This is a genomic window from Flavobacterium sp. (assembly GCF_039595935.1).
Classification (GTDB): Bacteria; Bacteroidota; Bacteroidia; order Flavobacteriales; family Flavobacteriaceae; genus Flavobacterium.
Genome location: NZ_JBCNKR010000006.1, coordinates 1,672,471 through 1,730,141, shown reverse-complemented (window position 1 = coordinate 1,730,141; position 57,671 = coordinate 1,672,471). Strand labels below are relative to the sequence as shown.

Here is a 57,671-nt window from a genome sequence, read left to right as displayed (position 1 = left end):
ATTCGAAACTATAATTGAAATGATTTCATTTTAATTATAGTTTTTTTATGCTCTTTTATAAACGGTTGAGTTAAAAAACGCACCTAATCATAGTTAAACAAAAAGAAATACTTTTTTGAAAACACGTGTTATATTATTATGCATGCATATTTATTTAGAATCACTCTTTTTAATAAAAAAGATTTTAGCAAAAATCAAATAAAAACCTAATAAACAATTAGTTAAATTAAATATTTTGTGTTTCTAAAAATTAACAGGAAAAAATGATCGTCGTGTAAAAACATAATATTTTTTTACTAAATTTGATTAAAGACATTACAAGTCTTAAAATTTAAATAATTTAATTAACAATTGTTTATTTTTTCGTTTTTAAAATAGTCCGCCTCAAAACTATTCTAAAAAGGAAAAATCATGCAAGCTCGATATAAGACCGAATATTAATATTAACCTACTAATATGAAATTGCTGTATAAGATTCGATCTTTAAAAAACATGCGTTTACCAAATGTTTTCATCCTTATTTTAATCGTATTCATTTCCTGTGCATTATTAATATGCATTAATATTTTTACTATAAAAATATTATCAGCAAACAGGGCTTATGTAAACGGCGAGTCACATTATTCAAAAGGACAAAAAGACGCTTCACTTCACCTGATTACTTATCTATACAATAAAGATCCAAATCAATATAAATTATATCTTGAAGAACTTAAGGTTCCGCAAGGTGACGGAATTGCCAGAAAAACATTGTTGAAAGCCGGCGACAATCAAGTGGCGCGGCAGGGCTTTTTAATTGGCCGGAATCACAAAGATGACTTAAATGATATCGTATGGCTATTTGTTAATTTCAAAAAAGTTTCTTTTTTAGCAAAAGCAATCCACGAATGGGAACAGGGAGATCTACTAATAGAAAAGCTTTTTATAATTGGAACTCAAATTAATGCTAAAATTCAGCACAACACATTAACTACAGCTGACCAAAAAAAATTTCTTCGTTTAATTAGCAGCATAAGCGCCAAACTTACCATCAATGAGCGTAATTTTTCTAATACTTTAGGCGAAGGAACCCGGAAAATAAAGAATCTCTTAATCTTAACGAATTTCATTTTTACCCTAATCATCATTTTAAGCGTTTGTTCTTATTATTCAATAATGGTGAAACGATTAATTGTTTCTAAAAAGGAAATTGAAGTTAAAAATGAGAATTTAATACTGGTAAATCACGAACTGGATCGTTTTGTATACAGCGCATCACACGACCTAAGATCGCCTATTACATCTTTAAAAGGATTAATCGAAATCACTCAGCTAGAAGATGATGTAGACCAAATACGAGACTATCTGCGTTTAATGCATCAAAGCCTGGCCAAACAGGATCAATTTATAAGTGACATTATTGATTACTCTAAAAACAAAAGAAAACAGATTATAATGGAACCTGTAAGTTTGAAGGAGATATTTAATGAAGCTATTTCTCAATTAATGCATATTGAAAACGCCAGCAAAATTACTTTCAAACAAGAATTATTGGTTGATCAAATTGAAAGTGACGGTTTGCGTTTAAAAATCATCATCAGCAATTTGCTTTCTAATGCTATTAAATATGCCGACAATAGCAAGCAGGAAATGTTTATTTCAATTAAAACCTATATTCTTGATGGCTTTAATAAAATTGAAGTTTCTGATAATGGAATCGGAATTAATGACGACTGCAAGGATTATATTTTCGAAATGTATTTTGGAACTAACAAAAACAAAGGTTCCGGACTTGGTCTATATATCGTGAAGGAAGCTGTTGAAAATATAAAGGGAAATATTTCTGTATTTTCTGAAAGTAATATTGGAAGTAAATTTGTTGTAACAATCCCTGCTTCATATGGAGTCTAAAACTAACATTTTATTAATCGAAGACAATTTAATTGATCAGCTCGTTACCAAAAAACTGCTGAAAAAGGTTCTTGATATTGACGAAGTTTTTGTAGCCAATAATGGACTTGAAGGCTTGCAATGGATTATTAAAAATAAAAAGAACTACAGCTCATTAATTGTTCTGTTAGATATTCAAATGCCAATAATGAATGGCTTAGAGTTTCTGGATATATTTCAAACTTTAAACGAGGAAATCAAAGAAGAAATTCAGATTTACGTTGTTTCTTCTACTTTAGATCAGGATGAAATTCAGCAAATTAGAAGAAATGAATATGTAAAAGATTTTTTAAACAAACCTTTTCCAATCGATAAACTGAGAGAATATGTTCAAAGTAATTATTTATTGTAAAACACGATTTACCTGCGAAAAAGCTCTTTGGTAATACGGCTCTTTTGTAGAAGAAATCATAACGCCGCCATGTGTTGAAGAGTGAACAAATTTTATTTCTCCATCAGCATTTTCAACGACCATCCCTACGTGATTAATACGGCGTCTGCCATTTGTTTTAAAGAAGATTAAATCTCCTTTTTGTGCTTCTGTACAAGTAACAACTGTACCTATACGGGATTGTTCGATTGAACTTCTTGGCAGTCTAATATCAAAATTACCAAAAGTACAAAACATTAAACCAGAACAATCGAAACCTGCTTTTGTAGTTCCGCCCGATCGATAACGGGTTCCTATATTTTCTGTAGCGTTTAAAATCAACTGATCTATTAGATCTGAATGATTTCCATTAAAAACAAATGTAGAATCTTTTTTAACTACCGTATTATCTGCGATTTGAGTTTGGGTTTCCAGGCCTTCGTTAATTTGAGGCTGGTTGGAAATTACTGCATTTGCCGCATCTGCCTTTTCCTTGGTCGTCCTTATTTTTAAAACATAGCCAACCGGAAGTTTTCCTTTAATAAACGGATTTTGCTTTTCTAATTCTTTTACAGTAATTCCGTATTTTTTTGCGATTGCGTATTTTGTTTCTTTTGGCAGAACTTCTACCGCAATTTCAACATCTGTAGAAGGAATTATTTCCTGTTTTTCGGTATCTAAACTTTTAGTTTCTTTTTCTGAAACTGCTGCATTATTAGATGGAATAATAATTTGCTGTCCAATTTTCAAACCTTCATTTTCCAGCGTGGGATTTGCTTTTTTTAAGTCCTCAACAGAAACATTGTATTTTTTAGAGATTCCCCAAAGTGTTTCTTTCTGTGAAACTTCGTGGGTGCCAGAAGTATTAGTAGTATTATCTGCTATTGATTGTGCAGGATCCTGAGTCTTTTTTACATTCTTATTCGGAATAAGTAAAACCGAGTTTAGTTTTAGAACTTTTGGAGCATTGGGATTAGCTTCTTGAATATCTTTTGCTTTTACTCCGTATTTTTTAGCAATTACAGTAAGGTTTTCTCCTTTTGAGATTTTGTGCTTGATAAATTTTTCCTGAGAGAAAGCTCCAACACTAACAAAAAACAATACTATAATTAATCTAAAAACCATATTTACTTATTAAAGTTCCACCAATTCTTTTTTAAGTTTAGGTAAAAATTCAAACTCAAAAAGCGTAAATATATTACCTAAAAGGCGAATTTAACTTTTTAAACTAAAAAATACACATTTTTTAACAACTAATTTACCTCAATTTTACAAGTTTATACTCAAAACGACCATAACTCTTAGACCCTCTGACGGTTACATTTTTTACATTTTTTTACTACAAAAATTAAAAAAGCGCTCTGTTTTCACAAAGCGCTCCTTTTATAGAAATAATCTAATTTTAAGTTTTAAGCTTTTCCAGCTGCAATTAAGTTTAAAGCAGATCCTGCAACAAACCATCCAATTTGTCCTTCATTATAAGTATGGTTTGCCAAAATAATATCTTTTGTACCATTTGCGTGAACAAATTCTAATGTTAATGGTTTACCCGGAGTAAATTCTGTTAAATCCAAGAAGTTAATTGTATCGTCTTCCTGAATTTTATCATAATCAGCTTCGTTAGCAAAAGTCAAACCTAAAAGACCTTGTTTTTTAAGGTTTGTTTCGTGAATACGAGCAAATGATTTTACCAAAACAGCTTTAACTCCTAAGAAACGAGGTTCCATAGCAGCATGCTCACGAGATGAACCTTCGCCATAGTTATGATCTCCCACAACAATAGACGGAACACCGGCAGCTTTATAAGCACGAGCCACAGCAGGAACAGCATCGTATTGACCTGTTAATTGGTTTTTAACTGAGTTTGTTTTTTGATTATAAGCATTTACAGCTCCAATCAACATATTGTTAGAAATATTATCTAAGTGTCCGCGGAAACGTAACCATGGCCCAGCCATAGAAATATGGTCGGTAGTACATTTTCCGAATGCTTTGATTAACAATTTAGCACCTGTAATATTTTTACCGTCCCAGGCATCAAACGGAGCCAACAATTGCAAACGCTCAGAAGTTGGATTTACCACAACCTGAACACCTGAACCGTCTTCTGCTGGAGCCTGGAATCCCGGATCTTCTGCATAGAAACCTTTAGAAGGAAGCTCGTCTCCAGTTGGCGCATCAAGCATTACTTCTTCCCCATCTTCATTGATTAATTTATCTGTTAACGGGTTAAATCCTAAATCTCCTGCAATTGCCATTGCTGTTACTAATTCTGGAGAACCAACAAAAGCTAATGTATTTGGGTTACCGTCTGCACGTTTTGAGAAGTTACGGTTGAAAGAGTGTACGATTGTATTTCTTTCTTCTTTTTCGGCTCCTTCTCTATCCCACATACCAATACATGGTCCGCAGGCATTCGCAAAAACAGTTGCCCCAATTTTATTAAAAGTATCAATAAATCCGTCTCTTTCAATAGTTGAACGAACTACTTCAGAACCCGGAGTAATGGTAAACTCTGCTTTTGTTTTTAAGTTTTTATCTGCTACTTGTCTTGCCAAAGAAGCTGCACGAGAAATATCTTCGTAAGAAGAGTTGGTACAAGAACCTATTAATCCAACCTGAATTTGTAATGGCCAATTATTTTTAATCGCTTCTTCTTTCATTTTAGAAATCGGCGTAGCTAAATCCGGTGTAAAAGGACCGTTTAAGTGAGGCTCTAATTCTGATAAATTAATTTCGATAACCTGATCAAAATATTGCTCTGGATTTGCATATACCTCAGCATCTCCTGTTAAGTATGAAGCAATTTTATCTGCAGCATCGGCAACCTCAGCTCTGTTTGTAGAACGAAGGTAACGCCCCATTGAAGCATCGTAACCAAAAGTTGAAGTTGTAGCTCCAATTTCTGCCCCCATATTACAGATAGTTCCTTTTCCTGTACAAGACATTGCTGTTGCACCTTCTCCAAAATATTCTACAATGGCTCCCGTTCCTCCTTTTACAGTAAGAATTCCGGCAACTTTAAGAATTACGTCTTTTGGAGCTGTCCATCCTGATAATTTACCCGTTAATTTAACTCCGATAAGTTTAGGAAATTTAAGCTCCCAAGCCATTCCTGACATTACGTCTACGGCATCAGCTCCACCTACACCAATTGCTACCATTCCTAAACCACCTGCATTTACAGTATGAGAGTCGGTACCAATCATCATTCCGCCAGGAAAAGCGTAATTTTCTAATACTACCTGGTGTATAATTCCGGCTCCCGGTTTCCAGAAACCGATTCCGTATTTATTTGAAACTGAAGATAAGAAGTCAAAAACCTCATTACTTTGTGTTTTTGCTCTTGCCAAATCGGTCGCAGCATCTACTTTTGCCTGAATTAAGTGATCACAGTGTACTGTTGTAGGAACTGCTACTTTAGATTTTCCAGCATGCATAAACTGCAATAATGCCATTTGTGCTGTTGCATCCTGACACGCTACACGGTCTGGTGCAAAATCTACATAATCTACTCCTCTTTTAAAAACTTTAGATGGAGCTCCATCCCAAAGATGATTGTATAAAATTTTCTCTGTTAATGTAAGCGGACGACCAACAAGCTCGCGAGCTTTATCTACGCGGGCCGGCATGTTTTCGTACACTTTTTTAATCATTTCGATATCAAAAGCCATAAGTTTTATTATTATTTTTTTGTTTTTTATTTTATTTTCAACATGACAAGTTACAAAAAATAGAGTAGCTATAAAAGAAAAAGCCCGAGTTTATCACCCGGGCTTTTAAAATATTAATAATCGTTAGATTACATAACTAATTGCTTGTTTGAAGGAGCAAACTTAGTTAAGTTAATACCTTCAACTGCAGTTGTATATTCTTCGATAGTAGGAGTTCTGCCTAAAATTGTAGACAAAACTACAACCGGTGTAGATGAAAGTAATGATTCTCCTTTTTTACCTTCTTTGTCTTCTACAACTCTTCCCTGGAAAAGACGTGTTGAAGTTGCCATTACTGTATCTCCTTTTGCTGCTTTTTCCTGGTTACCCATACAAAGGTTACATCCCGGACGCTCTAAGTACAACATGTTTTCGTATTCTGTACGTGCAGCACCTTTTGGAGCGTTATCGTCGAATTCGAAACCAGAATATCTTTGTAAAACTTCCCAGTCACCTTCTGCTTTTAGCTCATCTACAATGTTATATGTTGGCGGCGCTACTACAAGAGGTGCTTTAAATTCAACTTTACCTTTTTGCGCTTCAACGTTTTTCAACATTTGAGCAAGGATTTTCATGTCTCCTTTGTGAACCATACAAGAACCAATAAATCCAAGATCTACTTTTTTATCTCCACCGTAGAAAGATAAAGGTCTGATTGTATCGTGAGTATAACGTTTAGAAACGTCTTTATTGTTTACGTCTGGATCGGCAATCATTGGTTCAGCAATTTGATCCAAATCAACTACAACTTCTGCATAATATTTAGCATTTGCATCTGGAGTTAAAGCTGGTTTCTCTGCCGATTTAATTTCAGCAATTCTCTTATCAGCTTTATTGATTAATCCTTGAAGAACGTGTTTATCGTTATCCATACCTTTATCGATCATGATCTGGATTCTGCCTTTTGCAATTTCCAATGATTCGATTAAAGTATCATCTTCAGAAATACAGATAGAAGCTTTAGCTTTCATCTCTGCAGTCCAGTCAGTAAATGTAAAGGCCTGGTCTGCAGTCAATGTTCCGATGTGAACCTCGATAATTCTTCCCTGGAAAACATTTTCTCCTCCAAATTGATGAAGCATTTGAGCCTGAGTAGCATGAACTACATCACGGAAGTCCATATACCCTTTCATATCTCCTTTGAAAGTAACTTTTACAGATTCTGGAATTGGCATAGAAGCCTCTCCAGTCGCCAATGCAAGAGCAACAGTTCCTGAGTCAGCACCAAAAGCTACCCCTTTTGACATTCTTGTATGAGAGTCACCACCAATAATGATAGCCCACTCATCAATAGTAATATCATTAAGTACTTTGTGGATTACGTCTGTCATTGAGTGATAAACACCTTTTGGGTCACGTGCTGTAATTAAACCAAAATCGTTCATGAATTTCATCAATTTTGGAATGTTTGCCTGTGCTTTTTTATCCCAAACCGAAGCAGTGTGGCAACCTGATTGGTAAGCACCGTCAACGATTGGAGAAATTACTGTAGCCGCCATAGACTCTAATTCCTGAGCAGTCATAAGACCAGTAGTATCCTGAGAACCTACGATGTTAACTTCAACACGAACATCAGATCCTGCGTGTAACACTTTTCCTGGAGTAGTTCCTACAGCATTTCTGTTGAAGATTTTTTCAACAGCAGTAAGTCCTTGTCCTTCATTAGAAATTTCTTTTGATGGAGCAAATACAACCGGAGCAGTAATACCTAAAGTTTTAGCCGCAAATGTTTGTAATTTTTTACCAAAAACGATAGCGTATGAACCACCCGCTTTGATAAATTCCATTTTTTGAGGAGTAAAAGCTTTAGAAATGTCGATTAATTCTTTATCGCCATTGTATAATTTTTTCTCTTTAATATTGATTGTAAGTACAGTTCCTGTAGCAACAGAATAAGCTTGCTCTAAAACTGGCTCATCATTTTCGTTACGAATAACATTTCCGTTAGCGTCTTGTTTTTTAACCCAGTTTTTAAGGTCTAAACCAATACCACCAGTAACGTCAACTGTTGTTAGGAAAATTGGAGAGATTCCGTTTGTTCCTCCTACGATTGGAGCAATGTTAACAAATGGAATATATGGACTTGCTTGTTTTCCTGTCCAAAGTGCCACGTTGTTTACACCTGACATTCTAGAAGAACCAACTCCCATTGTTCCTTTTTCAGCAATTAACATTACACTTTTATCTGGATGCTGTGCTTGTAATTCTCTAATTTCTTGTTGTGCCTGAGGTGTAATCATACACTGCCCGTGAAGTTCACGATCTGAACGCGAGTGCGCCTGATTACCCGGAGAAAGTAAATCTGTTGAGATATCTCCTTCACCAGCAATAAAAGTAACAACCTTAATTTCGTCAGCAACTTCTGGAAGTTTTGTAAAAAACTCTGCTTTTGCATAACTTTCAAGGATATCTTTAGCAACTTCGTTATTATTTTTGAATGCCTCTACTAAACGATCTGTATCTGCTTCGTAAAGGAAAACTTGTGTTTTTAAAACTTTTGCCGCTTCTTTTGCAATAGCGGTGTCATTTCCAAGAGCTAAATCTAAAAGTACTTTAATAGACGGCCCGCCTTTCATGTGCGATAATAACTCAAAAGCAAAAGCCGGAGTGATTTCGCTTACTACAGCTTCACCTAAAATAATCTCTTTTAAAAAGTTAGCTTTTTCACCAGCTGCACTTGTTGTTCCTGGTAATGTATTGTAAATAAAAAACTTAAGAGAATCCTCTCTGTATGGATTGCTTAAATCTTTAATTTGTGCAATGATTTCGCTTAATAATTCAGCTCCATCAATTGGTTTTGGATGAAGTCCCTGACCTTTTCTTTCTTCAATTTCTTGAATGTAATCTTTATAAGTATTCATAATAATGTAGAAGTATTTTTTTTTGTACGCAAATTTAAAGATTAAAGCTGAGAATTAAAAAGAATATAATAGAAGTCGCCTTTTCAAAAATTATTATTGTTAAAAAACGATTTTCGATGCTTGTTTTTGACAAAAACTCAATTTTGAATTAAAAAAATGAGTTTTTGATATTTTAAAATCTTTTCTTTAACAAAGTCGAAATTTGATGTTATAAAGTAAGTGAGATTTTACCTCTATTTTCGCAAAGAATAGTTCTAAATAAGAAATTATAACGTTATAGTTACGATTTTTTGACGTCGTTTGAACATCATCGATCAATTTTTAAATTCCAGACAAAAACAAAAAATCCCGACAATAACTTATCGGGATTTAGTATATCTATTTTGTAAAAATTACATCAATTTTTTAATGATTGTTTCTTCAGTTATTCCTTCTGCATCTGCTTTATAGTTTTTAATAATTCTGTGACGCAGAATTCCGGTTGCTACCGCCTGTACATCTTCAATATCCGGAGAAAATTTTCCGTTGAAAGCCGCGTGAGCTTTAGCTGCCAAAATCAGGTTTTGCGAAGCTCTTGGCCCTGCTCCCCAATCCAGATAGTTTTTTACAAAATCATTTGTCAAAGCATTATCCGGACGTGTTTTACTTACCAAAGTTACTGCGTATTCTATAACATTATCTGCCACAGGAATTCTTCTAATTAAATGCTGAAAATCTATAATTTCCTGAGCTGTAAATAAAGGTTTAATTTCTACCTTATTATCAGATGTGGTTTGTTTTACAACTTTTACTTCTTCTTCAAATGTTGGATATTCTAATTTAATGGCAAACATAAAACGGTCTAACTGCGCTTCCGGCAAAGGATAGGTTCCTTCCTGCTCAATTGGGTTTTGCGTAGCCAGCACAAAATAAGGTAAATCTAGTTTATAGTTCTGTCCTGCAATTGTTACAGAACGTTCCTGCATGGCTTCAAGTAAAGCTGCCTGCGTTTTTGGCGGTGTTCTGTTAATCTCGTCAGCCAAGATAATATTGGAGAAAATTGGCCCTTTTATAAATTTAAAGTGTCTGTTTTCATCCAGAATTTCACTTCCTAAAATATCCGAAGGCATTAAATCCGGCGTAAACTGAATTCTTTTAAAATCTAACCCTAAAGCCTGAGACAATGTATTTATCATTAAGGTTTTGGCTAAACCGGGAACACCAATTAAAAGTGCGTGACCTCCAGAAAATATACAAAGTAAAATTTGATCAATTACGGCATCCTGCCCTACAATGATTTTTGCTATTTCGTTTTTTAACTCAGTACGTTTCTGAACTAAATTATGAATTGCTGTTACGTCAGACATTTATGAATGTATTTTAAATTAAAAAGAGTTAGTTTAATGAATTCATAAAACTAACTCTTTTTCTTTATTTAATAAAAATTATTTTTTCAGCCAGTTATTAGCAAACGTGCAGTCTCTGTACTCTCCAATAATTTTGATATAAGTATCTTTAATTTTAGCATCAAACCATTTTGCAATAGCGTTGATTTGTTTTTCTTTTAATGCTAATTCTTTAATTTTAGTATAATCCTGAGCATAATCAGCAACGTGATCATTGATTCTGTTTGTAACCGTAATCAATTTATACGTTTTCTTTCCTTTTTCATCTGTATTTAAAAGCGGTTGAGAAACTTCATCATCTTTTAAATTTGAAACTTGTCCATATAAACTTGGATCCATTTTAGTTAATTCAAAACGAGTATCCTGAGTGTTAGGATTGATTAAAGTTCCACCGTTTGCTCTGGTTTCTTTTTCATCAGATTCTGTTCTTGCAGCCTCAGCAAAAGTGATTTCTTTATTTACGATTTTAGCTCTTACATTAGCCAGTCTTTCTTTGGCTTCTTTCAAAGCACTTTCAGAAACTACAGGTGCAATCAAAATATGACGTAGTTCAACTTCTTGTCCTTTTATTTTATCAATCATAATAATATGGAAACCAAAAGTTGTTTCGAAAGGTTTTGAAATTTCACCTTCCTGTAAACTGAAAGCAACATCTTTAAACTCTTTTACGAAAGGCGTTTTACGGGTCATTTTGTAATAACCTCCGTTAGGAGCAGACCCTGGATCCTGCGAATATAAAACGGCTTTTGTAGCAAAACTTGAACCATCTAAAACATCTTGTCTAATAGCATTTAATCTGTCGATTACTTTTTGCTTATCTTCTTTAGAAACTTTTGGTTCAGCCACAATCTGTGCTACTTCCATTTCGGCACCAAAAGTTGGTAATTCGTCTTTAGGGATTTTTTTGAAGAAATTACGAACTTCTTCAGGCGTTATCTCAACATCTTTTACAATTTTATCTCTCATTTCTGAGGCTAATTTTTGTTCTTTTAAGATGTCGGCAAAATAAGTTTTAAACTCCTCTACTGAGCTTTTTTTATAGTAAGCCACTACTTTATTGATGTCTCCAACTTGTTGAATCATGTAATTCAAACGCTCTTCCATCATGCTTCTTACTTCGGCATCACTCACAATAATACTATCCTGAATGGCCTGGTGTGCATATAATTTATCTTCTAAAAGTTTACCAAGCATCTGGCATCTTGTAATATCTTTAATATTACCTCCCTGGCTGGCAATCTCTAAATATCCTTTATCAATATCTGAATCTAAAACAATATAATCTCCAACTGTAGCAATAATACCGTCAATTTTTTGTTTTCCGTGCGGAGCCTCTGCCGGTTTTTCAGCTACTACATCCTTAATAACTTCCTGAGCTGAAAGTATTGAGTTGAAAAAAAATAAAAAACACATTGTTAAGACTAACTTATAATCAATTGTTTTTAGCTGTAATTTTTTTAATAACATTATTTTAAATTTAATTTGGATGTTAAAGTTCTGAATTTGAAAAGTGTTATCCTTTAATTTTCTGTTTCAAAAGGTTAAATAATAAACTTCTATTTTCCTTATATAAAACGAACAAAAATAACAATTCAATTACATAATACAACTATCAGCCATAGTATTAACAAAAAATTATGTGGATGGTAATTAATTTCTGTGTTCAAAATTTCATTACTAAAACTTTTTCTTCGGTAAATACAATATTCAATTTACAGTATTAAAAAACACAATCGTTGATTTTCAAGTAACTAAAAAAAAGTTTTAAACACTACAACGTTTTCGTTGTAAAACTATTTTCTTACAAAAACAAATCGAATCAAAAAACTCCTACTTTAGATGCGTAATTAATAATTTATGCGGCTAAAAAATAAGAATATCTCGTTTTTAAGCTTCTAAAATTAAATAATTACAAGCTTTATTAATTTAACCTTAACCACATCTATTATGAAAAAACCTATTGCAAGATTATGCTGCATTACTGCAATTACTGCATTTTTGTATTCATGTTCGCAAAATGAAATGAATGATGCTGACTCAAAAGCAGAAAGTCAGCAATTTAAAATCATTAATGTCACCAATCATGACGGAAAGCCTTTTAGTACCGGCGAAAAATCATCTTCTTTAACTGGAAAATATGTTGATAATCCGGGCGGAGGTGTTATGATGCAGGCATTCTATTGGGATGTACCTGCGGGCGGAACCTGGTGGAACACTGTTAGCAGTAAAGTAACGGCTTGGGGAAATGCCGGAATTGGATCTATTTGGCTTCCTCCTGCTTCAAAAGCGCAAAATGGAGCTTATTCTATGGGATATGATCCAACTGATTATTTTGATTTTGGAGATTACAATCAAAACGGAAGTACTGAAACCCGCTTTGGTTCTAAAACTGAATTGGTTAGTTTGATTACCAATGCTCATGCGCAAAATATTAAAGTATATGCTGATATAGTAATTAACCATAACAGCGGCGGGCAATCTGAAGCCAATCCTTTTACAGGTACTAACACCTGGACTAATTTTACAGGAGTTGCTTCGGGTAAATTTCCTCGTAATTATAATGATTTTTACAAAAACAGCTACGGAAATAATGATGAAGGCTCTTTTGGAGGATTTCCTGATTTATGTCACGCTGCACCAAATGTTCAAAACTGGCTTTGGCTGAGAACAGACGGAGTTGGTAAATATTATAAAAATACCATGAAATTTGATGGATGGAGATTTGATTATGTTAAAGGTTTTGGTCCATGGGTAGTAAATTCATGGAATGCAAATGTTGGCGGATTTTCTGTTGGAGAATACTGGGATTCTAACGTAAACACTCTCGAATGGTGGGCAAATAATGCCAATAGTTCTGTATTTGATTTTGCTTGTTATTATAAAATGAATGATGCATTTGACGGAAACAATCTTGCATTATTAAACGATGACATGATGTGGAAACGCAACCCATACAAAGCGGTTACTTTCGTTACAAATCATGATACTGATGAAATTTGGAGCAAAATGCTGGCTTATGCTTACATCTTAACTCACGAAGGATACCCAACAATTTTCTACAGAGATTATGAAGAATGGCTGGATAAAAATAAATTAAACAATCTTATCTGGATTCACAATAATAAAGCTACCGGAACAACTTCTATTTTATATTCTGATAATGATGAATATTTGGCAAGAAGAAACGGTTATAACGGAAATCCGGGATTAATTGTTTACATCAACAATTCTGATGTTTGGCAGGAAAGATGGATTCAGACAAACTGGGCAAATACTCAAATTAAAGATTTCACAGGAAATTCAACTTGGTATCCAACAACTCAAGCTGATAAATGGGTAAAAATTCAATGTCCGCCAAAAGGATATTCTGTTTGGTCTATTAATCAATAATTATTTTTCATATTTTAATTTATGGCTGTCTCAAAAAGACAGCCATATTTTTTATAGAAAATTCTATTCTAAAAACTTACTCTGTCTAATTTTAAGAAGTGAATATTTTTATTAAGCGGTAATTAATAGTACTTTTGCAACCTATTTATACAAAATATGAGCTTTTTAAAAGAAATACAACGCAGAAGAACATTTGGAATTATATCGCATCCCGATGCCGGTAAAACAACATTAACTGAGAAATTATTATTATTTGGAGGTGCAATTCAAGAAGCTGGTGCGGTAAAAAGTAATAAGATTAAAAAAGGAGCAACGAGTGACTTTATGGAGATTGAACGCCAAAGAGGTATTTCGGTTTCTACCTCTGTTCTTGCTTTTAATTATAAAGAAAAAAAAATCAACATCCTTGATACTCCCGGACACAAGGATTTTGCCGAAGACACTTTTAGAACCTTAACTGCTGTTGACAGCGTTATTGTTGTAATTGACGTTGCAAAAGGGGTTGAGGAACAAACAGAAAAATTAGTTGCGGTTTGTAGAATGCGTAACATTCCGATGATTGTTTTCATCAACAAATTAGATCGTGAAGGTAAAGATGCTTTTGATTTGATGGATGAAGTAGAACAAAAATTAGGTTTAAAAGTTACACCGCTAAGTTTCCCAATCGGAATGGGTTATGATTTCCAGGGAATTTACAACTTATGGGAAGAGAATATTAATCTTTTCAGCGGAGACAGCCGTAAAAACATAGAAGAAACCATTGCTTTTTCTGATGTTCAAAACAATCCTGAACTAGATAAAATTGTTGGCGAAAAAGCGGCAACAAAACTTCGCGAAGAATTAGAATTAATTGATGAAGTTTATCCAAAATTTGAACGTCAGGATTATTTAGACGGAAAAATTCAGCCGGTATTTTTTGGTTCAGCTTTAAATAACTTTGGAGTACGTGAGTTATTAGATTGTTTCATCACAATCGCTCCTTCTCCTAGAGCAAAAGATTCTGAAACTCGTTTGGTGGATCCAACAGAGGAAAAAATGAGTGGTTTTGTATTTAAAATTCACGCCAATATGGACCCTAAACACCGAGATCGTTTAGCGTTCATCAAAATTGTTTCCGGAACTTTCGAACGAAATAAACCGTATTATCACGTTAGACAAAAGAAAAATTTAAAATTCTCTAGTCCAAATGCCTTTTTTGCTGAGAAAAAAGAGATTGTTGATGTTTCTTATCCTGGTGACATTGTTGGCTTGCACGATACAGGAAACTTTAAAATTGGTGATACTTTAACAGAAGGTGAAATTATGAGTTTCAAAGGAATCCCTAGTTTCTCTCCTGAACACTTTAGATATATCAATAATGCTGACCCACTGAAAGCAAAACAGCTTGATAAAGGTGTAGATCAGTTAATGGATGAAGGTGTAGCACAGTTATTTACTTTAGAAATGAATAATCGTAAAGTAATCGGAACTGTTGGTGCGCTTCAGTATGAAGTTATTCAATATCGTTTAGAGCATGAATATGGAGCAAAATGTACTTATGAAAACTTCCCTGTACATAAAGCGTGTTGGGTAAAACCTGATGATGCTAAAAATGAAGAGTTTAAAGAATTCAAAAGAATTAAACAAAAATTTCTGGCTCATGATAAATACGGCCAGTTGGTATTTTTAGCCGATTCTGATTTTACAATTCAAATGACGCAAAGCAAGTATCCAACTGTGAAGTTATATTTTACTTCTGAATTTGATTAATTCTATTAAAAAAATAAATACAAAAGGCTGTCTATTAGTTTAGACAGCCTTTTTCATTAATCAATCTAATCAACCTTTTGTAATTTTTATTTGTTGGAATAATTTATTCCTAATCCTCCCATCATTAAAGGCTCAATTCTGGAAAGTTCATCGGCATTAATAATTATGTTTTGCTGTAATACATTATTTTTTACTGATTTTATATCGAAATCTATCGTTTTTGAAAGATAATAATCGTTTGCCGTAATGCTGATTGTTAGAGTTTTACTGGCAGATAAAACTTTTACAGGAATAGAAAATTCTCCCGTTTTTGGATTTAGTTTTATAATGCTCTGCGAACCGTTTATTGACAGAACTAAATCAGGATATATCTTATTATCAAACGGTTTATTTGTTTTTTCTTCTAATAATTTCCCTTTTACAGTTACCAAAACTTCTTCATTTACAGTTTGATTAGAAACAACTTTACCTAATCTATACATAGGCTCTGTACAGGCTTTTTCGGTTTTAACAGGCTCTTTTTCTTGTGCAGTAAGATTTGAAGCAAGCAAAATTGTTGCGGCAACTGCCGCATATTTTAAATTATTGAGTTTAGAAGTCTCATTATACACAAACTCTTCTTCAAGCTGTGATGTTTTTAATCTTGCACAAATATTTTGGTCTTTATTTTCTGCAATGAATTTCGCAACTTCAGAATTTGATTTTTTACTCAAATCAATAACAGTCTTCATACAAGAATCGCAAAATGATCCTTTAGAATTAGGAACCATTTTATCAAAATTTTCAGAACAAGGCTTTGCTATTTCTAAGGTGAATTTTTTTTTCATACTATACTTTTTAAGTTAAATTCTTTTAAAAATGATTCTTACTTATATAGAGTATATTTTTTACAGAAAGGTTGGAAAGAACTGCGAAAAAATCACATTAAAACATAAACCACTTATTTTCGAGCATAAAAAAAGCGCTAATTAATTTATTTAGCGCTCTTTTAAACTTTGAATTAAATCAACCTTACTAAGTCATTATATTTCAAAAATTAATCTTTCATAGGAATTACAAAATTAAAGTAATACCCAAACGAAAAGAAATTTAGTCGATTAAAGTAAATTAAATCGGGTAAACTGCATTTATTTTTAAGTCATAAAAAAAGCCCCATAAAAAATGGGGCTTTTAAAATTTATGCTTGTCCCGCAGGACCGAAGTTAAGCGGAATTGGTGCTTGTTCCGTTTCTTTGATTTCACCGTGGGCTGCCTCAAATCTGTGGATGTTTTCACCTATAGCTCTTAATAATCTTTTAGCATGTTGTGGTGTCAGGACAATTCTTGACTTTACCTTGGCTTTAGGAATACCTGGCATAATGCTCACAAAATCTAAAACAAACTCAGATGATGAGTGATTAATAATCGCAAGATTTGAATAAATTCCTTCTGCGACAGTTTCGTCTAACTCAATATTAATTTGCTCTTGTTGTTGTTTCGGATTACTCATAGTTTCCTAAATTAATAAATGTATTCTTCTTTATTAGCCATCATTTCGTTGTAATCGTCTTTAGATCCTACGATAGTGTTATCGTATTCTCTCATACCAGTTCCTGCAGGAATTCTATGTCCAACAATTACATTTTCTTTTAATCCTTCTAAGTCATCTACTTTACCAGCTACTGCAGCTTCGTTAAGTACTTTCGTTGTCTCCTGGAATGAAGCCGCAGAAATGAATGATTTAGTTTGTAACGAAGCTCTTGTAATACCTTGAAGAACTGGCGTTGCAGTTGCAGTGATTACATCTCTTGCTACAACAAGATTTTTATCTGTACGTTTCAATAATGAATTTTCGTCACGTAACTCACGAGGAGTAATGATTTGACCTGGTTTCAATACTGAAGAATCTCCAGCATCTTCAACCACTTTCATTCCGTATAATTTATCATTTTGAAGGATAAAGTCTTTAGTATGGATCAATTGATCTTCTAAGAATAGAGTATCTCCCGGATCTTCCACTTTTACTTTACGCATCATCTGACGAATTACAACCTCGAAGTGTTTGTCATTGATTTTTACCCCTTGTAAACGGTAAACCTCTTGAATTTCATTTACCAAGTACTGTTGAACAGCCGCTGGCCCTTGAATTCTTAAGATATCATCTGGTGTAATTGCACCATCAGACAATGGAACTCCCGCTCTTACGAAGTCATTTTCTTGTACTAAGATTTGACTAGAAAGTTTAACTAAATACTTTTTAATTTCACCAAATTTAGACTCGATAACGATCTCACGGTTACCTCTTTTGATTTTACCAAAAGATACAACTCCATCAATTTCAGATACAACTGCTGGGTTTGAAGGGTTACGAGCCTCTAAAAGCTCAGTAATTCTTGGTAAACCTCCCGTGATATCGCCCGCTTTAGAAGAACGACGTGGGATTTTTACTAATACTTTACCCGCTTTAATCTTCTCACCATTTTCAACCATTAAGTGTGCACCTACTGGTAAGTTGTAAGAACGAATCAATTCACCTTCTTTACCATAAACTAATAAAGTTGGGATTAATTTTTTGTTTCTAGCCTCAGAAATTACTTTTTCCTGGAAACCAGTCTGCTCATCGATCTCAACCATGAACGATTGTCCTTGCTCTAAATCTTCGTAAGCAATCTTACCAGTAAACTCAGAAACAATTACACCGTTATATGGATCCCATTTACAGATTACAGTTCCTTTAGCTACAGTTTCGCCATCTCCAACGAAAATACTAGAACCGTAAGGAATGTTATGTGTATTTAAAACAATTCCAGTTTTCTCGTCAACTAATTTCAACTCAGTTGAACGTGAAACCACAATATCAACAGAATTTCCTTCGCTGTCTTCTCCTTTTACTGTTTTTAAATCTTCAATTTCAAGTCTACCTGCGAATCTTGTAACAATACTTGATTCTTCAGAGATACCTCCGGCAACCCCTCCAACGTGGAACGTACGAAGTGTCAACTGTGTACCTGGCTCTCCAATAGACTGAGCTGCAATAACTCCGACAGCTTCACCTCTTTGTGTCATCTTACCAGTAGCTAAGTTTCTACCGTAACATTTAGCACAAATTCCTTTTAAAGCCTCACAAGTTAATGGAGATCTAACTTCAACTTTTTCAATTGGAGAAGCTTCGATAGTTTTAACGATAGATTCAGTGATTTGCTCACCAGATCTAACCATGATCTCATTAGTAAGAGGATTGATAACGTCTTGTAATGCAACACGTCCTAAAATTCTCTCACCTAAAGATTCAACGATTTCCTCATTTTTCTTCAATGCAGCAACTTCAACACCTCTTAAAGTTCCACAATCCTCGATGTTAACAATAACATCTTGAGAAACGTCGTGAAGCCTTCTTGTTAAGTAACCAGCATCGGCCGTTTTAAGAGCCGTATCCGCAAGACCTTTACGAGCACCGTGAGTAGAAATGAAGTACTCAAGGATCGAAAGCCCTTCCTTAAAGTTAGAAAGAATCGGGTTTTCAATAATCTCACCACCACCAGCAGTAGATTTTTTAGGCTTAGCCATCAAACCACGCATACCAGTTAACTGACGAATCTGCTCCTTAGAACCCCTCGCCCCAGAGTCAAGCATCATATATACAGAGTTGAAACCTTGCTGGTCTTCTCTAATATTTTTCATTGCTAACTCTGTTAACTGAGCATTTGCTGAAGTCCATACGTCAATAACTTGGTTGTAACGCTCATTATTTGTGATAAGACCCATGTTATAGTTAGTTGAGATACCTTCAACTTGCTCTCTGGCATCTGCAATTAACTTCGTTTTTTGTTCTGGAATTCTAATGTCACCTAAAGAGAATGATAAACCTCCTCTAAATGCGAATTTGTATCCCATATCTTTCATATTATCCAAGAAAGCAGCCGTTGTAGGTACATCAGTCACACTTAAAATGTGTCCGATAATATCTCTAAGGTTTTTCTTAGTCAATACGTCGTTGATATATCCAGCTGCTTCAGGTACTACTTCGTTAAATAATACACGTCCTGCAGTTGTCTGGATGATTTTGTACACTAATTTTCCTTCATCATTAAAATCTTTAGCTCTGATTTTCACACGAGCATTCAATTCTAATCTTCCTTCGTTTAATGCAATATTTACTTCTTCAGCAGAATAGAAAGTTAAATCCTGACCGATAATTTTGTGATCTTCTGTAGAAATACGCTCTTTGGTCATATAGTATAGACCCAAGACCATGTCCTGAGAAGGTACAGTGATAGGCGCACCATTTGCAGGGTTCAAGATATTGTGAGAAGCCAACATTAATAATTGCGCCTCTAAAATCGCCTCTGGTCCTAATGGTAAGTGAACCGCCATCTGGTCACCATCGAAATCGGCGTTGAATGCCGTACATACTAATGGGTGTAACTGGATCGCTTTTCCTTCAATTAATTTTGGCTGGAAAGCCTGAATACCAAGTCTGTGCAAAGTAGGAGCACGGTTCAGCAATACTGGGTGTCCTTTAATTACGTTTTCAAGGATATCCCAAACTACAGGCTCTTTCTTATCAATGATTTTCTTAGCAGATTTTACTGTTTTTACAATACCTCTTTCGATCAATTTACGGATAACGAAAGGTTTGTATAATTCAGAAGCCATATCTTTTGGCAATCCACACTCATATAATTTTAACTCAGGACCAACGACAATTACCGAACGAGCAGAATAATCCACACGTTTTCCAAGTAAGTTTTGACGGAAACGCCCTTGCTTACCTTTTAAGGAATCAGATAATGATTTTAATGGTCTGTTTGATTCTGTTTTAACAGCAGAAGCTTTACGTGTGTTATCGAATAATGAATCTACAGATTCCTGTAACATACGTTTTTCGTTTCTTAAGATAACTTCTGGAGCTTTAATCTCCATTAATCTTTTCAAACGGTTATTACGGATGATTACACGACGGTATAAGTCGTTCAAATCTGAAGTTGCAAAACGACCTCCATCAAGTGGCACAAGCGGACGTAATTCTGGTGGAATAACTGGAACCACTTTCATAATCATCCATTCTGGACGGTTTTCGCGGTTTTCGTTAGACTCACGGAAAGATTCAACAACTTGTAATCTTTTTAAAGCCTCAGTTTTTCTTTGTTTAGAAGTCTCGTTGTTAGCACTGTGTCTTAATTCATAAGATAAAGCATCTAGGTCAATACGAGCTAATAAATCCATAATACACTCTGCTCCCATCTTGGCAACAAACTTATTAGGATCTAAATCATCTAAATATTGGTTTTCTTGTGGAAGAGTATCTAAAATGTTTAGGTATTCTTCTTCAGTTAAGAAATCTAATCTTTGTAAAGATTCTCCATCTGCATTTTTAGCAATACCTGCCTGGATTACTACGTATCTTTCGTAGTAAATAATCATATCTAATTTTTTAGATGGAAGACCAAGGATATAACCAATTTTGTTTGGAAGAGAACGGAAATACCAGATGTGAGCAATTGGCACAACAAGGTTGATGTGTCCTACTCTATCACGACGTACTTTTTTCTCAGTAACTTCAACACCACAACGGTCACAGATGATACCTTTGTAACGAATTCTTTTATACTTACCACAAGCACATTCGAAATCTTTTACTGGTCCGAAGATTCTTTCGCAGAAAAGTCCGTCACGCTCTGGTTTGTGAGTTCTATAGTTGATTGTTTCTGGCTTTAAAACCTCTCCTCTTGATTCTTTCAAGATAGATTCTGGTGAAGCCAATCCAATAGAAATTTTGTTAAATCTTTTTACTGGATTTTTATCTTTATTGTTTCTGTTATTCATCATAGTTTTTACTATTGATTTATTTGCAATTAAAAAATTGAATTTAGATTTATAATCTACTCTTAAAATTTAAGAGTTAATCATTCAGCTACTACCTCGGGTTACTTCTCTAAACCTCAAAACTGAATTTTGAAGTGCTAGTTATAAAATGCCTCGCATTTTTATAAAAAATCGGAACGGGTTACGGGTATAAATCTTTAAAAACCTATTATAAATATGAATATAGAGACGTGATTAATCACGTCTCTACTACATTTTTAATTATTCTTCCAAACGAAGATCTAAACCTAGACCTTTCAATTCGTGCATTAATACATTGAATGATTCTGGTAAACCTGGTTCTGGCATAGTTTCACCCTTAACGATAGCTTCGTAAGTTTTAGCTCTACCAATAACGTCATCAGACTTAACAGTTAAGATTTCACGTAGTGTACTAGAAGCTCCATAAGCCTCAAGTGCCCAAACCTCCATCTCTCCAAAACGCTGACCTCCAAATTGAGCCTTACCTCCAAGTGGTTGTTGCGTAATCAATGAGTATGGTCCGATAGAACGTGCGTGCATCTTATCATCAACCATGTGTCCTAATTTAAGCATGTAAATTACACCCACAGTTGCTTTTTGTGCAAAACGCTCTCCAGTTCCACCATCAAATAGGTAAGTATGTCCAAAACGTGGTACTCCAGCTTCATCAGTCAAAGCATTGATTTCGTCTAGAGAAGCACCGTCGAAGATTGGAGTAGCAAATTTCCTACCCAAGTTCATACCAGCCCATCCTAATACTGTTTCATAAATCTGACCAATGTTCATACGTGAAGGTACCCCAAGTGGATTCAATACGATATCTACTGGTGTTCCATCTTCTAAGAAAGGCATATCTTCGTGACGAACGATCCTTGCAACAATACCTTTGTTACCGTGACGTCCTGCCATTTTATCACCAACTTTTAACTTACGTTTTTTAGCGATATAGATTTTAGCCAATTTCAAGATTCCAGATGGTAATTCATCTCCAACTGTAATAGTGAATTTTTCTCTTCTTAAAGATCCTTGTAAGTCGTTTAGCTTAATTTTATAGTTATGAATTAAATCATTAACCATTTTATTAGTAGCATCATCAGCAACCCACTGACCTTTGCTTAAGTGAGCAAAATCTTCTACTGCGTAAAGCATTTTTTGAGTATATTTTTTACCTTTTGGTAAAACTTCTTCACCCAAATCATTCATTACACCTTGAGATGTTTTTCCGTTAACGATCAAGAATAATTTCTCAACCAATCTGTCTTTTAATTCAACAAATTTAGTTTCGAATTCCATTTCTAAAGCGCCTAAAGCATCTTTATCCTGAGTACGTTTACGTTTATCTTTTACGGCTCTTGCAAATAATTTTTTGTCAAGAACTACACCATGTAAAGAAGGAGAAGCTTTTAATGAAGCATCTTTTACATCACCTGCTTTATCTCCAAAGATTGCACGAAGCAATTTCTCCTCTGGAGTAGGGTCCGATTCTCCTTTTGGTGTAATTTTTCCGATCAAAATATCGCCAGGTTTAACCTCTGCTCCAATTCTGATCATACCGTTTTCATCTAAGTCTTTAGTAGCTTCTTCAGAAACGTTAGGAATATCGTTTGTTAACTCTTCGTTTCCTAACTTAGTATCTCTAACCTCTAATGAATAATCATCAACGTGGATAGAAGTAAAAATATCATCACGAACTACTTTCTCAGAAATTACAATCGCATCCTCGAAGTTGTATCCTTTCCATGGCATGAACGCAACTTTTAAGTTTCTACCTAAAGCTAATTCTCCATTTTGAGTAGCATATCCTTCAGACAATACTTGACCAGGAACAACTCTGTCACCTCTTCTTACGATTGGTTTCAAGTTGATACTTGTACCTTGATTGGTTTTTCTAAATTTAATAAGGTTGTACGTTTTCTCATCAGCATCAAAACTAACCATTCTCTCGTCTTCTGTACGATCGTATTTAATAGTAATGATGTTAGCATCTACGTATTCAACAGTACCATGCCCTTCAGCATTGATTAATACTCTTGAGTCAGAAGCTACCTGACGCTCTAAACCTGTACCAACAATCGGAGCTTCAGGACGGATCAAAGGAACTGCCTGACGCATCATGTTCGATCCCATCAACGCACGGTTAGCATCATCATGCTCCAAGAAAGGAATCAAAGATGCAGAAATCGAAGCGATCTGGTTAGGAGCAACGTCTGTATAATGAACAACAGATGGTTCAACAACTGGGAAGTCACCCTCCTCACGAGCAATAACATTGCTAGCTGTAATTTTACCAGTAGTATCCATCTCAATGTTTGCCTGAGCAATCATTTTACCTTCTTCTTCTTCAGCACTTAAGTAAACCGGTGCGCTTTCTAAATCAACAACACCATTTGTTACTTTACGGTATGGAGTTTCGATGAATCCCATTCCGTTTACTTTTGCATAAACCCCAAGAGAAGAAATCAAACCAATGTTTGGTCCCTCAGGAGTTTCAATCGGACATAAACGACCATAGTGCGTATAGTGAACGTCACGAACCTCGAAACCAGCTCTCTCTCTCGAAAGTCCACCTGGTCCAAGTGCAGAAAGTCTTCTTTTGTGTGTAATCTCAGCTAATGGGTTCGTTTGATCCATAAATTGAGATAACTGGTTAGTACCAAAGAAAGAGTTGATAACTGACGATAATGTTTTAGCATTAATCAAATCAATTGGTGTAAACACCTCGTTATCTCTAACGTTCATTCTCTCACGAATAGTTCTAGCCATACGTGCTAAACCAACACCGAATTGTTGAGACAATTGTTCACCAACTGTTCTAACACGACGGTTTGATAAGTGATCGATATCATCAATCTCTGCTTTAGAGTTGATCAACTCGATCAAATATTTAACGATTGTAATAATATCCTCTTTAGTAAGCACTTGCTTATCCATAGGAATATCTAAATCTAATTTTTTGTTCATTCTGTAACGACCAACTTCACCTAAGTTATAACGTTGATCTGAGAAGAACAATTTATCTATAATACCACGAGCAGTTTCCTCATCAGGCGGTTCAGCGTTACGCAGCTGACGGTAAATGTGCTCTACAGCTTCTTTTTCAGAGTTTGTAGGGTCTTTTTGTAACGTGTTGTGGATAATAGCATAATCTGCCTGGTTATTATCCTCTTTGTGTAACAAAATAGATTTAACGTTAGAATCGATGATCTCTTCAACATTATCTTTGTCGATAATTGTATCACGATCAAGGATGATTTCATTACGTTCGATAGAAACTACCTCTCCAGTATCTTCATCAACGAAATCCTCATGCCAAGTGTTCAATACACGCGCAGCAAGTCTTCTTCCAATATATTTCTTAATTCCCGTTTTAGATACTTTAATTTCTTCAGCTAAGTCGAAAATTTCAAGGATATCCTTATCTCTTTCGAAACCGATAGCACGGAATAAAGTCGTTACAGGTAATTTTTTCTTTCTATCGATATATGCGTACATTACGCTGTTAATATCAGTAGAGAATTCTATCCAAGATCCTTTAAAAGGAATTACTCTGGCAGAATAAAGTTTAGTTCCATTTGCATGGAATGACTGTCCAAAGAAAACCCCTGGAGAACGGTGTAATTGAGATACTACAACACGCTCGGCACCATTGATCACAAAAGTACCACTAGGAGTCATGTAAGGAATTGTTCCAAGATAAACATCTTGTACAATAGTTTCAAAATCTTCGTGTTCTGGATCTGTACAGTATAGTTTTAATCTAGCTTTTAAAGGCACACTATAAGTAAGACCTCTCTCTATACATTCTTGAATTGTATAACGCGGCGGATCAACAAAATAATCTAGGAATTCCAATACAAAGTTATTTCTTGTATCTGTGATTGGAAAGTTTTCCATGAAGGTGTTGTATAACCCTTCGTTGCCTCTTTCGTCAGATTTCGTTTCTAATTGAAAGAAATCTTTAAAAGATTTAACCTGAACATCTAAGAAATCCGGATAGTCAGGAATATTTTTTGTAGAGGCAAAATTCAATCTTTCAGTCTGATTTGTTATCATCAATGGACAAAATTTTGATTAAAAAAAAGTAATTTTTTTGTGTAAAAACACACTGTTTAATCTATACTTTCTTATTATAATCAATACATCTTTAAAAATAAAACAGTAAAATAAGTTTGATTTTCTTTCTTCGTATTGATCAAAAACTTTTTCGTATTTTAAACTATGGGATAATAAAACTTGATATATATTTTATTATACGAAAAATGGTTTAGGCCTTTGAGTGTTAACTCAAGACCTAAACCTAGTTCTTAAACTGAGTTTAATTATTTAAGCTCAACAACAGCTCCAGCCTCTTCTAAAGATTTTTTAAGACCTTCAGCCTCTTCTTTAGAAACACCTTCTTTAACGTTACTTGGAGCACCGTCTACTACGTCTTTAGCTTCTTTAAGACCTAAACCAGTTAATTCTTTAACTAATTTTACAACAGCTAATTTAGAAGCTCCTGCATCTTTCAATACAACTGTAAATTCAGTTTGTGCTTCTTCAGCAGCACCTTCTCCACCACCAGCAGCAACTACTACAGCTGCAGCAGCAGGCTCGATACCATACTCGTCTTTTAATATTGTTGCTAATTCGTTAACTTCTTTAACTGTTAAGTTAACTAATTGTTCTGCGAATTGTTTCAAATCTGCCATTTTTTCTATCGTTTAAAATGATTTGTAAAAATATAATTTAATTATTGTGCGCTAATTAAGCAATAAGGAAGCCTGCTTCCAAATTCAAAATTACTCTGCTCCTTCTTCTTCGCTTCCTGCGAATTTGTTTTGTAAAGCAGAAATAATTCTTTGAGCTGGAGATTGTAATAATCCAATGATTTCTCCAATAAGCTCTTCTTTAGATTTAATCGTAGCTAATGCATCTAATTGATTATCTCCGATGTATACTTCAGAATTGATGTATGCTCCTTTTAAAACTGGTTTATCAGATTTCTTACGGAAATCTTTGATAATTTTTCCAGGTGCATTAGCAACATCAGAAATGAAGATAGCACTGTTACCAGATAAAACTGTAGGTAAATCTCCATAATCATTATCAGAAGCCTCCATTGCTTTTGCAAGCAAAGTGTTTTTTACAACCTCTAATTTGATACCTGCCTTGAAACAAGCTCTACGTAAGCTTGAAGTTGTCTCTGCGTTTAAACCAGAAATATCAGAAATATAAATGATATTTGTACCAGCTAACTGCGCAGTTAAATTTTCAATCGCGATTGATTTTTCTTCTCTAGTCATACTAAAAATTTTTAACTACCAATTATACTGCTTTTGGGTCTAATGCGATAGCAGGACTCATTGTGCTTGTAAGGTGAATACCTTTGATGTATGTACCTTTAGCAGCAGTTGGTTTAAGTTTTATTAATGTTTGAATAATTTCGTGTGCGTTGTCAACAATCTGCTCAGCTCCAAAAGAAACTTTACCGATTCCTGCGTGAACGATACCAGTTTTATCAACTTTAAAGTCAATTTTACCAGCTTTAACTTCTTGAACAGCTTTAGCAACATCCATAGTTACAGTACCTGTTTTAGGGTTTGGCATTAAACCTCTAGGTCCTAAAATACGACCTAATGGACCTAATTTACCCATAACAGCAGGCATAGTAATGATCACATCAACATCTGTCCAACCGTCTTTAATTTTTTGTAAGTAATCGTCAAGACCAACGTGATCTGCTCCAGCTTCTCTTGCTTCAGCTTCTTTATCTGGAGTAACCAATGCTAATACTTTAACGTCTTTTCCTGTTCCGTGAGGTAAAGTAACTACACCTCTCACCATTTGATTCGCTTTTCTTGGATCAACACCCAAACGAACTGCGATATCAACAGACTCATCAAATTTTGCAGAAGCAACAACTTTAATTAATGCAGCAGCATCTTTTAAAGAGTATAATTTGTTCTTTTCAATTTTTGAAGCAGCCTCTTTTTGCTTTTTTGTTAATTTTGCCATGTCTTTTTCTTAATTAAAAAGGAGCATCTCCTGATACAGTTATACCCATAGATCTAGCTGTTCCAGCAACCATACTCATTGCTTTTTCTACTGTAAAAGCATTTAAGTCTGGCATTTTGTCTTCAGCAATAGCTCTAATTTGTTCCCAAGTAACGCTAGCTACTTTTTTACGATTAGGCTCACCAGAACCAGATTTTAGCTTTGCAGCTTCCATTAACTGAACTGCTGCTGGAGGAGTCTTAACAACAAAATCAAATGATTTGTCTTTGTACACAGTGATTTGCACTGGACAAATTTTGCCAGGTTTATCCTGAGTTCTAGCATTAAATTGCTTACAAAACTCCATGATGTTAACCCCAGCAGCTCCTAAAGCAGGTCCAACCGGTGGCGACGGGTTCGCAGCACCTCCCTTAACTTGTAGTTTAACTACCTTACTAATTTCTTTAGCCATTTTTAAAAAATTTAACACTGTAATCAATGGAAGCGATTACAATGGTTTATTATAGTGTAACAAAAAATTATACTTTTTCAACTTGCATAAAACTTAACTCTAATGGAGTTTTTCTTCCGAAAATTTTAACCATTACTTCAAGTTTACGCTTTTCTTCATTGATTTTTTCAACCGTACCATTGAAACCATTAAAAGGACCATCGATCACTTTTACTGTTTCTCCTAAACTAAATGGAATTGATCTTGTATCTGTATTTACAGCCAACTCATCCACTTTTCCTAGCATACGATTTACCTCAGACATTCTTAAAGGTACAGGTTCTCCGCCTTTAATCTCTCCTAAGAAACCAATTACACTCGTAATAGATTTAATAATATGAGGTATCTCACCAACCAAGTTAGCTTCGATCATAACATATCCAGGGAAATATACTTTATCCTTAGACATTTTTTTCCCTTCTTTTACAGTAACCACTTTTTCAGTAGGCACTAAAACCTGGGAAACATAATCACCCATACCTAATCTGGCAATCTCAGTTTCGATGTAAGCTTTAACCTTATTCTCCTGGCCGCTTACAGCTCTAACCACATACCATTTTTTCACATTATTATCTGCCATCACAAAAAAATTATCCTTTTAACCAGTTAAAAAATCCAGCCAAAGCTTTTGCAAAAAATTCGTCTACTCCCCATGTTGCCAAAGCGAACAGAATCGAAAATACAGCCACAACAATTGTCAATTTTTGAACCTCAGCCCAAGCTGGCCAAGTAACATTTGACTTTAACTCCTCGAAAGCCTCTGATAAATAATTAGTAACTTTTGTCATTTGATATATTTTTTATTGCACGGGCGGAGGGATTCGAACCCCCATCAACGGTTTTGGAGACCGCTATTCTACCCTTGAACTACGCCCGTAATTAAAGCCAGTGATTAAAAAATAATCACTGGCTTTTTTATTTATTTTAATAGAATTACTCTACGATTTCAGTAACCTGTCCAGCACCAACTGTTCTACCACCTTCACGGATAGCAAAACGTAAACCTACGTTCATAGCGATTGGGCTTAATAAAGCAACTTCAATAGTTAAGTTATCACCTGGCATTACCATCTCTACACCTGCTGGTAAAGAAATAACTCCTGTTACGTCAGTTGTACGTACGTAGAACTGTGGACGGTAGTTATTGTGAAATGGAGTGTGACGTCCACCTTCTTCTTTTTTCAAGATATAAACCTCAGCTTTGAATTTAGCGTGTGGTTTTACTGAACCTGGCTTAATAATAACCATACCTCTTTTGATATCAGCCTTATCAATACCTCTTAACAATAAACCTACGTTATCTCCAGCTTCACCTCTGTCAAGGATTTTACGGAACATCTCAACTCCTGTAATAGTAGAAGTTAATTTTTCAGCTCCCATACCAATGATTTCAACAGGATCTCCAGTGTTAGCAACTCCAGTTTCGATACGACCTGTAGCTACAGTTCCACGACCTGTAATTGTAAATACATCCTCAACTGGCATCAAGAATGGTTTAGCAACGTCACGTACTGGCTCTTCGATCCAGTTATCAACAGCTTCCATTAATTCGATAATTTTAGGTACCCAGTTTGGATCATTGTTTAATCCTCCTAAAGCAGAACCTTGAACTACAGGACCATTATCTCCATCATATTCGTAGAAAGATAATAAATCTCTAATTTCCATTTCAACAAGCTCTAATAACTCAGCATCATCAACCATATCCACTTTGTTCATGAAAACAACGATTCTTGGAATACCTACCTGACGTCCTAAAAGGATGTGCTCACGAGTTTGTGGCATTGGACCATCTGTAGCAGCAACTACTAAGATAGCTCCGTCCATTTGAGCAGCTCCAGTAACCATGTTCTTTACGTAATCCGCGTGACCTGGACAGTCAACGTGAGCGTAGTGACGGTTAGCTGTTTCATACTCTACGTGTGATGTATTAATAGTAATACCTCTTTCTTTCTCCTCTGGAGCGTTATCGATTTGATCAAACGATTTTGCTTGACAGTAACCAGCATCTGACAATACTTTTGTAATTGCAGCAGTTAATGTAGTTTTTCCGTGATCTACGTGTCCAATTGTACCTATGTTTAAGTGCGGTTTGGAACGATTAAAATTCTCCTTTGCCATTTTACTTAATTTTTAATCTTAGTTATATATTAATTTTCAATTTCCTACTTACTTGAGCCAATGTCGGGATTTGAACCCGAGACCTCTTCCTTACCAAGGAAGCACTCTACCCCTGAGCTACACCGGCAGAGAGTTCTGATTTTAGATTTTCGAATTTAGATTTCAGGTTAAAAAACCTAAAACCTACAATCCTAAATTCCAAACTTCTTTTTTGTGGGGAGAGCAGGATTCGAACCTGCGAAGTTCTCACAGCAGATTTACAGTCTGCCCTCGTTGGCCGCTTGAGTATCTCCCCTAATTCGTTAAAATTCAATACTTTAAAAGAACTTATTCCAAATCGCATTTGAAATATTTTTGAGCCGATAGAGGGACTCGAACCCACGACCTGCTGATTACAAATCAGCTGCTCTAGCCAGCTGAGCTACATCGGCGAATACATTAAAAAAGTCCGCTATTTCTAACGGACTGCAAATGTAGCTATTTTATCTTTTAATCAAAACATTTTTTGAAAAAAATTTCAATTAAATATGTGCTCTTATTTTTTCTTTCCTTTTTACCAGTAAACGTTCTAAAGATTCCGCAGAAAGCTCCACTGCTTCCTCAAAGGACTTACACTGTTTTTTAACCAAAAACTCATCTCCCGGAACATTAATCTTAATCTCTACCGCCTTATTCTCCTTATCACTTGTTCTTTCAACTTTTAAAAAAACATCAGCCGATACTACTCGGTCGTAATACTTTTCCAGCTTATCCATTCTCTCTTGAATAAAATCCACCAATTTTCTGTCGACAGTAAAGTTAACTGCATGAACATCTACCTTCATAATAATAATTTTAGGGTTAAACATTTCAGAATTATTATTTATTTCTCGGATGAGCATCTGAATAAACTTTTTTAAGTTCTGCTAAACTATTATGAGTATAAACCTGAGTAGACGCCAAACTTGAATGCCCTAATAATTCTTTAACTGAATTTAAATCTGCCCCGTTATTAAGCAAGTGAGTCGCAAAAGTATGCCGTAACACATGCGGACTCTTTTTTACCTTTTCAGAGACCCTACTAAAGTAACAATTTATTAATCGATACACAAAAGATTCGCTTAATTTTAACCCTTTTTTCGAAATAAAAAAATTATCCGAATCTACAATCTGATCAAGCTGCTCTCTTTCTTTTAGATACAAACCAATCTGATCAACAACTATTGACAAAAGCGGCACAATCCTTTCTTTATTTCTTTTACCAAGCACCTTAACAACATTTGAAGACAAATCAACATTTTTCACCGTCAAACTTATCAATTCTGCACGTCGCATTCCTGTCGTATAAAAAAGATCTACAATAAGTTTATCCCTTATTTCTTCAAACCCAGAAGGAGAATCCACACCTGCCATTAAATCATTTACTTCTTTCTCAGAAAACGGAACTTGTACAATTTTAGGAGTTTTAAGCGCTTTATGCTTCAGCATCGGATTTACCTCTATTTGCTTAATCTTCAAAAGAAATTTATAAAAAGCTTTCAAAGAAGCCATTTTACGATTTACAGAAACATTTGAAATTTCCTGATCTACCAAAAAAACAATCCAACTTCTAATTTGACTATAATTAACCTTTTCAATTCCTTCCTGCTCAAAGTTAGTCTTATTAAATTCTTCAAAAAAGGTGATATCATTCAAATAAGCATTGACCGTATGCGGAGAATACTTCTTCTCCAACTGTAGATAATTACGAAAAGCTTCTTTATTTGAATTCATATAAAAAGGTTTAAAAATAAAAAACCGTTAGCATCAAAATTAAAACATTTTGACCACTAACGGTAATTATTTTTGAAAAGCTTAATATTAACTCTCTAAACTATCTTTCAAAGTTTGGATGTAAGCAGCTTTTTGAATTTGAGCTCTTTTTACAACAGAAGGCTTAATAAAAGCAGTACGTGCTCTTAATTGACGAACAGTTCCTGTTTTATCAAATTTTCTTTTATAGCGCTTTAATGCTCTATCGATATTTTCTCCGTCTTTAATTGGTATAATTAACATAATATAGACACCTCCTCTCGTTAAGGCTGCAAATGTAAAAATTAATTATGAATTATGAAGTATAAATTATGAATTATTTTTTTTTAGAAAAAAGAAAATAGAGTAAAGACTTTTTTCTATAATCTATTCTCTTTACTCTTTACTCTTTCAACAAATTTCTCGAGATAACCAGCTTCTGAATTTCCGTAGTTCCTTCTCCTATAGTACATAATTTAGAATCTCTGTAGAATTTCTCTACCGGAAAATCTTTTGTATAACCGTAACCTCCATGAATTTGAACCGCTTCGTTTGCAATTTTCACGCAAGCTTCTGAAGCATACATTTTAGCCATTGCTCCCGAAGTTGTTACTGGTTTATGTTGTTGTTTTAAATATGCCGCTTTGTGCAATAATAGTTCTGAAGCTTCAATCTCCGTTGCCATATCGGCTAATTTGAATGAGATTCCCTGAAAACTGCTTATTGGCTGTCCAAATTGATGTCTTTCTTTCGAATATTTCAATGCGGCTTCATAAGCTCCTTTTGCTATACCAAGTGATAAAGCGCCAATTGAAATTCGACCGCCATCTAAAATTTTCATAGCCTGAACAAATCCTTGTCCTATTTCACCTAATCTATTCGCATCCGGTACACGGCAGTTATCAAAAACTAATTCTGCAGTTTCGCTGGCACGCATTCCCAGTTTATTTTCTTTTTTACCTGAAGAAAAACCAGGCATTCCCTTTTCCAGCACAAAAGCTGTCATTCCTTTAGAATCGCCTTTTTCACCTGTTCGGGCAATTACAACTGCAACATCGCCAGATATGGCATGGGTAATAAAATTTTTAGCCCCATTAATAACCCAATAATCTCCGTCTTTAACAGCGGTAGTATTCATTCCGCCTGCATCAGAACCTGTATTGTGTTCTGTTAATCCCCAGGCTCCAATATATTCTGCAGTGGCTAATTTTGGTAAATACTTTTTCTTTTGTTCTTCGTTTCCAAATGTCAAAATATGATTGGTGCAAAGCGAATTATGCGCGGCAACTGACAAACCTATTGAAGGATCTACTTTTGAAATTTCTTCAACTACCGTAATATATTCATGGTATCCCAACCCCGAACCTCCATATTCTTCAGGCACAAGAACTCCCATAAACCCCATCTCTCCTAATTTTTTAAATAAGTCTACTGGAAAAATCTGAGCTTCGTCCCACTCCATTATATGTGGTTTTATATTTTTCTCTGCAAAGTCTTTTATAGATTGAGCAATCATCGACTGCGTTTCGTTATAATCAAAATTCATTAGTTAGTTATTTTTTAGAACTCCAAATATAAACTAATTATTTTTGCTTTTTCAACAGGAAAACCTTTAATTTTTATCAAATCCTCAATATTATTAAAATTTCCGTTCATACTTCTATAAGTTACAATTTGTTTTGCGAGAGAATATTTGAAATAAGGAAACTGAGATAACTCTTTTAATGTCGCATCATTTATAGCAATCTTCTTAAAACCTGATGGCATTATCACTTTAAAATGACTATTCAATTGCGCAATAACTTCTGGCGAAAGCCCCCATACATCTTCAAGTTGTTCCATAGAAACGAAACCACCTAAAATTTCCTTTTGTTTTAATATTCTTGAAGATAATGCATCTCCAATACCATAAATTGCTATTAAATCTTCCTGACTGGCCTGATTAATATCCTTAAGTATTATAGTTTCTCTTTTCGGAAATGTTTTTTGGACATATTCTTTTTTATCTGCTTTATATTCATTTTTCTTTTGTGTCCAATCCGGGAATTTAAACAAAGGAGCAATTACATTTAATAATGAATCAGAGATTTTTGTTACTTTTTGAAATTCTTCGGCTGAGTTTACATATTTATTTTCTTTTCGAAAAGCCAGCAGTCGATCAATTTCTTCAACTGACATTCCGAGTTTGTATCCTTTATAATCAGAAATGAAATTAGGATTAAAAGTATACACTTTTTGCTTTTCTGTGTATTTTACTTCTTTTGCTGCATCTATTTCTTTTTGTAAGGCTAACCATTTAGTCTCTTCCGGAAATGTTTTTTCATTCTGGTTAAAATCGACAAAAAAATAAATTAACTGCAGCGTGATAATTATTATTAAAAATAAAAAAATACCTGTTTTTTGCTGGCTTGTAAATTTGAAATATTGGCTTAACATCTTAATATATGTGATTATTGTAAATATTTGATCTTATAAAAAAGCATAAAATACGGTATAATATTTTTATTTATTAAGAAAAATACTAAAAATATTATTCACAAAACCTGCATAACGAACTCAATCGATTTATATCGAGATTAAAATAAACTCAGCACTAACAGAACATTGCAAACAGAATAAATCAAAAAATTAAATATTTTATAACTTAAAATATCATAATTGTTTTTATTTTTTACAAAAAACGATACATTTGGAGCTTAATAACAATAAACCAATAAAATAGTATGTCAATTTGGAGAGTTAAACCAATATCGGCTTTTGAGGCTGATATGAAAAAAAGTGATTTAAAAAGAGTTCTTACAAGATGGGGATTGACCTCATTAGGAATTGGGGCAATCATAGGTGGAGGAATTTTCACTTTAACAGGAATCGCAGCGCATGATTATGCGGGTCCAGCTTTAGCTCTATCCTTTGTTATTGCAGGTATAGGCTGTTTATTTGCTTCTCTTTGTTATGCTGAATTTGCTTCAGTATTACCAGTAGAAGGTTCTGCATATGCATATGCATACGGAACAATCGGCGAAATTTTTGCATGGTTCATTGGGTGGAACCTGATTCTTGAATATATGATGGGAGCCACTACCGTTGCAGTCGCCTGGAGCGGTTATTTTGTAAAACTTCTCCATTTATTTGGAATTAACATTCCAATCTGGCTCTGTAATGACTTACATACTGCTATAGAAAAAGTTGCCGAACATAATAAAGAATTCCCTCTCGATCAAATTGATGTACCTACATTTGCATTTAACTTACCTGCTTTTATCATTACATGGATCGTAACTGCGATTCTTGTAAAAGGAATTAAAGAAGCGGCAAGTACAAACAATTTAATTGTAATTGTAAAAATTGCTGTAGTTCTTTTTGTAATTATCTGTGGTGCTTTTTACATTAATGTAGACAACTGGCATCCTTTTATTCCTACTGAAGTTCCTGCTTTGGATGCATTAGGAAATGCTACCGGAAAAATGAATTTTGGATTTGGAGGTGTATTAACAGCTGCTACAATTGTTTTCTTTGCTTATATCGGTTTTGATGCCGTTTCTACTCAGGCAGGAGAAGCTATTAATCCTAAAAAAGATGTACCATTTGCTATTATTGCTTCATTAGTAATTTGTACTATTCTTTATATCCTTGTGTCATTAGTATTAACCGGAATGGTTCACTACGATCAATTAGACAAAGCTGCACCGGTTGCTTCTGCATTTAGCGAAAACGGATTAACTTGGGCGGTATTTATCATTACAATTGCTGCTACAGCAGGTTTAACATCTGTAATGCTTGTTATGATGCTTGGACAGACTCGTATTTTCTTAGGAATGTCAAGAGACGGTTTATTACCTCCGTTTTTCAGTAAACTTCACACTAGTTTTAAAACACCTTATAAGAGTACATTTTTAGTAGGAACAATTATTTCTATTGTTGCTGCTCTTACTCCAATTGAAAAAGTAAGTGAAATGTGTAGTATGGGAACATTATTAGCATTTGGAATGGTGTGTGTTGCCGTAATGATTTTAAGATACAAAAAACCAGAATTAGAAAGACATTACAAAACTCCGGCAGTTTATTTAGTTGGAACATTAGGAGTATCATTCAACTTATTCTTAATGACTCAGGTAAGACATGATACCTGGATTGCTTTCTTATGCTGGGGAACTTTAGGTATTATTGTTTATTTTGCTTACAGTAAAAAAAGAGCAAAACTTAATAATCCTGAAAGCGAAGCTGAAGAAATCTAATAAAAGATTATATGAAAAAACCTGTTCAATTGAACAGGTTTTTTTTATGCTTTATATGAATGAATGTTTGAATTATAAATCGAAAACTGATGTTCTTTTGGCGCGAATTAAATCTTTCAGTCTAATCCAAAAAGCTAAAGTTAGATAAACACCAAATCCTAAACCGGCAGTAACAAACGAGATATAGATAAAAAACAATCTAACACTTGTTACGCGCATTCCGAGTTTATCTGCCAGTCTTGATGAAACATGAAAACCGTATTTTTCAAAAAAGAATTTAAGTTTTAAAATAGCTGACATTTTTATTATTTTAGATTTTAGACTGTAGATTTTAGATTTTTTTCGCTTTGCATCTGATTACAAAAGTACAAATTATCTCATTATCACATTTTCTGATTAACTAATTTTTCAGAAGCTCCATTCCTATTGCACATTTCAGACATGCTTTATTATTGCAATATTCATTTTTCAATTCTAATAAAGTTTGAGTTTCGAATGCATTTTTTGCTTTAATTCCGAAAGACTCAAATTTATCTATAACTGCGTTTTTTTCAGGAACAACTTCATTCATAAAATCAATTAAGTCTTCTAAAATAGCATCTCCCATTATTGTTGAATAAGCAAACTGAATAGGAATTATTGTGTTTATGATGATTAAATCCAAAAATGATTTTGAAAGTGTTTTGGCTTTCTTTGGACTTTCTTTGTCGAACTGATAATGATTCTGCCAATACGGACTAACCAGAATACTAAGTAATTCATAAACGTTTTTAGCCGATTTTAAAGCAATTATTTTATAAAACAAGTTTTGATATTTATGATACAAATTAGCCAGTTGTGAAAGCCGAATCGTTGGAAAATTGTCTGGTCGATGTTTAAAAAACTGAACCGGATTTATAAATGGTTTTTCTAATTGGTATTTATGCAAAAGGAAAAAATATCTGAACTTCAAATCTTTAAAATATTCGTCTTCTTTTTCTCCGTCTAACAAGGCCAAATTTCCAAAAAACAGTGCTTCCAGATTTTCAACTTCAAAACTTTCTTTTCTGATTACAGAAAACGAAATTGATTTAGACATTTCCAGAAAACTACTGCCGTTTGTATTTAAACCAAAATTTCTGGCCAGAAGGCAGAACAAAACCGCTTCCCAGTCCTGATTTGTTTCTTCGAGCAATTCAAAAACAAATTTAGATTTTCGTTCTAATCGCTCAAAAAATAATCTTTCCTGCCAGTTTTTCAATATAAAATCATCAATATTTTTTAATTGTTTTTCGCATGAAATCCATGTTTTTGGAAAAAGCAGCGCATTATAATTTTCAATTACTTCTTTTGACGTGTAATCTTTTAAAACCAAAACCGGAATTTCGGTATTGTTCTGTCTAAAAATTGGTGTATCATTCTCCCAGACTATATGCAGAATTACATTTTCATAAGCAGGATCTTTTTCATGATTATGCAGATACCAGTCTGACGATTTTAAGTGAATTTCTATATTTCCTGCCCATTTTTGATCTCCAATTACAATAAGTGCATTAAAAAAATCAGGTCCGGCAAGTTCTAAATAATCACCTGTTTTTATAATGGTGATTGATTCATTTTGAACAGTTTTTAGATTTAAAGTATCAAACTTTTTATACTTCCAGAGATAATGAAGAAAATCTTCTTTCATTTTTTACAAATAAAAATTAAGACCTAAAAATAATTATTTTAGTATTAATCTTACAAAAAAAAATAATTTTAATTTTTACTGAAAAAGAAAATCCATAAATCATGATTAAAACAATCTGATTTATGGATTTTAAAAAAAATATTTCGAGTTGTTTATTTTATAGAACCAATAATATCATATTTTGTAATAATATGGTGGTTTCCGTTTCCTAAATCAACTAAAACGGCATCATTTTCTTTACTGAAAAGTTTAGAAACTTCTTCAATTGGCGTTCCTAATTTTACAACTGGGAAAGGTTTACCCATTACTTCTTTAATTGGTTTTTCGGCTACGTTTTTATCGGCAACATAACTTCTAAACAAATCTGTTTCGTCAACAGAACCTACAAAACCATTAATATCAACAACCGGAATCTGTGAGATTTTATATTTACGCATACGTTCGATAGCATGCGAAACCAATTCTTCTGTACGAACAACGATTAGTTCTTTATCGATATGATCTTTAATTACATCTTCGGCTTTTGTAACGTTTTCTTCAAGGAATCCACGCTCACGCATCCAGTCATCGTTAAACATTTTACCTACATAACGGCTTCCAGAATCGTGAAATAATACCACAACTACATCATCCGGTTTAAAATGTTCTTTTAACTGCAATAACCCTTTAATACAAGCTCCTGCTGAGTTTCCAACAAAAATACCTTCTTCAAGTGCAATTTTTCTGGTGTAAACTGCAGCGTCTTTATCGGTAACTTTTGTAAAACCATCGATTAGAGAAAAGTCAACATTCTTTGGTAAAATATCTTCTCCAATTCCTTCGGTTATGTATGAGTAGATTTCGTTTTCATCAAAAATTCCCGTTTCGTGGTATTTTTTAAAAACTGAACCGTACGTATCAATTCCCCAAATTTTAATATTTGGATTTTTCTCTTTTAAGTATTTTCCAACTCCTGAGATTGTTCCTCCTGTTCCTACTCCCACAACAAAATGTGTGATTTTTCCATCCGTCTGTTTCCAGATTTCAGGTCCGGTCTGCTCGTAATGTGCCAGTGAATTTGACATATTATCGTATTGGTTTACGTACCAGGAATTTGGAGTTTCTTCTGCCAGACGTTTTGAAACTGAATAATAAGAACGAGGATCTGTAGGTTCAACATCAGTAGGGCACACTACTACTTTTGCACCAACAGCACGAAGGATATCCATTTTTTCTTTAGACTGCTTGTCTGAGATTACACAAATCAATTTGTAACCTTTTACAATCGCAACAAGGGCAAGACCCATTCCTGTATTTCCGGAAGTTCCTTCAATAATAGTTCCGCCAGGTTTAAGGCGGCCGTCAGCCTCAGCATCTTCGATCATCTTTACAGCCATTCTGTCTTTTACAGAATTTCCCGGATTAAAAGTTTCGACTTTTGCCAATACTAACGCATCAATTTCAGCAACAATTTTGTTGAGTTTTACCAATGGCGTATTGCCAATTGTTTCTAAAATATTATTTGAAAAGTCCATTTTATTTAAGTTTATTATTTGGTTTAAAAAGAGGGCACACCTAATTTTATTTGAAGAAATTCCAAACTAAACCAAATCTGATTACAAAATCACGATACGGATTATTAGGCGTTGAATAATAATTACTACTTGAAAATATAGCATTTAAATGTTCTGCTTTTAAGTAAAAACGTGTCTGGCGGATTCTTGCATTAATGAAAACATCAAAAGTGGCATAATTTCCAATTTCTTTGTCTGACTGAACAAAAAATTCTCCAATAACCGGGTTATAATCATTACCGTAATATTTGGTAAAATAATTAAACACGATTCCTCCCTGAGCATATAAAGCTTTCTTAAAGAAGTAATTTGAATAGTAAAATGTATTTCTGGTTACAAAATCAGGTACATTTAAAATTAATTCTGACTGATCTACTTTTTGGTACAATAAGGTATTATCTAAAGCAAATTTCCCGAACTTAAATTCTTTGTTTGCTTTTATTTCAAGATAGTTAATTACGTTTCCGTATTGAAAAGGTCTTACAAGCTGTACTCTGTTTTCTTTTTGTTCAGCCGTTGCATCATCAGCAAAATACAAATGATCTTTTAAAGTTGTGTACTGAGCTTCTGCATTAAGCCACGGTGTTGAAATACTTGCGCTTAAAGAATTAATTTTTTCATTCTTAAAGTCATTAGACCAGTTATAATCTACATAACTGCTTTGGTACAAATTATAATTGTTATTTGGCAGTTTATTAATGTTACGATATCTAAAATCAAACTGAATTTTTTCATTTAAGTTATAACGCAATTTTGCATCCAAATTAGAAAGCGACTGATTTGTAATGGATCTTGAATACAAAAATCGCCCATTCCATTTGTTTTTTTGGTACTCATATTGTGCACCAAAATTATTAAACTGCAAAAACAAGTTATCAGGAATAGTCGTTTTATCTGCAAAAACAATAATCTTATCATACTTGTAATTAGATCTGTAATCGTCTACAAAGAAATTAAATTTCCCTAAAAGCGAATTTTCGTAAGCCACACCCACTTTGTTGTAAAGTCTTTCATAACGTGTCTGGTCATTTATTCCGCTTGTAACATACGAATCTCCAAAACGCTGTACAGGTTCTTCTATACCATCTACAGAAGAAAGTACGGTTGGCTGATTGTATTCGAAAAATTTGTATTCATAATTAAACTGATGGTTTATATATAAATTATTATTTCCGTTTTCAGGATTTATTCTAAAAGCATGGTCAAAAAACAAACGTCTTCCTTTTAAAATAGATTTAGCATCTGTTAAATAAACCTGCAGACGCTGACGGTTTTTAAAATCAGGATCATCACTTTCAAAATCTTCCGTAGTTGTGATTCCGCCATTTTCTTCGTTCGAATTATCCTGAGATGTAAAATGGGCGTTTATGGCATATCTTCTGCTAGTCGTAGCATAACTTGTAGTAAATCTGAAATTTCCTGAACTTACTAATTGATTTATATAATCTCCCTCTGAACGTAAACCTTTATACGCGATAGAAAAATTAAAATTCTTAGAAAGATTTATGGTAATAAACGAATCAAGATTTTGACCTTTATTAATAGTTGTATTAAAAAACAGTTCTGTAAAAGGAGTCGCTGCTGAATAATATCTAATTTCGTCTGCCTGAATATAATTAAAATGCATACCTGTAAAACCAATTTCCGGATACGGTGAAAAACTAGTTAAACTATATTGCAGCGTATTCATTGGCAGTCCAATATTAGAAAACTCCAAAAGTCCGAAAAGATCTTTTCGAAGATGGTTTTGTTTGTAGGCACTTTTTATTGTAAGCGAAGTATCTGCATAAATAGTATCATGCTCTAATGTAATAATCTTATACTGATCGATAGTAGCAATCTTGTCTTTCTTTTTTTTAACCGTATCTGTTATGCTTGAATATTGTGTATTCATATCTAAATTATTTTTAGAAGCGGGTTTTGGTTTTTCCTGAGAAAACAATAATACTGGTACAACTAATAGATATAGAAAAATGAATATTCTCATTTGATGGCTTTATATGTAATTATTTCGACAAAATTTGCTAAGCAAAGGTAAATGATAAATATGTATAAATAAAAAAACACTTTAATTTATATAATTGCCTTGGCTGACAGTATGAAAACGAATATTTTTGTGGAAAATTTTATGATATTTGTCTTTTAAAATTTCAAAAAAATGCTTGCAAAAAATTTTTCAGGATTTGTTTTAGAAACCGGAACCGATGAGGCCGGGCGCGGCTGTCTTGCAGGACCTGTAACTGCAGCAGCGATAATTCTGCCTGCAGATTTTGAGCATGAAATTTTAAACGACAGTAAACAGCTTTCTGAAAAAACACGCGCATTTTTAAAACCAATTATTGAAAAACACGCCGTGTGTTTTGCTGTAACGCATTTATTTCCTGATGAAATTGACGAAATAAATATTCTAAATGCATCGATGAAAGGAATGCAGGAATGTATTTTAAAATTAAAACATGTTCCTGAATATATTATTGTGGATGGAAACCGCTCGCTAAATGCAAAACTGGGATTGAAAAACGTTTTTGGGAAACAATTTACTCAAGAAGAAATCACATTATTAAAATCAATTCCGAACCAAAGCATTATTAAAGGCGATGCCAAATATTTGAGTATTGCTGCAGCTTCGATATTAGCAAAAACATATCGAGATGAATATATGGATAAAATCCATGAAGAATTCCCGATGTACAACTGGAAACAAAATAAAGGTTACCCAACAAAAGAACATCGCGAAGCCATTAAAAAATATGGCCCGACAAAATACCACAGAATGAGTTTTAGACTTTTACCAGAACAATTGGAGCTCAATTTCTTTGAAGAATAAAAAAGACTTATCAAAACTGATAAGTCTTTTTTATTTAAAATTTTCTGTTAATCAGGAAACTTATTTTCTTGCTTTTAAGAATTCAGCAAATTGTTTGGTATCAAAATAAAATGGTCTTACCGCGGTAATTTTCCCATTCTTTAAATCAAAATGTTCTGAAATAGGCATAGAAAGTGTTTTTCCAGATTTTTTTGATTTACATTTTATTGTAAAATAAATAATCACTTCATTTTTAGTCGCATCACTAAAATAAGTTGGTTCTTTTTCAATTTCTAAATCAAAATATTCTGTTGATTTGGCAAACATTTTTGTCCATTCATTAAAACCTGTATATATTCCGCCGTAAGGTAAACCTTCAGCCTGACTGTAAACAGCACCGTCTTCTATTAAAGTGGCCATTTTTATAAAGTCTCTGTTTTTAAACAAACACTCATAATATTGTGCCACAACTTTAAAATTAGCGGTTTCCAGATTTTGCAAAACTTCAGCATCCGACAAGGTAACATCTGAATTCCAAAAACCAATAATTTTACTCACCTGGCCTTTTCCATTTAATCTGGCAAAATCGCGTCCGCCCATTATGAGTTCATTTTTTTTAGAATCCATAATTTTCCACTCCCAGGTTACATAATTATCTTTTGTGATTTTTGAACCAGAGGTTAAAACTGCATCAGGAAATTTTTTATAAAATTCGGTTATAACATTATTGAGTGCAGTCTGGCCTTTTATCGATGCCGAAGGATCTTCAAAAGTACTATCGTCAAGCCAGACTGATTTTATTAATTTTAATCGGACATCACTGTTTTTCTCCTGCCAAACTTTTTCATAAACCGCAATCGGATTTAATTTTTCTTTCTTTTGAGCAAAAAGACCGTTAAGCATAAAAAGGAAGCATACAAAGTAGATTTTTCTCATAAGTCGTTAGATTATATTCAGTTAGAATTTTATTTTAGGTATAAAACCAAATTTACCATAAAAACATCATAAAAACCACAATCTAGCTTTAATTAACTATCAATTCAAAATCTCAAGACTTCCTTTATCATTTTTAGATTTTCTTCAATAATTCTGTTCTAAAATAAATTTCTATCCAAAAACAGTAACTTCATGAGTTACGTTAAACATAGTTCGAAGTTGATTTTCCCAATCTAAAATACTTTCTTTTGAAGCTCTGTCGGCTTTATCAAAGTAAAAATGATGTTTGATTTCAAACCCGCAGTATTTAAAAATTCCGGTATCAGAAGTTAATGCTAAAGCTTTATCCATACCTATAGCTTCATATTCTGCATTCGATTTTCCATGAGAATTTACAATAATAGTTTGCTTTCCTGTCAAAAGCCCTTTTTGAACACCCTGATCATATCGATAAGCAAATCCGTAGCTAAAAACGCGGTCGATATAACCTTTCATAATGGCTGGCATTCCTGTCCACCAAATTGGGTAAATAAAAACAATTCTGTCTGCCCATGAAATAAAATTCTGTTCTGTTTTTACATCATCTGCAACCTGTCCCATTCTTTGTCCGTGCATATCTTCCAAAGATAAAACAGGATTAAAATTGATTTCGTTTAAATCGCGAACCACAATTTGCTGTCCCGATTTTTCTAAAGATTCGACAATTGTGTTTTTAAAAAAATGGTTTAAACTTGCTTCGTTTGGATGTGCGTAAATAATTAAATTTTTCATGTTTTCTATTTTTAAAGATTGAACATGACAAATGTATAGCACCACTTTCGGCAGCAATTGTAAGAAAACGAAATCGGGATTAATCTAAATTGGAACTGCAGATATCGTTTTGGAATTTGAGGAATTTTGTCGGCGAAATATTCATATAATATTTAAAATCATGAATAAGCTGACTTTGATCGTAATATCCGCATTCGTCAACAATAGTTAACCAATCCGTTTTAGATTCGTTTAGAATATTTTTTTGAATTCGATCAACAGCTTTTAAAAATCTTTCGTAACGATTGACTTCTTTAATGGTATAACCAAAAATTTTCTTTTGATTGAGCTGAATATTTCTTTCTGTTTGATTAATCTGCGACGCAATCGCTTTTATCGGATTCAAATTCTGATCCTGAAAATCATTTAAAAGTGTCGTAATTGTATTTTGCTCTCGCAGATAAGGTTTACAGAAATCTAAAATATAATCGACACGTTCTTTTGGATCAGGAATGTTTTGAAGTTCTTCCCATAAAACAGTAAAGCAATTTTCATTAATTAAAGCATCCGGATGAATGGGCATTGAATCAAAAAGTGCGTTTCCGAAGAATCTGTAAAAAGCATCTTCTTTAAAGTTGACCACTAAAATTTCTGAGTCAGGCTCTAAAGTATAATCAAAAGCTTGTTTAATTGGACCTAAAACAATGCATTTTTCAACTTCAAGAAAAGTATTCTGCTGTGATTTTAAAGATGATTTTGTTCCGAAATTAAAAACCAGAATGGTTTGAAAACTCGGCAGTAATGTTTTGGTAATGGGAAACGCTGTTTTATTCTCAGCAAAATAGAAATGCGAAAAAACAGTTTCAAATGCTGAAGGAACCGCAATTCGATAATTGTTATTTTCTTCAGCATTTTTCATACTATACTATTATTTGAGAAACTTAATTAATAAACTGAGCTTCAAACAAATCTGTTAAATGTTTTATGATTTTAGACTTAACTTCTTCTTCGTCAACTTTTTCTACGCCAAGTTCTACATTTAATGAAGTCACCCCTTTTCCGCGAATACCACACGGAATAATATTATCAAAATAGCCTAAATCGACATTTACGTTTAAAGCAAATCCGTGCATCGTAACCCAGCGTGAAGCACGAACGCCCATGGCGCAGATTTTACGTGCAAACGGAGTTCCTACACCTAGCCAGACTCCGGTTTCGCCTTCGCTTCTGCCTGATTCTAAACCATATTCTGCTAAAGTTAAAATCATCGCTTCTTCGAGAAAACGAAGATATTTATGAATATCAGTAAAGAAATTTTCTAAATCTAAAATTGGATATCCTACAATCTGTCCCGGTCCGTGATATGTAATATCGCCGCCGCGGTTAATTTTATAAAAAGTCGCTCCTTTTGCTTCGAGCTGTTTTTCGTTTAATAATAAGTTTTCAAAATCGCCGCTTTTGCCCAAAGTATAAACATGCGGATGCTCAACAAATAGTAAATAATTAGGTGTTGGCAAGTCAAGTTCTTCTCTTCTGTTTTTGATTTTTAAATCAACAATATCCTGAAAAAGTTCTTCCTGATATTCCCAAGTCGATTTATAGTCTCTGTTTCCCAGATCCTGAAGTTGAATTTTTTTATTCATTGTATTTATTTTTCAAACTCAACATCAAAGTTAAGTTTGTCAGGATTCTCCATATAATCCGTGAAAGTGTATTGAATTGTAATTGATTTTCGGTCGTCACTGAATAAAGCATTCGGGTTTGATACCTTTTTTATTTTCTTCGGAAAGTGATATTTAATAACATAGTTTGATGAAGCAAACATCATTTTAGACATATCTGCAGCCGAATCTTTTTTTACTGCTGCCAGTTTCTGCTGGTCGATTGTGGCTTTTCGGGTAAATTTCTTTCCGTCGTATGTATAACTTAGTTTACTGTTGTTATTGCCAAAACCGCTTCCCATCGGATTTGCCGGAGCTGCTCCGCCTTCTAATTTTTGTAGTGTACTTGCCGTTTGTAAAATATCCTGAAGTTCGTTTACATTTTTAAAATCAGTTTCAAAAGTCATTAAAAACTGTTTTTTCTCGGCACTCATCTTAGTATGAACTAAAAAATTTTCAAGTTTTTTAATTTCCTGCTGCGCTTCGGGAGACATTTTTGCAATACTGTCTTTTTTCTCTGCAAATAATTGTTTGAAGGTAAAAGTAGAATCGATATCTTTTTTAGCGTCGGCTCCCATTTGGTTTCCAATCTGGTCTCCGGCCATTTCCATCAAAGCAGAACCGTCCATATCTACAGAAAACTTCCCGCTTCCGTTATCGTTGATATAAATATTTTCGGTGAAAGTACAGCTTGTTAATGTCGCTATTAAAAAAGAAAAACTTAGTAATTTATATAATTTCATCGTAGTATAATTTTTTATCAAATATACGAAGAGTATCCTTAATTGTTTAACTGTTGATTTGTTTAATCGTTTAATCAAAAAATTGATTGCAGATTTTACAGATAAAATGGATTGACGCAGATTATATTTAACACAGACTTTGTCAAATTTTTAATCACTAAAAGAATAAAAATCCGTGTAAACCCATATCATCTGTAAAATCCGCGCGCCGTCAACCCATCATTTTACAGTTTGAAATCCAATAAATTGATGTAACAAAAAATCTAAAAACTGCATTCTAAATTCTGCATTCTTTTCTTTATCTTTGCACACTTAAAAAAATAGCATAAAATGGCATTATCAGAACAAGAAATCATCAGAAGAGAAAAACTTCAAAATTTACGCAATCTGGGAATCAATCCTTATCCGGCTAATCTTTTTCCTGTAAATCATACTTCAAAGCAGATAAAGGAAACTTTTGAGGAAGGTAAGAAGGTTATCGTTGCGGGACGTTTGATGAGTGTTCGTGATCAGGGTAAAGCTTGTTTTGCTGAGTTACAAGATAGCGAAGGACGTATTCAATTATATGTAAATCGCGATGTTTTGTGTGAAGGTGATGATAAAACTTTATACAACCAGGTATTTAAAAAATTAACCGATTTAGGTGATTTTATTGGTATTGAAGGAGAATTGTTTACTACACAGGTTGGAGCAAAATGTATTCGTGTAACTGGTTTTACATTTTTAAGTAAAACGTTGCGTCCGCTTCCTTTACCAAAAGTGGATGAAGAAGGAAATGTACACGACGCTTTTAACGATGCTGAGTTACGTTACAGAATGCGTTATGTAGATTTAACTGTAAATCAACACGTTAAAGAAACTTTCATTAAACGTACTAAATTATTTAGTGCTATGCGCGGGTACTTTAACGATGCCGGATATCTTGAGGTAGAAACTCCGGTTTTACAGCCAATTCCGGGTGGAGCTGCAGCGCGTCCGTTTATCACGCACCATAATTCGCTTGATATTCCGCTTTACATGCGTATTGCAAACGAATTGTATTTAAAAAGATTAATTGTTGGTGGATTTGAAGGTGTTTATGAGTTCTCTAAAAACTTCCGTAACGAAGGTATGGACAGAACGCACAATCCTGAATTTACTGCAATGGAAATATATGTAGCTTACAAAGACTACAATTGGATGATGGAATTTGCAGAAGGGTTACTAGAACATTGTGCAATTGCTGTAAATGGTACAAGCGAAGTTACTTTTGGCGAGCACAAAATCAACTTTAAAGCGCCTTATGCACGCGTTACGATGACAGATTCTATCAAGCATTTTACTGGTTTTGATATTTCCGGAAAAACAGAGCAGGAATTGTTTGAAGCTGCAAGAGGAATGGGAATCGAAGTTGACGAAACAATGGGTAAAGGAAAATTAATTGATGAGATTTTTGGAGCAAAATGCGAAGGAAATTATATTCAGCCAACTTTCATTACAGATTATCCAAAAGAAATGTCTCCGCTTTGTAAAGAGCACCGTGAGAATCCAGACTTAACTGAACGTTTTGAATTAATGGTTTGCGGGAAAGAAATCGCAAATGCTTATTCTGAATTAAATGATCCAATTGATCAAAGAGGACGTTTTGAAGATCAAATGCGTCTTTCTGAAAAAGGTGATGATGAAGCAAACGGAATTATCGACGAAGATTTCTTAAGAGCTCTTGAGTATGGTATGCCACCAACTTCTGGAATGGGAATTGGAATGGATCGTTTGATTATGTATTTAACAAACAATGCTTCTATTCAGGAAGTTTTATTGTTCCCGCAAATGCGTCCGGAGAAAAAACAAGCTCAGGTAGAACTTTCTGATGAAGAAAAATTTATCATCGACTTGCTTACGAAAAATGAAAATAGAATGGATTTAACGCAGCTAAAAATTACAGCCAATTTAAGCGGTAAAAAATGGGATGCGTCTATGAAAAACTTATCTAAACATGGTTTAACTAAAGTTGTTGTTGACGGCGAGTTTAAATTTGTGGAATTGGTGGGGTAATTTTTTAAAAATCCAATTTTTGAAATTCCAAATTCCAAATTTGACTAATAATATTAAAATCTAATAGATTTAAGAGCAAAGAAAGGAATTCTATTAACGAATTCCTTTCTTGTTTCATAAAAAACAATTGTTTCAAAAACTTCGCCGAATGTCTTTTTTGCTTTTTATTACATTTTCAACCTTAGTAATTATCTATCCAATTTACTTTGAATTTGTTCTTGTAAAAAAGATTCCCTTAAAAAGAAAAGAAAAAATTTTTGCATTGTTAAGTAATAAATTTGAGGGGTTAAAAGAAAACAATTTTGGCTTTTTTGAAATTACCTCAAACAATAAAAATATCTTATTAGAATATAAAGCTATTAGACATAAAAATGGCTTTTCAAATATTTTGAAAGTATATCTTGACATCTCAAATATTGAAGATGACATTAAAAATCTATGCAAAATTCATTTTTATTGTACAAAGATTGATAATAAAGATTGGGTAGAAATGTCCGTTAATGTATTTTTTGACTCAATCGACAATTTGGTTAAATATTCAGGTAAAACTATTGATCGAATGATTTCAGAAACAGAAATTTATATTTCTGAAAAAAGGACAGAACGAGATAAAAAACAACTATTTACCTAGAGTTTTTAAAACGAATACTTCTCCAGTTTCTTATCATAAATATCCAAAACTTTTGTACTTTCTTTAGGAACATCACCTTTCCATTTTTCTTCAATAGAAGGATTTGTTGGATATTTTCCGTTTTTCATTTTTATATGATGGAATAAACCTCCGCTTTTCATTATAAGATCATAAAATTTTTCTGTTGAGGAAGTCGTTACATAAATCGGAAAATCGGTTACGGTAAAATGATTAATTACACTTCCATCATTATTTAAAATATAACCCGAACAGCCTCCGCTTCCGCAGAAATAGGAATTGGAGAAACCAACGAAATATTCATTTTTCTGGTCGTTATTCAAATCAAAAGCTTCATAATAAAAATATCGGTCATCTTTCGTCATTGTAGCGAGATCTTTCACTAACAAAACATTCAATTGTTTGCGAATCAATGCAACAGCTTTATCATCTCTTGAGGGCGCATCACTTAAATCTGCAGTTCCTCCAATTGTTTTTGATAGAGTATCCTGAATGATCGTTTTGATAATATTTTTGGATTCGTTTTTACTTTGGCAGGAATACAATGCCAAAATTCCGATTAGAACTAGAATTTTATTTTTCATAATCTGATATTTTAAATCTACATCTCCTTTACAACTAATTAAATTACAAAAAATATTCGACAAGCTAAACCCGACAGGTTTTTAAAACCTGTCGGGTTTGCCATCTAATTCAATTTAAACCAGCAACGCTGCTTTATTTTCGATATCATTATCGGTCAACAATGATTTTATGTTATTAAAAGTTACGCGTGCAATCTGCGTTAAAGCTTCGTTCGTAAAAAACGCCTGATGTGCCGTGACCAGAACATTCGGAAAACTCATTAAACGCTGAATCGCATCGTCCTGAATAATATCTGCAGATAAATCTCTAAAAAACAGTTTTTCTTCCTGTTCGTAAACGTCAATTCCTAAATAACCAATTTTTCCTTCTTTTAAACCTTCAATTACACTCGAAGTTTCAATTAATCCGCCGCGGCTTGTATTGATAATCATTACATTATCTTTCATAAAAGAGATTGAAGTCGTATTGATAACATGTTTGGTTTGATCGTTTAACGGACAATGAAGCGAAATAATATCACTCGATTTAAATATTTCTTCTAAATCAACAAAAGAAACTCCGTCATTTACCATTTCATCATTTGTTACGATATCATAAGCCAAAACTTTACAGCCAAAACCCAGAGCGATTTTTGCGAAAGCTTTTCCAATATTTCCCGTTCCAATAATTCCGATTGTTTTTCCGAATAAATCAAAACCTAATAATCCGTTTAGGGAAAAATTTTGTTCGCGAACTCTGTTATACGCTTTATGCGTTTTTCGATTTAAAGTTAAAATCATTGCCATGGCATGTTCGGCAACAGCCTGGGGTGAATATGCTGGAACACGACAGACTTTTAAATTATATTTTTTAGCAGCCTCTAAATCAACATTATTAAAACCTGCACAACGCAAAGCAATAATTTTTACTTTTTTTCTGCAAGTTGTTTGATAACAGCTTCGCTTACAATATCATTTACAAAAACACAGACAATTTCACATTCTTCAATTAAAGCAACTGTCTGCGGATTTAATTGTGTTTCGAAGAAATCTAATTCAAAACCAAAATCAGAATTGTATTTATTGAAGAAAGCTTTGTCGTAAGGCTGTGTAGAGAAGAAAGCTATTTTGTTTTTTAAAGAAGAATCCATGATAATTTGTTTTGGAATTATTTAATGGTCTTCTAAAAATAAGAAAATATTTTCAATATGTAAAAAAGCGAGAGTTTAAATATCTATAAAGCAAAAAGTTAAATAACATTAATTCAAACAATATAAATTAAACCAAATTAGTTTAATATAGTCTAAACGCTATAACCTTAAAAGAAATAGATCATGAAAAAATTATTAATTGCAGCTATGTTATTTGTTGGAATAGCTAGTTTTGCACAAGATGCTGATCAAAAACCAGCTCGTGAACAAAGAGAAAAATTAACTCCGGAACAACGTAACGAAAAACAGTTACAAAAATTAACGACAGAATTAAGTTTAGACGCTAATCAGCAGGCACAGGTAAAACAATTATTAGCAGAAAGAAGTGCCAAAGCCGAAAAATTCAGAGAAGCAAGAGAAGCTAAAAAAGAAAGCGATACAAAACCAACTGCTGCTGAAAGAGAAGCTTTTAAAAATGAACTAAAAGCCGAAAAAGAAGCAAACGATGCCAAAATGAAAGCTATTTTAAATGCCGATCAATATGCAAAATGGCATTCGATTCAGGAAAAAAACAAAGATAAAGCGAGAGAAAAAATAAGAGAGTACAGAAAAGAAAACAATTAAATAAGTTGATAAAAAGAGGCCTTTGAGCCTCTTTTTATTTTTATATTTTCATTAATAATTTCTGTTAAATAAAAGATAAATCTGACAATTCAATTAAACTTAAAAAACCTGCTGCAGTCTAATAACCATAAACCTTTAAAAAAGAAATTATGAAAAAGTTATTTATTGCAGTTTTATTATTCGTTGGAATAGTAAGTTTTGCACAAGACGTTAATCAGAAGCCGACAAGTAATCAAAAAGAAAAATTAACTCCGGAACAGCGTAATGAAAAGCATTTGCAAAAACTGACTTCTGATTTGAATTTAGATACAAAACAACAAGAACAAGTTAAACAGCTTATAGCAGAGAGAAGTGCAAAAGCAGAAAAATTTAGAGCAGACAGAAAAAACAGTAAAACAAAACCGACTGATGCAGAAAGAGAAGCTTTTAAAAAACAAATGAAAGCCGACAAAGAAGCTAACGATGCTAAAATGAAAGCGATTTTAAATGCTGATCAATACACAAAATGGACAGCTCTAAAAAAAGAGCATAAAGGTCATCATAGAAAAGGTGACTTTAAAACACCTCAAGAACGCGATCAGGCACATTTGCAAAAATTGACTACTGATTTAAGTTTAAGTGCTGACCAGCAAAAACAAGTAAGTGAACTTTTATCTGACAGAAGTACAAAAATGGCAATGTTGAAAAAAAGCAGAAGAGATTCTGACGTAAAACCTACTGATGCTGAAAGAAAAGCCATAAAAAAACAAATAGAAGAAGATCACAAAGCTTTTGACTCTAAAATGAAATCTATTTTGAATGCTGATCAATATAAAAAATGGACAACAATTCAAAAAGAGCATAAAGACAAAATGAAAGATCACCGAAAAGATAAAATGTAATTGAGATCAAAAAAAAAAAGAGGCTTTTTAAGCCTCTTTTTTGTTGTTATAAACACGGATTTCACAAATTGACACCAATTTGTTGTTGCAATTAGTCCACAAACTAGTGTAAATTAAAATTTGTGAAAATTCGTGAAATTCGTGTCATCCGTGGGCTTTTAAAGCCTCTTTTTTGTTATTAGAATGTTTTCGAAACTTTGTCGATCGCATTAATTGTAAAATCTAAATCTTCATACGTTAAAGCATCTGTAATAAACCACGTTTCGTATGCCGATGGTGCGATGTAAACTCCTTCCTGCAATAATCCGTGGAAAAATTTCTTAAACGTTTCATTATCTCCTTTTGCAGCAGTTTGAAAATCAGTAACCGGATTGGCATCAAAGTGAACAGAAATCATAGAACCTACTCTATTGATCGTAAAAACTACATTATTTGCTTTTAAAACTCTGTCGATTCCCGCTTCTAAATAAGCTGTTTTTTCCTCAAGACGAGTAAAAATTTCACGATCAGTAACCAACGCTTTCAACATTGCATATCCAGCCGCCATTGCTAACGGATTTCCAGATAATGTTCCTGCCTGATAAACTGGTCCAAGCGGAGCTAAATGATTCATGATTTCTTCGCGTGCAGCAAAAGCTCCAACGGGAAGTCCGCCGCCAATTACTTTTCCGAAAGTTACAATATCAGCATTGATATTATACAATTCTTGAACTCCACCGCGCGCTAAACGAAAACCTGTCATTACCTCATCAAAAATCAATAAGATTCCGTTTGCTGTACACAATTCTCTTAAACCTTCAAGGAAACCTTTTGCTGGCGGAATACAACCCATATTTCCTGCAACTGCTTCAATAATAATGGCAGCGATTTCTCCTTTATTAGCTTCGATTAAAGTTTTTACATTCTCTAAATCATTGTATTTTGCTAACAAAGTGTCTTTTGCAGTTCCTTCTGTAACGCCTGGACTATTTGGAGATCCAAAAGTTACAGCTCCACTTCCCGCCTGAATCAGGAATGAATCTGAATGTCCGTGATAACAGCCTGCAAATTTGATAATTTTATCTCTTTTTGTAAATCCGCGAGCCAGACGAATTGCGCTCATACAAGCTTCTGTTCCAGAATTTACAAAACGTATTTTATCAATATTTGGAACCATAGAAACTGCCAAAGCAGCAATTTCTGTTTCCAATTCAGTTGGCATACCAAATGAAGTTCCCAGTTTTGCTTTTTCGATTACCGCATCAACAACCGGCTGATAAGCGTGTCCTAAAACCATTGGTCCCCAAGAGTTGATATAATCTATTAATTTGTTTCCGTCTTCATCATATAAATATGCACCTTTGGCACTTTTTACAAAAATCGGAGTTCCGCCAACGGCTTTAAATGCTCTTACTGGTGAATTTACTCCTCCCGGAATTACTTTTTCTGCTTCAGCAAAAAGCTGACTACTTCTTTTATATAACATTTTAGATTTTAGATTTCTGATTTTAGATTTTAGATTGTTCTCAAACTGAAAACTGTGACTGCGACTGAAAACTTCTTACTTAACCCTCAACTTCTGTCCTATCGAAAGCGCATTATCAGTCAAATTATTTTTTTGTTTTAAATCATCAACTAATAAATTGAATTTTTTTGAAATTGAATATAATGTATCCCCTTTTTGAACTTCGTATAAATTCGGATCGTTTGAATTCATATTTATCTTTGGATCAGAAGCCGCGTCATAAGATGATTTTCTTGGTGGAGCCGTTTTATTTATTGCAACATAATTTTTGCCTGTAACCTGACAATCATATTGATGCAGATTGTAACGTTCGATATAACCAATTAATTTATCCGGATAATTAGGATCTGTGGCATAACCCGCCGCCCGCAGACCTTTTGCCCACGATTTATAATCGTCTTTTTCGTAAGTAAACAACGTTTCATAGCGTTTTTTTCCAACTAAAAACAAAGCGTGATCTCTATACGATTCTGCAGCTTCTGGATATTTTCTAAAACATTCCTGAGCCGAATCATCGTCATGACGAACACTTTCGCCAAACCAGTCTTTATGACATTTAATTCCGAAATGATTATTGGCTTCAATAGCTAAATCTCCTTTTCCTGCTCCCGATTCTAAAATTCCCTGCGCCAAAATAATACTGGCCGGGATTCCGTATGTTTTCATGTTTCCCATTGCAATATCTTTGTACTGCAAAACATAATTATTAATTAAATCGCTGGTTACAACTGTTTTTGATGTAGATTGAATAACCTCAGTTGTATTATTTGTAGAAGGATAATTTTTAGCTGTTGGTTTGCTGTAGGCTGGCTTTTTTGTTGCCGCTACTCTTGGTTTTTGAACTGATGCGGTTTTTTTCGTTGTAGCGACAGCTGGTTTGCTTGACGAACAGCTTGCCAAAACTATTATTGTAAAGAGCAGTACAATTTTTTTAATCATTGGTGTTAAGTATTGGTAATTTTTTCTGCTTCAATTTTAAATTCATTCCTTCAATTCCCTGTAATCCGCCGGTGTGAATGAGTAAAATTTTTGAATGTGCAGGAAAATAATTTTTGTTGATTAAATCTATAACGCCAAAAACCATCTTTCCTGTATAAATTGGATCTAAAGGCACTTTTGTTTCTTTAAAAAATGAATTAATAAATTCAATTAATTCTAAATTTATCTTGCCATAACCTCCAAAATGATAGTCAGAAATTAAATTCCAGTTATCTTTTTTTGCAAAAATACGAATTTCATCGGTTAAAAAATCACCTTTTAACGCCGGAAACCCTAAAATTTTCTGATTTTCAGCCGCGCTATTTATTAATCCCGAAATTGTTCCGCCGGTTCCAACAGCACAGCAAACGTAATTAAAAACCGAATCTTCATCTGTTAAAATCTCTTCGCAGCCTTTTACGGCGAGTTCATTTGTTCCGCCTTCGGGAACTAAATAAAAATCGCCAAACTTTTCTTTTAATTTTTCAATAAAAGATTCTTCACTTTTTAATCGATACTCTTCTCTCGAAACAAACTCAAACCGCATTCCGTTTTCCTGAGCAAATTTCAAGGTTGGATTTTCTTCAATTTTATCAAAAAGTTCATCGCCGCGAATAATGCCAATAGTTTTAAAACCCTGCTCTTTTCCGGCAAAAGCAACCGCAGCAATATGATTAGAAAATGCTCCGCCAAAGGTTAAAAGAGTATTTTTATTTTCTGCTTTCGCCTGAAGCAAATTGTATTTTAATTTTCTGAATTTATTTCCCGAAACAAACGGATGAATTAAATCTTCACGCTTGATTGTCAAAGAAATATCATTTGGAAATTTGATGGAAATTGGCTGATTGAAAACTGGGGTCATTTAATTTAAGTTGAAAGTCGAAAGTCGAAAGTGATAATTCGTATCTTAATATATTTAACGCTTAAAGCTTAAAGCCTATTGCTTATTGCCTATTTTAATGTAATATAGAAACTTAAAAAACGGTCTGTTTTTCAAATAATTTAAGTCCGTTTCATGACCATATGCTTCTCTTTCAAAACTAATATTACGATACGCTAAATCTTTATTTTTATATTGAATTAACCGAATTAGATATTCCAGAAGATACCATATAAAAAACGGAATAACTAAAAATTCTAACTGCTGTCGCAAATGGATTTTTTCATGGTTTACAAAAACTCCATTTGTTTTATCAAAATCGTATTTTACAATTATAAATGGAAATACGGCCATTCCACGGTACCCATTCGGAATTAAATATTTGGCAACAATCAGAAACATTGGCTGTAAAATTTATAAATTTGTAGCTATAAAATTGTTCGATTTGAATAAAATCATAATCAAATATTTTTATTTTTGATTTTTAAGTTATCAAAAAACGAACGCGAATCAGATTTATGAAAGAGCAAAGTAATGAAAATAAATTAATCGAAGGCGAAGATTTTTACTATACACCAGAAGGTTATAAATGCTTTACTGAAAAACATCATCTAAAAAGAGGCTATTGCTGCAAAAGCGGCTGCCGTCATTGTCCGTATGGTTTTGATAAACGAACTGGCGAAATAAGAAAAAAGACTAATTAGTTAATTTGAAAATGTGTCAATTAGATAATTCTAAAATCTAAAATCAACAATCTAAAATATTATATGGATATCCATTCAAGAAAATTCAGGATTAAAATCCACAAGTCTTATCACAGGTCGGATATCCGTTATCCCTAGTTTTTCAATTAGAAAATGTGGCAATTTGGAAATTAGATAATTAATAAATTCAAATTGAAAATCTAATTGCATCATCTATATTTCGCTCCGCTGGAGCTTTTATAATAGGATGATATTATTTTCTATAAATATTTCGCCTTTCCAAGGCTTTTCTTTTCCGTTTGCAAATTTTGCATTTCCGACAAGCTCCGTGAGGAGCGTTATATTTATAGAAATCATTTAACCGTTTGTCGCATTTGAGCCACAGCGTGGCGACATAATAATTAAAAAAAACAAAAAATTAATCTGTTGTTAATCTAACTAAAATACCTTAGCATCTTAGCAACTTAGCATCTCTAAAAAAAAATGACTTTTCAAGAAGAAATAAAACAAGGAATTCCAAATATATTACCTCAAAAAAAAGAGTACGATCCGGCTATTAATCACGCTCCGAAAAGAAAAGAAATCCTTTCGGCAGAAGAAAAAAAGCTGGCTCTAAAAAATGCTTTACGTTATTTCGATCCAAAACATCACGCTGAATTAATTCCTGAGTTTTCAGAAGAATTAGAAAAATATGGGCGTATATATATGTATCGTCTTCGTCCGGATTATAAAATGTACGCAAGACCAATTGATGAATATCCGGGAAAATCATTGCAGGCAAAAGCGATTATGCACATGATTCAAAACAATCTGGATTATGCTGTGGCGCAACATCCGCATGAATTAATTACCTATGGCGGAAACGGTGCTGTTTTTCAAAACTGGGCGCAATATTTATTGACCATGCAATATTTGTCTGAAATGACAGACGAGCAGACTTTAACGATGTATTCAGGGCATCCGATGGGATTATTTCCTTCGCATAAAGAAGCACCAAGAGTTGTGGTTACAAATGGAATGGTGATCCCAAATTATTCAAAACCGGACGATTGGGAAAAAATGAATGCTTTAGGAGTTTCTCAATACGGACAAATGACGGCGGGAAGTTATATGTACATTGGTCCACAGGGAATTGTACACGGAACTACAATTACGGTTTTGAATGGTTTTAGAAAAATAAAACAGAATCCGGAAGGAAGTTTATTCGTAACTTCTGGTCTTGGCGGAATGTCGGGCGCACAGCCTAAAGCCGGAAATATAGCAGGTTGTATTACGGTCTGTGCCGAAGTAAATCCGAAAATCACTAAAATCCGTCATGAACAAGGCTGGATTAATGAAGTGGTAACTTCTACAGATGAATTGGTTGCCAGAGTAGCTTTGGCGAAAGCCAATAAAGAAACGGTTTCAATTGCTTATTTAGGAAATGTTGTGGATGTTTGGGAACGTTTCGATCAGGAAAATATCAAAATTGATTTAGGTTCAGATCAGACTTCGTTGCATAATCCTTGGGCTGGAGGTTATTATCCTGTTGGGATTTCTTTTGAAGAAGCAAACACTTTGATGGCAAATAATCCGGAATTATTCAAAGAAAAAGTTCAGGAAACTTTACGTCGTCATGCAGATGCGATCAACAAACATACCGCAAAAGGAACTTACTTTTTCGATTACGGAAATGCATTTTTATTGGAAGCTTCTCGTGCGGGAGCCGATGTAATGGCCGAAAATAATATTGATTTTAGATATCCTAGT

Annotated in this window: 47 protein-coding genes, 4 tRNA genes and 1 pseudogene (1 of these 52 running past the window's edge); 12 read left to right on the top strand and 40 right to left on the bottom strand. The window is 33.7% G+C overall.

What is annotated here, in order from left to right; genetic code table 11:
* The first annotated feature begins 492 nt into the window (after positions 1 to 492).
* Together ABDW27_RS17260 and ABDW27_RS17255 are read left to right on the top strand one after the other, a co-directional pair.
* Positions 493 to 1,890 (top strand): HAMP domain-containing sensor histidine kinase, encoded by a 1,398-nt coding sequence (locus ABDW27_RS17260; RefSeq protein WP_343697014.1) that lies wholly within the window; start codon positions 493 to 495, stop codon positions 1,888 to 1,890.
* Positions 1,880 to 2,281, top strand: coding sequence for a response regulator (locus ABDW27_RS17255; RefSeq protein WP_343697013.1), 402 nt, complete (start codon positions 1,880 to 1,882; stop codon positions 2,279 to 2,281). The genes ABDW27_RS17260 and ABDW27_RS17255 overlap by 11 nt, the downstream gene beginning before the upstream one ends.
* Here ABDW27_RS17255 and ABDW27_RS17250 read toward each other — a convergent pair.
* The 5 genes from ABDW27_RS17250 to ABDW27_RS17230 all read right to left on the bottom strand — a co-directional run bounded on the left by ABDW27_RS17250 (position 2,273) and on the right by ABDW27_RS17230 (position 11,725).
* Complete coding sequence (locus ABDW27_RS17250; RefSeq protein WP_343697012.1) at positions 2,273 to 3,424, bottom strand: LysM peptidoglycan-binding domain-containing protein; 1,152 nt, start codon at positions 3,422 to 3,424, stop codon at positions 2,273 to 2,275. The two genes, ABDW27_RS17255 and ABDW27_RS17250, sit on opposite strands and share 9 nt — an antisense overlap.
* Before the next feature lie 284 nt (positions 3,425 to 3,708).
* Positions 3,709 to 5,973 carry an aconitate hydratase gene (locus ABDW27_RS17245; protein ID WP_343697011.1) on the bottom strand — a complete coding sequence of 755 codons (2,265 nt, stop codon included), beginning with the start codon at positions 5,971 to 5,973 and terminating at the stop codon, positions 3,709 to 3,711.
* A gap of 128 nt (positions 5,974 to 6,101) precedes the next feature.
* A complete protein-coding gene (locus tag ABDW27_RS17240) occupies positions 6,102 to 8,873 on the bottom strand; it encodes a bifunctional aconitate hydratase 2/2-methylisocitrate dehydratase (RefSeq protein ID WP_343697010.1) in 2,772 nt (923 codons plus the stop codon).
* 392 nt (positions 8,874 to 9,265) lie between these two features.
* Positions 9,266 to 10,219, bottom strand: coding sequence for a MoxR family ATPase (locus ABDW27_RS17235; protein WP_343697009.1), 954 nt, complete (start codon positions 10,217 to 10,219; stop codon positions 9,266 to 9,268).
* Positions 10,220 to 10,297: 78 nt separating this feature from the next.
* Positions 10,298 to 11,725, bottom strand: a complete 1,428-nt coding sequence (locus tag ABDW27_RS17230) for a peptidylprolyl isomerase (protein ID WP_343697008.1) — start codon at positions 11,723 to 11,725, stop codon at positions 10,298 to 10,300.
* Between the two features lie 480 nt (positions 11,726 to 12,205).
* Between ABDW27_RS17230 and ABDW27_RS17225 the strand changes: the two genes are divergently transcribed.
* On the top strand, positions 12,206 to 13,648 hold the full coding sequence (locus tag ABDW27_RS17225) for an alpha-amylase (protein ID WP_343697007.1): 1,443 nt from the start codon (positions 12,206 to 12,208) through the stop codon (positions 13,646 to 13,648).
* A 156-nt stretch (positions 13,649 to 13,804) separates the two neighbouring features.
* Positions 13,805 to 15,397 carry a peptide chain release factor 3 gene (locus ABDW27_RS17220; protein ID WP_343697006.1) on the top strand — a complete coding sequence of 531 codons (1,593 nt, stop codon included), beginning with the start codon at positions 13,805 to 13,807 and terminating at the stop codon, positions 15,395 to 15,397.
* 86 nt (positions 15,398 to 15,483) lie between these two features.
* Here the strand turns inward: ABDW27_RS17220 and ABDW27_RS17215 are convergent, their stop codons facing one another.
* The 20 genes from ABDW27_RS17215 to ABDW27_RS17120 all read right to left on the bottom strand — a co-directional run bounded on the left by ABDW27_RS17215 (position 15,484) and on the right by ABDW27_RS17120 (position 34,037).
* The gene (locus ABDW27_RS17215) at positions 15,484 to 16,224 is read right to left on the bottom strand and encodes a hypothetical protein (protein WP_343697005.1); all 741 of its coding nucleotides are present in this window, start codon (positions 16,222 to 16,224) and stop codon (positions 15,484 to 15,486) included.
* Positions 16,225 to 16,574: 350 nt separating this feature from the next.
* Entirely contained in the window at positions 16,575 to 16,886 is a 312-nt protein-coding gene (locus ABDW27_RS17210) for a DUF3467 domain-containing protein (protein ID WP_008466913.1), read from the bottom strand.
* Between the two features lie 11 nt (positions 16,887 to 16,897).
* A complete protein-coding gene (rpoC, locus tag ABDW27_RS17205) occupies positions 16,898 to 21,205 on the bottom strand; it encodes a DNA-directed RNA polymerase subunit beta' (protein WP_343697004.1) in 4,308 nt (1,435 codons plus the stop codon).
* 258 nt (positions 21,206 to 21,463) lie between these two features.
* Positions 21,464 to 25,276: a DNA-directed RNA polymerase subunit beta gene (gene rpoB / locus ABDW27_RS17200; protein WP_343697003.1), complete on the bottom strand. Its 3,813-nt coding sequence runs from the start codon at positions 25,274 to 25,276 to the stop codon at positions 21,464 to 21,466.
* Between the two features lie 266 nt (positions 25,277 to 25,542).
* The gene (gene rplL / locus ABDW27_RS17195; RefSeq protein ID WP_057123938.1) at positions 25,543 to 25,914 is read right to left on the bottom strand and encodes a 50S ribosomal protein L7/L12; all 372 of its coding nucleotides are present in this window, start codon (positions 25,912 to 25,914) and stop codon (positions 25,543 to 25,545) included.
* A 90-nt stretch (positions 25,915 to 26,004) separates the two neighbouring features.
* Positions 26,005 to 26,508, bottom strand: coding sequence for a 50S ribosomal protein L10 (rplJ, locus tag ABDW27_RS17190; protein WP_125722464.1), 504 nt, complete (start codon positions 26,506 to 26,508; stop codon positions 26,005 to 26,007).
* 22 nt (positions 26,509 to 26,530) lie between these two features.
* Positions 26,531 to 27,220, bottom strand: coding sequence for a 50S ribosomal protein L1 (gene rplA, locus ABDW27_RS17185; RefSeq protein ID WP_025572415.1), 690 nt, complete (start codon positions 27,218 to 27,220; stop codon positions 26,531 to 26,533).
* A 13-nt stretch (positions 27,221 to 27,233) separates the two neighbouring features.
* Positions 27,234 to 27,671, bottom strand: coding sequence for a 50S ribosomal protein L11 (gene rplK / locus ABDW27_RS17180; protein ID WP_026713295.1), 438 nt, complete (start codon positions 27,669 to 27,671; stop codon positions 27,234 to 27,236).
* Positions 27,672 to 27,738: 67 nt separating this feature from the next.
* Positions 27,739 to 28,290, bottom strand: a complete 552-nt coding sequence (gene nusG, locus ABDW27_RS17175; protein ID WP_343697002.1) for a transcription termination/antitermination protein NusG — start codon at positions 28,288 to 28,290, stop codon at positions 27,739 to 27,741.
* A gap of 10 nt (positions 28,291 to 28,300) precedes the next feature.
* Positions 28,301 to 28,498, bottom strand: a complete 198-nt coding sequence (gene secE, locus ABDW27_RS17170) for a preprotein translocase subunit SecE (protein ID WP_008466927.1) — start codon at positions 28,496 to 28,498, stop codon at positions 28,301 to 28,303.
* 18 nt (positions 28,499 to 28,516) lie between these two features.
* Positions 28,517 to 28,587: transfer RNA gene (locus ABDW27_RS17165), tRNA-Trp, on the bottom strand.
* A gap of 56 nt (positions 28,588 to 28,643) precedes the next feature.
* A complete protein-coding gene (gene tuf / locus ABDW27_RS17160) occupies positions 28,644 to 29,831 on the bottom strand; it encodes an elongation factor Tu (protein ID WP_012024011.1) in 1,188 nt (395 codons plus the stop codon).
* 55 nt (positions 29,832 to 29,886) lie between these two features.
* Positions 29,887 to 29,958: transfer RNA gene (locus ABDW27_RS17155), tRNA-Thr, on the bottom strand.
* Positions 29,959 to 30,045: 87 nt separating this feature from the next.
* Positions 30,046 to 30,126: transfer RNA gene (locus ABDW27_RS17150), tRNA-Tyr, on the bottom strand.
* 62 nt (positions 30,127 to 30,188) lie between these two features.
* Positions 30,189 to 30,262 (bottom strand) — tRNA-Thr (locus tag ABDW27_RS17145).
* 90 nt (positions 30,263 to 30,352) lie between these two features.
* Positions 30,353 to 30,655 (bottom strand): ribosome-associated translation inhibitor RaiA, encoded by a 303-nt coding sequence (raiA, locus tag ABDW27_RS17140; RefSeq protein WP_053472330.1) that lies wholly within the window; start codon positions 30,653 to 30,655, stop codon positions 30,353 to 30,355.
* Between the two features lie 34 nt (positions 30,656 to 30,689).
* Positions 30,690 to 31,583 carry a tyrosine-type recombinase/integrase gene (locus ABDW27_RS17135; RefSeq protein WP_343697001.1) on the bottom strand — a complete coding sequence of 298 codons (894 nt, stop codon included), beginning with the start codon at positions 31,581 to 31,583 and terminating at the stop codon, positions 30,690 to 30,692.
* A gap of 87 nt (positions 31,584 to 31,670) precedes the next feature.
* A complete protein-coding gene (rpsU, locus tag ABDW27_RS17130) occupies positions 31,671 to 31,865 on the bottom strand; it encodes a 30S ribosomal protein S21 (RefSeq protein WP_012024008.1) in 195 nt (64 codons plus the stop codon).
* Positions 31,866 to 32,004: 139 nt separating this feature from the next.
* Positions 32,005 to 33,147, bottom strand: a complete 1,143-nt coding sequence (locus ABDW27_RS17125) for an acyl-CoA dehydrogenase (protein WP_343697000.1) — start codon at positions 33,145 to 33,147, stop codon at positions 32,005 to 32,007.
* Between the two features lie 14 nt (positions 33,148 to 33,161).
* A complete protein-coding gene (locus ABDW27_RS17120; protein ID WP_343696999.1) occupies positions 33,162 to 34,037 on the bottom strand; it encodes a helix-hairpin-helix domain-containing protein in 876 nt (291 codons plus the stop codon).
* A 287-nt stretch (positions 34,038 to 34,324) separates the two neighbouring features.
* On the opposite strand from ABDW27_RS17120, the gene ABDW27_RS17115 reads away from it, so the two are divergent.
* The gene (locus tag ABDW27_RS17115; RefSeq protein WP_343696998.1) at positions 34,325 to 35,836 is read left to right on the top strand and encodes an amino acid permease; all 1,512 of its coding nucleotides are present in this window, start codon (positions 34,325 to 34,327) and stop codon (positions 35,834 to 35,836) included.
* A 72-nt stretch (positions 35,837 to 35,908) separates the two neighbouring features.
* On the opposite strand, the gene ABDW27_RS17110 is transcribed toward ABDW27_RS17115, so the two are convergent.
* The 4 genes from ABDW27_RS17110 to ABDW27_RS17095 form a co-directional block, all read right to left on the bottom strand.
* Positions 35,909 to 36,136, bottom strand: a complete 228-nt coding sequence (locus tag ABDW27_RS17110) for a PspC family transcriptional regulator (protein ID WP_007810860.1) — start codon at positions 36,134 to 36,136, stop codon at positions 35,909 to 35,911.
* A 100-nt stretch (positions 36,137 to 36,236) separates the two neighbouring features.
* A complete protein-coding gene (locus ABDW27_RS17105; protein ID WP_343696997.1) occupies positions 36,237 to 37,505 on the bottom strand; it encodes a DUF2851 family protein in 1,269 nt (422 codons plus the stop codon).
* Positions 37,506 to 37,657: 152 nt separating this feature from the next.
* A complete protein-coding gene (locus ABDW27_RS17100) occupies positions 37,658 to 39,019 on the bottom strand; it encodes a pyridoxal-phosphate dependent enzyme (RefSeq protein ID WP_343696996.1) in 1,362 nt (453 codons plus the stop codon).
* 46 nt (positions 39,020 to 39,065) lie between these two features.
* Positions 39,066 to 41,045: a putative porin gene (locus ABDW27_RS17095; protein ID WP_343696995.1), complete on the bottom strand. Its 1,980-nt coding sequence runs from the start codon at positions 41,043 to 41,045 to the stop codon at positions 39,066 to 39,068.
* A 171-nt stretch (positions 41,046 to 41,216) separates the two neighbouring features.
* Here ABDW27_RS17095 and ABDW27_RS17090 point away from each other — a divergent pair, with 171 nt between their 5' ends.
* Entirely contained in the window at positions 41,217 to 41,885 is a 669-nt protein-coding gene (locus ABDW27_RS17090) for a ribonuclease HII (RefSeq protein WP_343696994.1), read from the top strand.
* Between the two features lie 60 nt (positions 41,886 to 41,945).
* On the opposite strand, the gene ABDW27_RS17085 is transcribed toward ABDW27_RS17090, so the two are convergent.
* From ABDW27_RS17085 to ABDW27_RS17065, 5 genes are all read right to left on the bottom strand, one after another.
* Positions 41,946 to 42,800 carry a nuclear transport factor 2 family protein gene (locus ABDW27_RS17085; protein ID WP_343696993.1) on the bottom strand — a complete coding sequence of 285 codons (855 nt, stop codon included), beginning with the start codon at positions 42,798 to 42,800 and terminating at the stop codon, positions 41,946 to 41,948.
* A 171-nt stretch (positions 42,801 to 42,971) separates the two neighbouring features.
* Complete coding sequence (locus ABDW27_RS17080; RefSeq protein WP_343696992.1) at positions 42,972 to 43,571, bottom strand: NAD(P)H-dependent oxidoreductase; 600 nt, start codon at positions 43,569 to 43,571, stop codon at positions 42,972 to 42,974.
* 79 nt (positions 43,572 to 43,650) lie between these two features.
* Positions 43,651 to 44,469: an AraC family transcriptional regulator gene (locus ABDW27_RS17075; protein WP_343696991.1), complete on the bottom strand. Its 819-nt coding sequence runs from the start codon at positions 44,467 to 44,469 to the stop codon at positions 43,651 to 43,653.
* Positions 44,470 to 44,491: 22 nt separating this feature from the next.
* Complete coding sequence (lipB, locus tag ABDW27_RS17070; RefSeq protein ID WP_343696990.1) at positions 44,492 to 45,193, bottom strand: lipoyl(octanoyl) transferase LipB; 702 nt, start codon at positions 45,191 to 45,193, stop codon at positions 44,492 to 44,494.
* Between the two features lie 5 nt (positions 45,194 to 45,198).
* Positions 45,199 to 45,954 carry a hypothetical protein gene (locus ABDW27_RS17065; RefSeq protein ID WP_343696989.1) on the bottom strand — a complete coding sequence of 252 codons (756 nt, stop codon included), beginning with the start codon at positions 45,952 to 45,954 and terminating at the stop codon, positions 45,199 to 45,201.
* A 330-nt stretch (positions 45,955 to 46,284) separates the two neighbouring features.
* On the opposite strand from ABDW27_RS17065, the gene lysS reads away from it, so the two are divergent.
* The gene (lysS, locus tag ABDW27_RS17060) at positions 46,285 to 47,988 is read left to right on the top strand and encodes a lysine--tRNA ligase (RefSeq protein ID WP_343696988.1); all 1,704 of its coding nucleotides are present in this window, start codon (positions 46,285 to 46,287) and stop codon (positions 47,986 to 47,988) included.
* 148 nt (positions 47,989 to 48,136) lie between these two features.
* The gene (locus tag ABDW27_RS17055) at positions 48,137 to 48,619 is read left to right on the top strand and encodes a hypothetical protein (RefSeq protein WP_343696987.1); all 483 of its coding nucleotides are present in this window, start codon (positions 48,137 to 48,139) and stop codon (positions 48,617 to 48,619) included.
* Between the two features lie 5 nt (positions 48,620 to 48,624).
* Here the strand turns inward: ABDW27_RS17055 and ABDW27_RS17050 are convergent, their stop codons facing one another.
* Together ABDW27_RS17050 and ABDW27_RS17045 are read right to left on the bottom strand one after the other, a co-directional pair.
* A complete protein-coding gene (locus tag ABDW27_RS17050; protein ID WP_343696986.1) occupies positions 48,625 to 49,221 on the bottom strand; it encodes a hypothetical protein in 597 nt (198 codons plus the stop codon).
* A 114-nt stretch (positions 49,222 to 49,335) separates the two neighbouring features.
* Positions 49,336 to 50,351 (bottom strand): annotated as a pseudogene (locus ABDW27_RS17045) (2-hydroxyacid dehydrogenase).
* A gap of 183 nt (positions 50,352 to 50,534) precedes the next feature.
* Between ABDW27_RS17045 and ABDW27_RS17040 the strand changes: the two are divergent.
* Entirely contained in the window at positions 50,535 to 50,975 is a 441-nt protein-coding gene (locus ABDW27_RS17040; protein ID WP_343696985.1) for a hypothetical protein, read from the top strand.
* A gap of 149 nt (positions 50,976 to 51,124) precedes the next feature.
* Entirely contained in the window at positions 51,125 to 51,856 is a 732-nt protein-coding gene (locus ABDW27_RS17035) for a hypothetical protein (protein ID WP_343696984.1), read from the top strand.
* Between the two features lie 178 nt (positions 51,857 to 52,034).
* Here ABDW27_RS17035 and hemL read toward each other — a convergent pair whose 3' ends face one another.
* The 4 genes from hemL to ABDW27_RS17015 form a co-directional block, all read right to left on the bottom strand.
* Positions 52,035 to 53,321 (bottom strand): glutamate-1-semialdehyde 2,1-aminomutase, encoded by a 1,287-nt coding sequence (hemL, locus tag ABDW27_RS17030; protein WP_343696983.1) that lies wholly within the window; start codon positions 53,319 to 53,321, stop codon positions 52,035 to 52,037.
* A gap of 75 nt (positions 53,322 to 53,396) precedes the next feature.
* The gene (locus ABDW27_RS17025) at positions 53,397 to 54,299 is read right to left on the bottom strand and encodes a glucosaminidase domain-containing protein (RefSeq protein WP_343696982.1); all 903 of its coding nucleotides are present in this window, start codon (positions 54,297 to 54,299) and stop codon (positions 53,397 to 53,399) included.
* Positions 54,292 to 55,200, bottom strand: coding sequence for a pyridoxal-phosphate dependent enzyme (locus ABDW27_RS17020; RefSeq protein WP_343696981.1), 909 nt, complete (start codon positions 55,198 to 55,200; stop codon positions 54,292 to 54,294). Before ABDW27_RS17020 ends, ABDW27_RS17025 begins: the two co-directional genes overlap by 8 nt.
* 75 nt (positions 55,201 to 55,275) lie before the next feature.
* Positions 55,276 to 55,620 (bottom strand): hypothetical protein, encoded by a 345-nt coding sequence (locus ABDW27_RS17015; protein ID WP_343696980.1) that lies wholly within the window; start codon positions 55,618 to 55,620, stop codon positions 55,276 to 55,278.
* Between the two features lie 116 nt (positions 55,621 to 55,736).
* Between ABDW27_RS17015 and ABDW27_RS17010 the strand changes: the two genes are divergently transcribed.
* Both ABDW27_RS17010 and ABDW27_RS17005 read left to right on the top strand, forming a co-directional pair.
* Complete coding sequence (locus tag ABDW27_RS17010; RefSeq protein ID WP_071636586.1) at positions 55,737 to 55,922, top strand: DUF5522 domain-containing protein; 186 nt, start codon at positions 55,737 to 55,739, stop codon at positions 55,920 to 55,922.
* A 483-nt stretch (positions 55,923 to 56,405) separates the two neighbouring features.
* Positions 56,406 to 57,671: the 5' portion of a urocanate hydratase gene (locus ABDW27_RS17005; RefSeq protein ID WP_343696979.1), read on the top strand. The gene runs 711 nt beyond the window's last position; 1,266 of the gene's 1,977 nt are visible here — the first part of the coding sequence; its start codon is at positions 56,406 to 56,408; its stop codon lies beyond the right edge, outside the window.

What these genes read in the sequence shown, in the direction of transcription:
- ABDW27_RS17225 (WP_343697007.1), top strand. Translation starts at nt 12,206, where the DNA reads ATGAAAAAACCTATTGCAAGATTATGCTGCATTACTGCAATTACTGCA.
- secE (WP_008466927.1), bottom strand. Translation starts at nt 28,498, where the DNA reads ATGACAAAAGTTACTAATTATTTATCAGAGGCTTTCGAGGAGTTAAAG.
- rplJ (WP_125722464.1), bottom strand. Translation starts at nt 26,508, where the DNA reads ATGACTAGAGAAGAAAAATCAATCGCGATTGAAAATTTAACTGCGCAG.
- ABDW27_RS17010 (WP_071636586.1), top strand. Translation starts at nt 55,737, where the DNA reads ATGAAAGAGCAAAGTAATGAAAATAAATTAATCGAAGGCGAAGATTTT.
- rplL (WP_057123938.1), bottom strand. Translation starts at nt 25,914, where the DNA reads ATGGCAGATTTGAAACAATTCGCAGAACAATTAGTTAACTTAACAGTT.
- ABDW27_RS17100 (WP_343696996.1), bottom strand. Translation starts at nt 39,019, where the DNA reads ATGGACTTTTCAAATAATATTTTAGAAACAATTGGCAATACGCCATTG.
- raiA (WP_053472330.1), bottom strand. Translation starts at nt 30,655, where the DNA reads ATGAAGGTAGATGTTCATGCAGTTAACTTTACTGTCGACAGAAAATTG.
- lipB (WP_343696990.1), bottom strand. Translation starts at nt 45,193, where the DNA reads ATGAATAAAAAAATTCAACTTCAGGATCTGGGAAACAGAGACTATAAA.
- ABDW27_RS17135 (WP_343697001.1), bottom strand. Translation starts at nt 31,583, where the DNA reads ATGAATTCAAATAAAGAAGCTTTTCGTAATTATCTACAGTTGGAGAAG.
- tuf (WP_012024011.1), bottom strand. Translation starts at nt 29,831, where the DNA reads ATGGCAAAGGAGAATTTTAATCGTTCCAAACCGCACTTAAACATAGGT.
- nusG (WP_343697002.1), bottom strand. Translation starts at nt 28,290, where the DNA reads ATGGCAGATAATAATGTGAAAAAATGGTATGTGGTTAGAGCTGTAAGC.
- ABDW27_RS17210 (WP_008466913.1), bottom strand. Translation starts at nt 16,886, where the DNA reads ATGAGTAATCCGAAACAACAACAAGAGCAAATTAATATTGAGTTAGAC.
- ABDW27_RS17075 (WP_343696991.1), bottom strand. Translation starts at nt 44,469, where the DNA reads ATGAAAAATGCTGAAGAAAATAACAATTATCGAATTGCGGTTCCTTCA.
- ABDW27_RS17025 (WP_343696982.1), bottom strand. Translation starts at nt 54,299, where the DNA reads ATGATTAAAAAAATTGTACTGCTCTTTACAATAATAGTTTTGGCAAGC.
- ABDW27_RS17020 (WP_343696981.1), bottom strand. Translation starts at nt 55,200, where the DNA reads ATGACCCCAGTTTTCAATCAGCCAATTTCCATCAAATTTCCAAATGAT.
- ABDW27_RS17255 (WP_343697013.1), top strand. Translation starts at nt 1,880, where the DNA reads ATGGAGTCTAAAACTAACATTTTATTAATCGAAGACAATTTAATTGAT.
- ABDW27_RS17230 (WP_343697008.1), bottom strand. Translation starts at nt 11,725, where the DNA reads ATGTTATTAAAAAAATTACAGCTAAAAACAATTGATTATAAGTTAGTC.
- ABDW27_RS17085 (WP_343696993.1), bottom strand. Translation starts at nt 42,800, where the DNA reads ATGAGAAAAATCTACTTTGTATGCTTCCTTTTTATGCTTAACGGTCTT.
- ABDW27_RS17220 (WP_343697006.1), top strand. Translation starts at nt 13,805, where the DNA reads ATGAGCTTTTTAAAAGAAATACAACGCAGAAGAACATTTGGAATTATA.
- ABDW27_RS17090 (WP_343696994.1), top strand. Translation starts at nt 41,217, where the DNA reads ATGCTTGCAAAAAATTTTTCAGGATTTGTTTTAGAAACCGGAACCGAT.
- ABDW27_RS17260 (WP_343697014.1), top strand. Translation starts at nt 493, where the DNA reads ATGCGTTTACCAAATGTTTTCATCCTTATTTTAATCGTATTCATTTCC.
- ABDW27_RS17115 (WP_343696998.1), top strand. Translation starts at nt 34,325, where the DNA reads ATGTCAATTTGGAGAGTTAAACCAATATCGGCTTTTGAGGCTGATATG.
- ABDW27_RS17040 (WP_343696985.1), top strand. Translation starts at nt 50,535, where the DNA reads ATGAAAAAATTATTAATTGCAGCTATGTTATTTGTTGGAATAGCTAGT.
- hemL (WP_343696983.1), bottom strand. Translation starts at nt 53,321, where the DNA reads ATGTTATATAAAAGAAGTAGTCAGCTTTTTGCTGAAGCAGAAAAAGTA.
- ABDW27_RS17080 (WP_343696992.1), bottom strand. Translation starts at nt 43,571, where the DNA reads ATGAAAAATTTAATTATTTACGCACATCCAAACGAAGCAAGTTTAAAC.
- ABDW27_RS17105 (WP_343696997.1), bottom strand. Translation starts at nt 37,505, where the DNA reads ATGAAAGAAGATTTTCTTCATTATCTCTGGAAGTATAAAAAGTTTGAT.
- rpsU (WP_012024008.1), bottom strand. Translation starts at nt 31,865, where the DNA reads ATGTTAATTATACCAATTAAAGACGGAGAAAATATCGATAGAGCATTA.
- ABDW27_RS17110 (WP_007810860.1), bottom strand. Translation starts at nt 36,136, where the DNA reads ATGTCAGCTATTTTAAAACTTAAATTCTTTTTTGAAAAATACGGTTTT.
- ABDW27_RS17055 (WP_343696987.1), top strand. Translation starts at nt 48,137, where the DNA reads ATGTCTTTTTTGCTTTTTATTACATTTTCAACCTTAGTAATTATCTAT.
- rplA (WP_025572415.1), bottom strand. Translation starts at nt 27,220, where the DNA reads ATGGCAAAATTAACAAAAAAGCAAAAAGAGGCTGCTTCAAAAATTGAA.
- ABDW27_RS17125 (WP_343697000.1), bottom strand. Translation starts at nt 33,147, where the DNA reads ATGAATTTTGATTATAACGAAACGCAGTCGATGATTGCTCAATCTATA.
- ABDW27_RS17235 (WP_343697009.1), bottom strand. Translation starts at nt 10,219, where the DNA reads ATGTCTGACGTAACAGCAATTCATAATTTAGTTCAGAAACGTACTGAG.
- ABDW27_RS17015 (WP_343696980.1), bottom strand. Translation starts at nt 55,620, where the DNA reads ATGTTTCTGATTGTTGCCAAATATTTAATTCCGAATGGGTACCGTGGA.
- ABDW27_RS17245 (WP_343697011.1), bottom strand. Translation starts at nt 5,973, where the DNA reads ATGGCTTTTGATATCGAAATGATTAAAAAAGTGTACGAAAACATGCCG.
- rpoB (WP_343697003.1), bottom strand. Translation starts at nt 25,276, where the DNA reads ATGATAACAAATCAGACTGAAAGATTGAATTTTGCCTCTACAAAAAAT.
- lysS (WP_343696988.1), top strand. Translation starts at nt 46,285, where the DNA reads ATGGCATTATCAGAACAAGAAATCATCAGAAGAGAAAAACTTCAAAAT.
- ABDW27_RS17095 (WP_343696995.1), bottom strand. Translation starts at nt 41,045, where the DNA reads ATGAGAATATTCATTTTTCTATATCTATTAGTTGTACCAGTATTATTG.
- ABDW27_RS17250 (WP_343697012.1), bottom strand. Translation starts at nt 3,424, where the DNA reads ATGGTTTTTAGATTAATTATAGTATTGTTTTTTGTTAGTGTTGGAGCT.
- ABDW27_RS17120 (WP_343696999.1), bottom strand. Translation starts at nt 34,037, where the DNA reads ATGTTAAGCCAATATTTCAAATTTACAAGCCAGCAAAAAACAGGTATT.
- ABDW27_RS17035 (WP_343696984.1), top strand. Translation starts at nt 51,125, where the DNA reads ATGAAAAAGTTATTTATTGCAGTTTTATTATTCGTTGGAATAGTAAGT.
- rpoC (WP_343697004.1), bottom strand. Translation starts at nt 21,205, where the DNA reads ATGATGAATAACAGAAACAATAAAGATAAAAATCCAGTAAAAAGATTT.
- ABDW27_RS17050 (WP_343696986.1), bottom strand. Translation starts at nt 49,221, where the DNA reads ATGAAAAATAAAATTCTAGTTCTAATCGGAATTTTGGCATTGTATTCC.
- ABDW27_RS17065 (WP_343696989.1), bottom strand. Translation starts at nt 45,954, where the DNA reads ATGAAATTATATAAATTACTAAGTTTTTCTTTTTTAATAGCGACATTA.
- ABDW27_RS17240 (WP_343697010.1), bottom strand. Translation starts at nt 8,873, where the DNA reads ATGAATACTTATAAAGATTACATTCAAGAAATTGAAGAAAGAAAAGGT.
- rplK (WP_026713295.1), bottom strand. Translation starts at nt 27,671, where the DNA reads ATGGCTAAAGAAATTAGTAAGGTAGTTAAACTACAAGTTAAGGGAGGT.
- ABDW27_RS17215 (WP_343697005.1), bottom strand. Translation starts at nt 16,224, where the DNA reads ATGAAAAAAAAATTCACCTTAGAAATAGCAAAGCCTTGTTCTGAAAAT.